The 57,671-nt window shown below is 66.2% G+C and carries 42 protein-coding genes and 1 pseudogene (1 of these 43 running past the window's edge); 28 read left to right on the top strand and 15 right to left on the bottom strand.

Features of this window, described 5'->3' with window-relative positions; genetic code table 11:
- From IEY68_RS31175 to IEY68_RS31130, 10 genes are all read left to right on the top strand, one after another.
- Window positions 1-284 carry the 3' portion of a MaoC family dehydratase gene (locus IEY68_RS31175; protein WP_058856700.1) on the top strand. Its footprint begins 220 nt before the window's first position, so 284 of the gene's 504 nt are visible here — the last part of the coding sequence; the start codon falls outside the window, past its left edge; the stop codon is at window positions 282-284.
- The gene (locus tag IEY68_RS31170; RefSeq protein WP_058856699.1) at window positions 281-1,444 is read left to right on the top strand and encodes an acyl-CoA dehydrogenase family protein; all 1,164 of its coding nucleotides are present in this window, start codon (window positions 281-283) and stop codon (window positions 1,442-1,444) included. Before IEY68_RS31175 ends, IEY68_RS31170 begins: the two co-directional genes overlap by 4 nt.
- Window positions 1,445-1,505: 61 nt before the next feature.
- Window positions 1,506-2,294, top strand: coding sequence for an SDR family NAD(P)-dependent oxidoreductase (locus IEY68_RS31165; protein ID WP_058856698.1), 789 nt, complete (start codon window positions 1,506-1,508; stop codon window positions 2,292-2,294).
- Between the two features lie 618 nt (window positions 2,295-2,912).
- Window positions 2,913-3,671 (top strand): IclR family transcriptional regulator, encoded by a 759-nt coding sequence (locus IEY68_RS31160; protein WP_229719149.1) that lies wholly within the window; start codon window positions 2,913-2,915, stop codon window positions 3,669-3,671.
- A gap of 710 nt (window positions 3,672-4,381) precedes the next feature.
- A complete protein-coding gene (locus tag IEY68_RS31155) occupies window positions 4,382-5,188 on the top strand; it encodes an oxygen-binding di-iron domain-containing protein (protein WP_324609287.1) in 807 nt (268 codons plus the stop codon).
- 2 nt (window positions 5,189-5,190) lie between these two features.
- On the top strand, window positions 5,191-6,015 hold the full coding sequence (locus tag IEY68_RS31150; RefSeq protein WP_058856695.1) for an MBL fold metallo-hydrolase: 825 nt from the start codon (window positions 5,191-5,193) through the stop codon (window positions 6,013-6,015).
- 30 nt (window positions 6,016-6,045) lie between these two features.
- Window positions 6,046-7,677 (top strand): ABC transporter substrate-binding protein, encoded by a 1,632-nt coding sequence (locus IEY68_RS31145; RefSeq protein ID WP_082681618.1) that lies wholly within the window; start codon window positions 6,046-6,048, stop codon window positions 7,675-7,677.
- A gap of 358 nt (window positions 7,678-8,035) precedes the next feature.
- Window positions 8,036-12,745 (top strand): cation-translocating P-type ATPase, encoded by a 4,710-nt coding sequence (locus IEY68_RS31140; protein ID WP_082681622.1) that lies wholly within the window; start codon window positions 8,036-8,038, stop codon window positions 12,743-12,745.
- Window positions 12,746-12,833: 88 nt separating this feature from the next.
- Window positions 12,834-13,217, top strand: a complete 384-nt coding sequence (locus IEY68_RS31135; RefSeq protein ID WP_156426387.1) for a hypothetical protein — start codon at window positions 12,834-12,836, stop codon at window positions 13,215-13,217.
- Window positions 13,218-13,565: 348 nt separating this feature from the next.
- Complete coding sequence (locus IEY68_RS31130; RefSeq protein WP_058856691.1) at window positions 13,566-14,906, top strand: family 1 glycosylhydrolase; 1,341 nt, start codon at window positions 13,566-13,568, stop codon at window positions 14,904-14,906.
- Between the two features lie 98 nt (window positions 14,907-15,004).
- Here the strand turns inward: IEY68_RS31130 and IEY68_RS37225 are convergent, their stop codons facing one another.
- A complete protein-coding gene (locus IEY68_RS37225; protein ID WP_373293041.1) occupies window positions 15,005-15,295 on the bottom strand; it encodes a MerR family transcriptional regulator in 291 nt (96 codons plus the stop codon).
- A gap of 594 nt (window positions 15,296-15,889) precedes the next feature.
- Between IEY68_RS37225 and IEY68_RS31120 the strand changes: the two genes are divergently transcribed.
- The 7 genes and pseudogenes from IEY68_RS31120 (at window position 15,890) to IEY68_RS31095 (ending at window position 21,908) form a co-directional block, all read left to right on the top strand.
- Entirely contained in the window at window positions 15,890-17,200 is a 1,311-nt protein-coding gene (locus IEY68_RS31120) for a glycosyltransferase (RefSeq protein ID WP_058856712.1), read from the top strand.
- Window positions 17,201-17,376: 176 nt separating this feature from the next.
- Window positions 17,377-17,634 (top strand): annotated as a pseudogene (locus IEY68_RS36540) (hypothetical protein); the annotation flags it as partial.
- On the top strand, window positions 17,631-18,626 hold the full coding sequence (locus tag IEY68_RS31115) for a phytoene/squalene synthase family protein (protein WP_058856689.1): 996 nt from the start codon (window positions 17,631-17,633) through the stop codon (window positions 18,624-18,626). The pseudogene IEY68_RS36540 and the gene IEY68_RS31115, both read left to right, overlap by 4 nt.
- A gap of 9 nt (window positions 18,627-18,635) precedes the next feature.
- Window positions 18,636-18,983, top strand: coding sequence for a lycopene cyclase domain-containing protein (locus IEY68_RS31110; RefSeq protein WP_058856688.1), 348 nt, complete (start codon window positions 18,636-18,638; stop codon window positions 18,981-18,983).
- On the top strand, window positions 18,980-19,312 hold the full coding sequence (locus IEY68_RS31105) for a lycopene cyclase domain-containing protein (protein WP_058856687.1): 333 nt from the start codon (window positions 18,980-18,982) through the stop codon (window positions 19,310-19,312). The genes IEY68_RS31110 and IEY68_RS31105 overlap by 4 nt, the downstream gene beginning before the upstream one ends.
- Complete coding sequence (locus IEY68_RS31100) at window positions 19,309-20,898, top strand: FAD-dependent oxidoreductase (RefSeq protein WP_058856686.1); 1,590 nt, start codon at window positions 19,309-19,311, stop codon at window positions 20,896-20,898. The genes IEY68_RS31105 and IEY68_RS31100 overlap by 4 nt, the downstream gene beginning before the upstream one ends.
- Window positions 20,895-21,908: a DUF5914 domain-containing protein gene (locus tag IEY68_RS31095; RefSeq protein ID WP_058856685.1), complete on the top strand. Its 1,014-nt coding sequence runs from the start codon at window positions 20,895-20,897 to the stop codon at window positions 21,906-21,908. The genes IEY68_RS31100 and IEY68_RS31095 overlap by 4 nt, the downstream gene beginning before the upstream one ends.
- Before the next feature lie 278 nt (window positions 21,909-22,186).
- Here IEY68_RS31095 and IEY68_RS31090 read toward each other — a convergent pair whose 3' ends face one another.
- The 4 genes from IEY68_RS31090 to IEY68_RS31075 all read right to left on the bottom strand — a co-directional run bounded on the left by IEY68_RS31090 (window position 22,187) and on the right by IEY68_RS31075 (window position 25,911).
- On the bottom strand, window positions 22,187-22,327 hold the full coding sequence (locus IEY68_RS31090) for a hypothetical protein (RefSeq protein WP_156426386.1): 141 nt from the start codon (window positions 22,325-22,327) through the stop codon (window positions 22,187-22,189).
- 326 nt (window positions 22,328-22,653) lie between these two features.
- A complete protein-coding gene (locus tag IEY68_RS31085; protein WP_063000462.1) occupies window positions 22,654-23,550 on the bottom strand; it encodes a class I SAM-dependent methyltransferase in 897 nt (298 codons plus the stop codon).
- A 1,015-nt stretch (window positions 23,551-24,565) separates the two neighbouring features.
- On the bottom strand, window positions 24,566-25,177 hold the full coding sequence (locus tag IEY68_RS31080) for an MFS transporter (protein ID WP_058856682.1): 612 nt from the start codon (window positions 25,175-25,177) through the stop codon (window positions 24,566-24,568).
- Between the two features lie 287 nt (window positions 25,178-25,464).
- Window positions 25,465-25,911 (bottom strand): nitroreductase family deazaflavin-dependent oxidoreductase, encoded by a 447-nt coding sequence (locus tag IEY68_RS31075; protein ID WP_058856681.1) that lies wholly within the window; start codon window positions 25,909-25,911, stop codon window positions 25,465-25,467.
- 441 nt (window positions 25,912-26,352) lie between these two features.
- Between IEY68_RS31075 and IEY68_RS31070 the strand changes: the two genes are divergently transcribed.
- Complete coding sequence (locus IEY68_RS31070) at window positions 26,353-27,612, top strand: cytochrome P450 family protein (RefSeq protein ID WP_058856711.1); 1,260 nt, start codon at window positions 26,353-26,355, stop codon at window positions 27,610-27,612.
- A gap of 34 nt (window positions 27,613-27,646) precedes the next feature.
- Here IEY68_RS31070 and IEY68_RS31065 read toward each other — a convergent pair whose 3' ends face one another.
- Entirely contained in the window at window positions 27,647-27,922 is a 276-nt protein-coding gene (locus IEY68_RS31065) for a DUF2283 domain-containing protein (RefSeq protein ID WP_063000464.1), read from the bottom strand.
- An 889-nt stretch (window positions 27,923-28,811) separates the two neighbouring features.
- Here IEY68_RS31065 and IEY68_RS31060 point away from each other — a divergent pair.
- The 9 genes from IEY68_RS31060 to IEY68_RS31020 all read left to right on the top strand — a co-directional run bounded on the left by IEY68_RS31060 (window position 28,812) and on the right by IEY68_RS31020 (window position 48,053).
- Window positions 28,812-30,335 carry an FAD-binding oxidoreductase gene (locus IEY68_RS31060; protein WP_058856677.1) on the top strand — a complete coding sequence of 508 codons (1,524 nt, stop codon included), beginning with the start codon at window positions 28,812-28,814 and terminating at the stop codon, window positions 30,333-30,335.
- Window positions 30,336-32,656: 2,321 nt separating this feature from the next.
- Window positions 32,657-41,116 (top strand): hypothetical protein, encoded by an 8,460-nt coding sequence (locus tag IEY68_RS31055; protein ID WP_189094590.1) that lies wholly within the window; start codon window positions 32,657-32,659, stop codon window positions 41,114-41,116.
- Window positions 41,116-41,400: a hypothetical protein gene (locus tag IEY68_RS31050; protein ID WP_063000470.1), complete on the top strand. Its 285-nt coding sequence runs from the start codon at window positions 41,116-41,118 to the stop codon at window positions 41,398-41,400. The genes IEY68_RS31055 and IEY68_RS31050 overlap by 1 nt, the downstream gene beginning before the upstream one ends.
- Window positions 41,401-41,635: 235 nt before the next feature.
- Window positions 41,636-42,220 (top strand): GNAT family N-acetyltransferase, encoded by a 585-nt coding sequence (locus IEY68_RS31045; RefSeq protein WP_063000472.1) that lies wholly within the window; start codon window positions 41,636-41,638, stop codon window positions 42,218-42,220.
- Between the two features lie 272 nt (window positions 42,221-42,492).
- A complete protein-coding gene (locus IEY68_RS31040) occupies window positions 42,493-43,671 on the top strand; it encodes a cytochrome P450 (protein WP_229719148.1) in 1,179 nt (392 codons plus the stop codon).
- A gap of 283 nt (window positions 43,672-43,954) precedes the next feature.
- On the top strand, window positions 43,955-45,160 hold the full coding sequence (locus IEY68_RS31035) for an MFS transporter (RefSeq protein ID WP_063000476.1): 1,206 nt from the start codon (window positions 43,955-43,957) through the stop codon (window positions 45,158-45,160).
- 456 nt (window positions 45,161-45,616) lie between these two features.
- Window positions 45,617-45,814 (top strand): hypothetical protein, encoded by a 198-nt coding sequence (locus IEY68_RS31030; protein WP_063000478.1) that lies wholly within the window; start codon window positions 45,617-45,619, stop codon window positions 45,812-45,814.
- Between the two features lie 47 nt (window positions 45,815-45,861).
- Complete coding sequence (locus IEY68_RS31025; RefSeq protein WP_189094588.1) at window positions 45,862-46,764, top strand: SGNH/GDSL hydrolase family protein; 903 nt, start codon at window positions 45,862-45,864, stop codon at window positions 46,762-46,764.
- On the top strand, window positions 46,761-48,053 hold the full coding sequence (locus IEY68_RS31020) for an acyltransferase family protein (RefSeq protein ID WP_189094587.1): 1,293 nt from the start codon (window positions 46,761-46,763) through the stop codon (window positions 48,051-48,053). Before IEY68_RS31025 ends, IEY68_RS31020 begins: the two co-directional genes overlap by 4 nt.
- 143 nt (window positions 48,054-48,196) lie before the next feature.
- Here IEY68_RS31020 and IEY68_RS31015 read toward each other — a convergent pair whose 3' ends face one another.
- From IEY68_RS31015 to IEY68_RS30995, 5 genes are all read right to left on the bottom strand, one after another.
- Window positions 48,197-49,357: a lipase family protein gene (locus IEY68_RS31015; RefSeq protein WP_189094586.1), complete on the bottom strand. Its 1,161-nt coding sequence runs from the start codon at window positions 49,355-49,357 to the stop codon at window positions 48,197-48,199.
- A 468-nt stretch (window positions 49,358-49,825) separates the two neighbouring features.
- The gene (locus IEY68_RS31010) at window positions 49,826-50,443 is read right to left on the bottom strand and encodes a DUF8020 domain-containing protein (protein ID WP_063000483.1); all 618 of its coding nucleotides are present in this window, start codon (window positions 50,441-50,443) and stop codon (window positions 49,826-49,828) included.
- A 336-nt stretch (window positions 50,444-50,779) separates the two neighbouring features.
- Window positions 50,780-51,349 carry a TetR/AcrR family transcriptional regulator gene (locus IEY68_RS31005; protein ID WP_063000499.1) on the bottom strand — a complete coding sequence of 190 codons (570 nt, stop codon included), beginning with the start codon at window positions 51,347-51,349 and terminating at the stop codon, window positions 50,780-50,782.
- Between the two features lie 958 nt (window positions 51,350-52,307).
- Window positions 52,308-52,550, bottom strand: coding sequence for a thiolase C-terminal domain-containing protein (locus tag IEY68_RS37220; RefSeq protein ID WP_063000486.1), 243 nt, complete (start codon window positions 52,548-52,550; stop codon window positions 52,308-52,310).
- Window positions 52,551-52,575: 25 nt separating this feature from the next.
- On the bottom strand, window positions 52,576-53,511 hold the full coding sequence (locus IEY68_RS30995) for a LysR family transcriptional regulator (RefSeq protein WP_063000488.1): 936 nt from the start codon (window positions 53,509-53,511) through the stop codon (window positions 52,576-52,578).
- A 61-nt stretch (window positions 53,512-53,572) separates the two neighbouring features.
- Between IEY68_RS30995 and IEY68_RS30990 the strand changes: the two genes are divergently transcribed.
- Window positions 53,573-53,983: a DUF5997 family protein gene (locus IEY68_RS30990; protein ID WP_063000489.1), complete on the top strand. Its 411-nt coding sequence runs from the start codon at window positions 53,573-53,575 to the stop codon at window positions 53,981-53,983.
- A 136-nt stretch (window positions 53,984-54,119) separates the two neighbouring features.
- On the opposite strand, the gene IEY68_RS36875 is transcribed toward IEY68_RS30990, so the two are convergent.
- From IEY68_RS36875 to IEY68_RS30975, 4 genes are all read right to left on the bottom strand, one after another.
- Window positions 54,120-54,248 carry a hypothetical protein gene (locus IEY68_RS36875; protein WP_268241636.1) on the bottom strand — a complete coding sequence of 43 codons (129 nt, stop codon included), beginning with the start codon at window positions 54,246-54,248 and terminating at the stop codon, window positions 54,120-54,122.
- Window positions 54,249-54,404: 156 nt separating this feature from the next.
- Window positions 54,405-54,992 carry a DUF5825 family protein gene (locus IEY68_RS30985; RefSeq protein WP_063000491.1) on the bottom strand — a complete coding sequence of 196 codons (588 nt, stop codon included), beginning with the start codon at window positions 54,990-54,992 and terminating at the stop codon, window positions 54,405-54,407.
- On the bottom strand, window positions 54,989-56,890 hold the full coding sequence (locus tag IEY68_RS30980) for a RiPP maturation radical SAM C-methyltransferase (protein WP_063000493.1): 1,902 nt from the start codon (window positions 56,888-56,890) through the stop codon (window positions 54,989-54,991). The genes IEY68_RS30985 and IEY68_RS30980 overlap by 4 nt, the downstream gene beginning before the upstream one ends.
- A complete protein-coding gene (locus tag IEY68_RS30975) occupies window positions 56,887-57,408 on the bottom strand; it encodes a hypothetical protein (protein ID WP_189094584.1) in 522 nt (173 codons plus the stop codon). Before IEY68_RS30975 ends, IEY68_RS30980 begins: the two co-directional genes overlap by 4 nt.
- Between the last annotated feature and the right edge of the window lie 263 nt (window positions 57,409-57,671).

Here is a 57,671-nt window from a genome sequence, read left to right as displayed (position 1 = left end):
CGGGGCAGAGCGTCGGCGACGTATCGCAGAACGTGTTCGCCAACGTCGGCTGGAACAACATCGTGCTGCCGAAACCCGTTTTCGCCGGCGACACCATCCGATCCCGCAGCACCGTGCTGGCGGCTCGGGAATCAGCATCGCGACCGCAGCTGGGACTGATCACCGTATCGACCGAGGGGTACAACCAGCGTGCGGAGACCGTGATCTCCTACGAACGCAGCGTCCTGGTGTACAAGCGCGGACACGGCCCCCGCCACGCGCCCCTGAAAGGGATCTCCGCATGAGTAGCCAACTCTTCGAATCCGATCTGCGCAAAGATCTGCGCAGCGCCGTCGACCGCATCTGTGCCGATTTCCCCGACGAATACTGGCGCGAACTCGACCGCGACCGCAGGTATCCGGAGAAGTTCGTCGAGGCGCTCACCGCCACCGGTTGCCTCGGCGCCCTCGTCCCAGAAGAGTACGGCGGCCTCGGACTCGGCATGGGCGACGCGTCGGTGATCCTCGAACAGATCAACGCCAACGGCGCCAACGCGGGTCCGGTACACGCCCAGCTGTACACCATGGGTGCCGTACTGCGGCACGGCAACGCGGAGCAGAAGAGCGCATACCTGCCCGGAATCGCCTCCGGCGACCTCCGGCTGCAGGCATTCGCCATCACCGAGCCGACCGCGGGCACCGATACCTCGAATATCTCTACCACCGCCGTGCGCGACGGCGATTCCTATGTGATCAACGGCCAAAAAGTCTTCATCTCCCGTGTCCAGCACAGCGATCTGATGCTGCTGCTCGCCCGAACGACGCCGAAAGACCAGGTGCGCAAACGCTCCGATGGTCTCTCGGTCTTCCTGCTGGACCTGCGTGAACTCGACGGCATCACAGTCCGGCCGATTCGCACCATGGTCAATCACGAGACCAACGAAGTCTTCTTCGACAGTGTGCGGGTTCCGGCCTCGACGTTGATCGGGGAGGAGGGCCGCGGTTTCACCTACATCCTCGACGGTATGAACGCCGAACGCATCCTGGTCGCCTCCGAATGCATCGGCGACGGACGGTGGTTCGTCGATCGCACCCGCAACTACGTCACGGAACGGGTGGTGTTCGGGCGGCCCATCGGTGCCAACCAAGGTGTGCAGTTCCCGATCGCCCGTGCTCATATCAATATCGAGGCCGCGAACCTGATGCGCTGGCGTGCCGCCGACCTGTTCGACGCGGCCCTGCCGTGCGGTGCCGAGGCGAATATGGCGAAGCTGCTCGCCTCCGAGGCCTCCTGGGAGGCCGCGAACGCGGCGATCCAGTTCCACGGCGGCTACGGCATGACCGAGGAATACGATATCGAGCGCAAGTTTCGCGAAACGCGGCTCTACCAGATCGCACCCGTCTCGACGAATCTCGTGCTGTCCTTCGTCGGGCAACATGTGCTCGGCATGCCGCGATCCTTCTGATCGTCGCCGGTTGCCACCTCCCACGCCCGTGATCAGGGCTGATTCACTACCAGGAGTAAAGATGTCAGAGTTCGAGGGCAAAGTCGCCATCGTCACCGGCGGCGCCAACGGCATGGGGGAGGCCGTCGTGCGCGAACTGGCGGCCAACGGAGCCACTGTCGTCATCGCCGATATCGACCGGGAACGCGCGGAAACGGTCGAGGCCGCAGTCCGGTCCTCCGGTGGTACAGCACGCGCAGTGCATACCGACGTCCGCGACGAAGATCAGGTCAGAGCACTCGTCGACACCGTGGTGGCCGAATACGGCCGCATCGATATCCTCGACAACAACGCCGCATCACTCGAACTGACCGCAAACGACCCGGATGTCGTCGCGCTCGACCCGCAGATTTTGCACCAGACCCTCCAGGGCAACCTCATCGCGCCCTTCCTGTGCAGCAAATACGTTATTCCCGTGATGATCGCCGGGGGCGGCGGCAGCATCATCAACATGGCGTCGGTCGCCGGCTTCACCGGCGATATCGCCCTCACCGCCTACGCTCTTTCCAAAGCGGGGGTCATCCAACTGACCCGGGCCATCGCCGTTCAATACGGCAAACAGAACGTGCGCGCCAATGCCATCGCCCCCGCGACGATCTTGACACCCAACGTCGATGCCTACATGCCGCAGGACTACCGCGACGCGTATATCCACAACAGCTCCACCCCGTTTCTCGGCGCGCCCGAGGATGTGTCGGGGCTGGTGGTGTTCCTCGCGTCGCAACGCGCTCGATACATGACGGGGCATGTCATCCCCGTGGACGGGGGGATAACCTCCGCACTCGCGGTGGCGCACGACCGCCGGACTTGACGTCGGGTGCCGGCTCGTGGGCCTGCCGATATCTGCGAATTGGCAGCACACCGTTCACATCGACGGCGATGTGGCGTTTGCGGCTGTCGGCTTTCTTGCGGGCGCCGTAGCCGCGACCGGGATCCGGCACAACGTCGGCACCTCGCACGGTCGGGGAGTCGATGACCGCGGCCGTGGCAAGTGGTGAGCGGCCCTCGGCCGGGCGTGCACGGTCGCGGAGCTCGTCGTGGACGCGCTGCCAGGCTTCTCCCTGCGAACCGCCGGAGATGCAGGCATCCCCGTCCGTCGCAGCAGCGGCGGCGTTCAACGGCCTTCGGGTCAACCGCGAGAAGAGGAGAAATGGGCTGTGGCGGACCATCGGATGCCGAGGCGGGGAGGTCTGCGACAGCCAAGAGTGATGGTTCCCATGATATGGTTGCTCTATTTCTATAATGCGAATGAGCAGTCGGCGGTTGTAGGCCACCGGACGGCGGAAATTCCGCCGCGGTATGGGTAGGCTCTTGCATATTGTGGGATCGGGGGAGTGGTGTTTCATCGAGCCTTCTCGTGTTTCCGCAGTCGACACGATTACGGAGGAGAGGAAGTCGCCGCATGGCAGCACCCAGCCCGCAGAACAAGGTGAGTGGTGCCGGCAGCAGTCGAAAGCTGTTATCCGCCTTGCTGTGCTTCACTGAGGAGCGTCCGACCTGGACGGTCACAGATCTGGCCTCCGAACTGGATCTCTCGGTGACGTCGACCTATCGGTACGTCGCCCTGCTGCGCGAAGTGGGTTTGCTCGACAGTGCGTCCCAGAATGCGTATCGCGTGACCGACCGCGTATTGAGCCTGGCCGGGGCTTGTGAGGCTGCGCAGGCGCCGCTCGCGGAGATCGCCCTGCCGGTGATGACCCGAGTACGCGACGAGATCGATGAAACGGTGCTCGTCGCGCGGCGTGGGGGCGCGGCGGCATATTGCGTCGACCGCGTCGAGTCTAGGCGCCCGGTGCGGCTCCAGTTCGACCGCGGTCAGGCGATGTCGCTGCACGCGGGTTCGCTCGCGCGCATGTTGCTGGCGTCGATGTCCACCTCCGAACGTGCGCGCTACCTGGAACCGGTACTCGCGACACTGTCGGCGGCCCGTACCGCGATGCTTACCGACGAGGTGCTCGATCATGCGCATGCGGTGGGCTGGACCGAGAGCTTCGAGGAGGTCGACGAGGGAATCTGGGGTTGCGCGGCGGCGATCACGTCCCAAGGTGCCGTCATCGCCTCGGTCGGTACCGCCGCTCCCATTTTCCGTTCGGATCAGGCTTGCCGCGATCGGATGATCGAGCTGATTCGGCAAGCGGCGAAGGAGATTTCTGTCGAGGTGGACCGGCACTGGGCGTCGAGCGATTGATTCCACCAGGATTCTCGCAGGCCCGCGTGAGCGGAGCGTCGGCTGGAACGCTGCGTTCGATCGAGGACGAGGCTGTTGCCGGATCCGGGTCTCGGACCGGGGCGGGATTCACGACGGCCGGTGCGGTCCGGACATCGACCTCTCGGATCACATGACGATCAGCGTCGTGGCCGAACGTTCTGGCTGCGTCCTGGATCTACTCGGGATGTAGCGACCGAGGGCCGGACTCTTCGTTGTGTCTGCGTTCGCTATGCGGCCGGAACCATGCGGGACGGTGCCTCACTGCGAGAGCGGTGCGGGTGCGGCCGAAGAGTTGACCGGGTAGTGCCCGTGTGGGCAGAGCCCCGGTCGTCGGGCGCGCGATGCGTTGCTGTTGTGTGCGTGGAGCTTCCGCATGCGGCTCACGCGATGGCCCAGGCGGGGTACTACGGGGGCCTCGCCGCATCGGCATGTAACCGACACGCTACAAAATCTCGAAAGCGGCTCCCGGTCTTGACGGGAGCACCCCGCCTCTCTAATGTCCTCCACATAGTGAATTTCTTATTCACACAATATGGTAACAATGCTGAGGTCGAGCGCCGTAGCTGCCTATTCGTGGTCGGCGAGGGTATCAACGAGGCCGCGGCGGAGGGGCTGCTTCTCCAACTCTTGGAACAGAAGGGGCCGGTACGTGGCTTTTTCATCCCTGGACGATGCGGTAACCGCATTGAGTGCGGGACTTCTCTACCGGGTCGGTATCTCGGTACCCCGGAGACCTGACCTGGACGGCCGACTCTCCAGATTCGTGGGAGCCGCTGAATTGCTACGTGTTGGTCACTGAACGCGACGCCGTGTTCCTCGACACCGGCGTGCGATCGGCTCGTCGACAGGTCGAACAAGCACTCGGGCAGTTGGCGCCTCGGCTGCGCGTCTCGGTCTTCCCGTCGCGCAACGAGCCGGACTGCATCGGGAATCTCGGAACCGTTCTTGCCCACGCGGAGAACACCGCGCTGCTCTTCGGCGGCGGCGGCATTCTCGAGTGGATCAGCGACCCGAACGTCGATGAGATGCAAGATAGTTCGTTCCTCGGCCGTCGCGAAATCGTGCCCGCTCTGAACGGGATGGAGACGACGTTCGGTGAAGATCTGCATTTCCACTGGATCGATGCGCCGGTCAAGCAGATGTTTCTGACGCAATGGGCCTACGAGGAATCGTCGGCCACTCTCTTCAGCAGTGACTTCTTCGGTTGGGTGCATACCGACGACGAGAATGCCGGCGTGGTCTGTAGCGATATCGCACTCTTGCCGACTGCTACTGAAATCGCCAGGGAGATACCCCAACACTTCAACTGGATTCCAGGAGCGCACTGCGACGAGGTGCTCGCAGCCTACGACGCGGTCGTGGCAGCGCACCGAGTGGACCGGATCGCGCCGGTCCACGGTTGCGTGATCAGCGGTGCCGACGTCGTGGCCGAGATGTTTCGCCGTACCCGGGACGCGCTTACCGCACTCGTTGCACGAACAGAGGAGAACCTGTGACGATGACGGCATATCCGGTGTCCAACCTGCTGCCGCGCGAGGTGGTACCGGGAATCCACTGGCTGGGAGCGTGCTCCGACAGCGGCGCGTGGCCGGGGCGGGCCGGCAAAGATGTCCGGCACGAGCATCTCTCGTGCTATGTGATCATCGGATCGGAGCGGACACTCCTCGTCGATACCGGCCACTTCTCCATCTGGAAGTCGTTCCACGAACAGCTCGAGCAGGCCCTCGACGGTCGAACACTCGACTATGTTTTTCCGACACACCAGGAGATTCCGCACGCGGGCAATCTGGGGCGGTTGATGCGTGCCTACCCGAACGCGACGGTGGTCGGTGACACTCGCGAATACCACCTGTACTTTCCGGAGATCGAAACCGTGAGGTTGCAGCGATCAGCGGCAGGGCAGCGATTCGATCTGGGCGACCGCGAATTCATCACTCTGGCGCCAGTCTGGTTCGACCTCAGCGGCACGATGTGGGGGTACGACACGGGAGTGAAGGCATTGTTCTCCGCCGATGGTCTCGGCTACTACCATGAGCATTCGCCTGATGTCTGCGGACTGTTGCCGAGTGAAACACCTTCCGATGCGGTGGTATTCGGAATACTCCGATTCGCGTTGCCCTTTGTGGGGATGAAGTACCACGACACGTCCGGAGGAGTATCCCAATTCCGGGATCTCACTCGAAGGCATCCGGTTTCGATGATTTGTTCGGCGCACGGCGCCCCCCAGGCAGGTGCGGAGCAGATCGAGATCACCGAGCGTGCGATCGGAGTCGTCGAAGAAAATCAGATCAGTATCAGTGGCCCCGGCGTCGTCCGCCGTTAGTGCGTGGAAGCTAGAAATTCGGGAGAATGCATGAAGATCAACAGACGCCGCTGGAGCGCACTTGTGTGGGTATCGTCAGCCATGTCGATCGGCCTGTTCGCGACTGCTTGTGGTGGTACGTCCACATCGGGATCCGGCGATGCACCCGAGTCGGCGACATTCGTCTACGCCATCCCTCAGGATTTTCAGGGTGTGGACCGCGCGTTCTACTCGAGTGAGGCGGCGAAAACCATCGGTGACGTGATGCATTCGCGGTTGCTCGAACTGGCGACGGACGGAACGACGCCCACGTCGTGTATGTCCGGCGTCCCCACCCGGATCGAGGCCGAATCGCCCCTCGTCGAGAGGTGGCACGTGACAGGTGACGGTATGGGGATCGACATCACGCTGAAACCTGACGTGAAGAGTGCGCAGGGCAATGTCCTCACTGCCGCCGATGTCGTATGGACAATGGATCGCGCCAAGGCAATCGACACAGGCGCGCAGACGCTTTTCTTCAACGTCGGAGGGTTCGACAGAGTGAACACGGTAACGGTGAAGAGCCCGACCGAACTCACCTTCAATCTCACGAAGCCCAGGGCCATATCGCCATATGTCCTCGCCGGCAACTCCGCACTGATTCTCGACAGCACCGCTGCGAAGGCGAATGCCACCGCCGACGATCCGTGGGCAACGAAGTACCTTACTGACCACACCGCCAATTTCGGGCCGTGGGATCTCACCGGATTCGATTCTCAGCAGCTGACATTCTCGCCGAACCCCAACTACGCAGGGGAACGCGGCAATGTCGATTCAGTGGTATTGAAGACGGTTTCCGACTCGTCGACCCGTATTCAACTGATCCAGTCGGCCCAAGTGTCCGAGACCAACGGTCTCGACTACTCGCAGCTGGCCCAGTTGAAGTCGTCGACTGGGGTCGGTCTGGTCCAATGCCAATCGCCCGCGCGAGACTGGCTGGGATTGAACGGCAGCGATCCCGTGCTCGGAAAGCCCGAGGTGCGTGCAGCGATTTCACTCGCCCTCGACCGTACGGCCATCTCACAGGCCATCTACCGCGATTTCGCGCGTCCGTCCGAGTCCGGCCTGTCCCAGGCGTTCGCGACGCAGGCAGGATCGAACTACGAGACCGACAAGGTGAAGGCCCGTGAGCTGTTGACGAAGGCCGGCGTCCCCGAAGATTTCGGATTCCGCCTGAGTGTGTCGGCCGCTCAGCCCGGTCCGTACTCCGCCAACCTCGCGGTCCTCATCCAGCAGCAGCTCGCCGACGTGGGCCTGAAGGTGGAAATCGTCAATGTGCCTTCCGCGGTGCAGTTCAAGTCGGACGGCCTTGCGCACAAGATGCAGGCGTGGTTACAGGCCGAGACCCCTGCCTTCGCGAACGCCGGCTACTCGGCATGGCTGACGGCGGGCTGCGCCGGCCTCCAGAACTACATGGGTTACTGCAACCCAGAGCTCGATGCGGTCGCATCCGAGCTGATGGTGAACTCGCAGAACGCGGATGCGGCGCAGAAGCAACAGAGACTGTCGCAGATCATCGATCGGGATCAGCCGGCGATCTATTTGATCGATCGTTCCACGATCAGCGTCCGCAGCCGGTGCGCGGAGTCGGTACCGACTGCCGCATTCGGAACTGACTACACCAAGGCAGTCGTGACCTGCTGAGCGGCCGGACCCCGGCGAACAATGGCCCGCACATCGGCGCCGCGGTCCGCCGATTCGGCGCGGCAAGCCTGCCGCGGGCCGCCATGGAGATCGCACTGGACGCAGTCCACATTCACGCTGGACTCTGACGTCTCTAGGGTTCTGCGGCGTCGTCGAGCGTCGTCGCGACCGGATTCATGGGCGGGTGGCTTCGCCGACCACACAGTTGGGTCCCGATATCGCAACGTGTGGCACGCATACAGGGAGCATCCCCGAGCCACGCCTACACTCGCCCGAATGCATCGACTGACTACTCGAGAAGCCTGAGGGCGTGCGGGGTATCGGTTTCGGTGGGTTCGGGCAGTCCGCCGGAGCGTTGATGTCGTCGACCGTGCGTATCGGATCCGCGTCTGTACTGCTCGTGCCGGCACTCGTGGGGCCCGCGGTCGGACCGGTTCGCGAATGGACCCGTGTTGTACTCGGCGGTCCACCTGGAGCCGGAGCGGACGAGACGTCTGTGCCCTTGGCGTGGTCGGCCGGCCGCAGGCTGCATATCGATCTCGCGCGGGTCCTACCGCGGCCCGATGGGGCTCGGCGGTACGCCGAGCTCGAACGCCTGGTCGCTGCGGTTCCCGGGATCGTCTCCGCCCATATCGAGGATGTTCTCGGACGATTGGTGATCGAGCGGGAGGAGGCCGCCGATCCGGACGAGATACGCCGGATGATCCGCGGCGTCGTCGCCGACCTACCGGGCGAGTCGCTGGATCCGGGAGCGCTTCCCGGAGGGCTCGCGGCCGGCCTGGGGGATCCACTGTCATTCGCGGTTCCGGTGGTGGCGGCGATGGTCGATATCGTGGCGATCGGCACCGCGGCGATCGGATGGCTGGGCCGGTTTCCGCGGGCGCCGCGGGCGGCTCGTGCTGCGGCGGCGGTGATCGGCCACCAGCCGCGGATCGTTGCGGTGCTGGAAGCGAAGCTCGGACGAGCAGGTTCGGATCTGCTGTTGAACACGGTCGCCGCGGCCGCGCACGGGCTCGGTCGGGCTCCCGCCGCACCACTGCTGGATCTCGTCCAGCGTGCGGCGCAGATTTCCGAAACGCTGGCTCATCGCCAGGCTTGGTGTGAGCGTGAACCCGGGCTCGCCGCTGCCACTCGACCGCGGTGCCCGGCGGCGGAGTTCGGTTCGGGGTTCCGGCACGCATCGGCGGTGATCGCGACCGCGGACACCGCGTGCCCGGTCGCCGATCCGGCCGGCCCCGCCGGGTCACGGGGTCGCGAGGTGGTCGCGGGCTCGGTCGAGGAGTATGCCGAACAAGCTGCCAACGGGTCACTCGTGGCGGCCGCGGGCACGTTGCTCGCGGGAGGTACAGCCGACGATATCGCCGATACGGTGCTGGCCGGGATCCCCAAGGCGGCGCACCTGGGCCGGGAGGCCTTCGCGGCCGTTCTGGGCCGGGGATTGGCGAAGGCGGGCATATTGGTTCTGGTCCCGGACGTATTGCGCCGTCTGGACCGGGTCCAGGTGGTCGTGATCGATGGTGCGGCCCTGCGTGGCGACACTCGCGCTGTGCTGGATGTCCAGGTTCGGGCGCCGGGATGGCACCACGATCGGGTCTTCGAGGTCGCCGATGCGCTCCTGCACGGTGAGCGGGTGACCGCATCCGAAGAGAAGGTACGGTTCGACGGCGCAACTCTGCGCTGGCACGAGCGTTCCGATTCTGCGGCGCCGGGGGCCGAGTATGCGGATCTGCTCGCCGGTGGCGACGTGGTCGCCACCGTGACGATCGGCTGGGAACTCGACCCCTATTCGATTCCGCTGATCGATATGGCGCGCCGTATCGGTGCGCGCGTGGTGCTCCGCAAGGTGGAAGGTACCGAGGACCTCGCCGCGTCCGTCACCGCCGCGCACGACCCGAGCACCCATCTGTTCGACCTGGTGCGGGATCTCCGCGAGGACCGCGGTCCGGTCATGCTGATCTCGGCACTGCACCCGGACTCCGCCGCGACCGATACTCTGGCGGCGCTGGCGCTCGCTGAAATCGGGCTCGCTATCGACGATCCCGCGGGCGTCGCACCTTGGACCGCTGACCTCATCACCGGCACCGATCTTGCTGCCGCTGTCCGGGTACTCGCGGCCGTCGCGGCAGCCGGCCCGGCCGCGGACACCGCGGTGCGTCTGGCCAAAGCGGGCAGCATGCTGTCCGGGCTGCTGGTGGTCACCGGGGAAACGGGCCGGCGGAACCGATTCGGTCCGGGACGGTGGCTCGCCCCGGTCGACGCTGCGGCCGCGACCGCCTGGATCCTGGGCGGGCTCGCTGCGCGTCGAGTGCTGCGGTTATCGGATCCGCTGCCCCAACCGCTCACGGCCTGGCACGCGCTCGATCCCGCGATCGTGTACGCGCGAGTTCTGCGCGGCAGGCGGTCACCGGAACCGGTGGTGGCATCGGGGTGGTACCAGGTGTTGTCCGGACTGTCGAGTGGTGTCGTGGGCGAGACGCTGCGCGCGCCCACGGCTCTGATCGCCCGGCTGGCCGGGGCCACACGCCGTGAACTGCGCGATCCCCTCACGCCGATCCTCGCCATCGGCGCCGCGGCCGCCGCGATCCTGGGCAGCAATGTCGATGCTGTACTGGTTGCCGGAGTAATGAGCGTGAACGCGTTGGTGAGTGGTATCCAACGACTGCGCGCGGAGGACGCTGCCGAAGCTCTCTTCGCCGAACAGGAACAGGCTGTGCGGCGGGTGGCTGTTCCGAGGGCGGCGACCGTGGAACGTCGGCTGGACGCGGCGCGGACCTCGCGCCGCGTCACCGTCGTTGCCGCCACGCGATTGCGGCCCGGCGATATCCTCGATCTGCGCGCCACGGAGGTGGTACCGGCCGACGCGCGGCTCCTGGTCGCCGAGGACCTGGAGGTCGACGAATCGTCGATGACCGGTGAGTCGGTTCCGGTGGCCAAGAACATTCGGCCGGTGGCCGGTAACACCGCCGAGCGCAGCAATATGCTGTTCCAGGGCAGCACGATCGTTGCCGGGCGCGCACGCGCCATCGTCGTGGCCACCGGCGCGGCCACGGCGGCGAACCGCGCCATTTCCACTGTTTCCGGTGTGGCCCCGGCTACCGGGGTGCAGGGCAGGCTACGCGATCTCACGGGCCGAGTGCTGCCGCTGACTCTGGCCGGCGGCGCGGTGGTCAGCGGATTGTCGCTGGTCCGCCGCGGATCGCTGCGCCGGGCGGTAGCCGACGGGGTTGCCATCGCCGTGGCAGCCGTCCCCGAAGGGCTACCGCTCGTGGCGACTGTTGCGCAACTGGCTGCCGCCCGCCGACTCTCGAAACTCGGAGTGCTGGTACGGGTCCCCCGGGCGCTCGAGGCCGTCGGCCGGGTCGATACGGTCTGTTTCGACAAGACGGGCACACTGACACTGAACCGGCTCGATGTCGTCACGGCGGTACCACCGGATTTCACCCCGGACGGCGGGTATCCGGCGATCACCGACCCGGTGGCGGCCCCGGTATTGCGTACGGCGGCGTGGGCGTGTCCTCGTCCGCACACCGGCGACGGTCATGCGCACGCCACCGATGAGGCGATCCTCACCGCCGCTGCCCACCTTCCGGATGAGGTATCCGATCCGATCGTGATCGCCGAGATGCCCTTCGAATCATGCCGGGGTTACGCTGCGGCCGTCGTCGTTGCCGCCGACGCGGGCCCCGATACCTCGGCCCGGTTGGTGCTCAAGGGCGCGCCGGAGGTGATCGTGCCCCGCTGCCGGTTCGACAGCGGGGCGGCCGGCCGGGTCGCCGCGGACACCCTCGTGCACCAGCTCGCGGATCAGGGCTTGCGGGTGCTGGCCGTGGCCCAGTGTGAACTCGGCTCGGTCCGGGCCGAGTCCCACCTCGACCCGGAACGAATCGAGGAACTGGCGACGGATCTGACCATCACGGGCTATGTGGGTCTCGCCGATACCGTCCGCGACTCGGCGCGCCCCCTGCTACAGCGGCTGATCACTGCCGGATGCGCCATCGCGCTGATCACCGGGGACCACCCGGTCACCGCTCGTGCGATAGCGCGCCAACTCGGCTTTCCCGCCGACGCCCGCGTGGTCACCGGCACCGAACTGGAAGCCGCCGACGAGAACACCCGCGCCGAACTCGCGGCCTCGGCCCAGGTTTTCGCGCGGGTCGGCCCGGAACAGAAAGTTCAGGTGATCGCGGCCCTGCAACAATGCGGACGGGTGGTGGCCATGGTCGGCGACGGGGCCAACGACGCCGCGGCGATCCGGATGGCCGACGCCGGTATCGGGGTGACCGGGCGCGGTTCCTCACCCGCACGTGCGGCCGCGGATCTCGTCTTGACCGGAGAGAACCTCACCGCACTACTCGACGCACTCGTCGAGGGCCGCAACATGTGGACCAGCGTCCGGGATGCCCTGACCTTGTTGCTGGGAGGTAATGCGGGAGAGGTGGTGTTCACGATCCTCGGCACCGCCCTCGGCCGCGGGGGCGCGCCGGTGAGCACCCGCCAGCTCCTGCTTGTCAATTTGCTCACCGATATGTTCCCGGCCCTCGCCATTGCCGTATCGCCACCGAGTTCCTCGACCGCCACCATGCACCCGGCGGCGGCGGGGCCGGGCTGTCCGGAGTCGGTTCTGTCCGGCCCCGCTCCCTCGCTCGGCCGCCCGCTGATCGAAGCGATCGTCCGCCGCGGTGCGGCCACCGCCGCCGCGGCCACCGCCGCCTGGGCGATCGGCAGGTGGACCCCGGGTACCCGACGGCGCTCCGCGACAATGGGGTTGACGGCGCTGGTGGGCGCCCAGCTCGCCCAGACGCTGGTACTGCGGCACGGCGATCCCCTCGTGGTAGCTACCGCGGTCGGTAGTGCCGCGGTGCTCGTGGCGATCGTCGAGACACCCGGCGTCAGCCAATTCTTCGGGTGCACGCCGCTGGGCCCCGTGGCCTGGGCCGGTGTGCTTACCGCAGTCACCGCCACGACCGCGGTGGTCGTGCTCTCCCCGACCTGGTTCGCCCGGCGCACCGAGGAGCTGATCGAGCGGGCCGAGCGGTTGCCTTCTGCTCCCTCGTGGCGCGGCCACTGATGATGATCGCGCCCGCTGTCACGGCCTCGGTCCATGGGGCGACGACAACCAACCCGGGTAGTTATCGACGACGAAAGGATCGTGTCCCATGCCTTCGAACAGTAGAACGACCGAAACCGGCCGAGCGACTACCGCCCCCAGCAGGAAATCCTCCGAGAAATCGACCGTGTCCCAGGAGAAACCGGCCGAACAGCCCGCCACCGAGAACGCACCTGAGGCCACCCTGGATCTGCCCTACCTCAACGCCCGGGTCGCGATTCCCGGGCAGGGGATCAGGATGAAGGCTGGCCCGATCGAGCTGTCCGTGCCCACCCGCTATCTCTACTACGGCGGGCTCGGCGCGCTCACCGTCGCCGGTGCGGTCGAATGGCCCATCGCCGGTGCGCTGGCGGCCACGGGATTGATCATCGGTCGCCTGCGCAAACCCGCCACCTCCGCCGAGCCTGCGGGTGCGGGCACGGCCGGGACGTAGCGACGGCGGCACGGACCTGATGCCCGGCCACTGAGCAATATGGTCGAAGTGGCCGGGACCAACTACAGCGATGTCCCCGTGACCGTGCCGGGCGACAAATGTCCTGCCGCAGGGCTTCGTCCATCGCGGTTGCGGTGGCGACGACGCTGTGCGCCCGGTCGAACCGTGACGGCGTGACCGTGCAGTGCAGAGCCTGGAGTGACGACATGGCCGTCGCCGAGCGTGAGAACTCCCTGTTGCGTCCGGTAAGCGGAACTCACTGCGTCTCAGATCGAGGGGCCGACGCGTCATATCCGCAGGATCGGCGTTTCTGGGCCGAGCTGTGCTCGCCGGCATTACCCTGAGGCGATGCGTCCACGGCTCCGTCGGTACTGGGTAGCTTCCCTCACGGTTCTCGTTTCGACCGTAGTGTTCTGTTCGCACTCCACCGCCGCACCGCAACCCGCCGCCGGGCTACCACGATTGGACGGCGGGTTCCTCTGGGGTGTGGCATCCTCCGGGTTCCAGGCCGAAGGCCATGCGCCCGACAGCAACTGGACTCGGTATATCGCGGCGAACCCCGCCTATGACCGCCTCGGGAACTCGGTGGATTTCTACAACCGCTACGAATCCGATATCCGCCTCGCCGCGGACCTGGGCGTGCGGGTGTTCCGGATCGGGGTCGAATGGGCACGCCTGCAGCCGGCGCCGGGGGCCTGGGACGAGCAGGCTTTCCGCTTCTACGACTCGGTGATCGCGAGCATTGCCCGGGCCGGTATGCGACCTATGATCACCCTCGACCACTGGGTGTATCCGGGCTGGATCGCCGACCGGGGCGGCTGGCGCAGTCCGACCATCGTCGAGGACTGGCTGGCGAATATGCGTGCCGTCGTGGACCGTTACGCCGCCCGAGACCCGCTGTGGGTCACCGTGAACGAACCCGTCGCCTACATCGCCCACGAGACCGGTCGCGGCAGCGCCGACGCCGCCCAGATGCTGGACCGGATCGCGCAGGCGCACAACAGTATCTACGACCATATCCACCACGTCCGGCCGAACGCTCAGGTGACCAGCAATGTCGGCTACGTCGCCGGCGCGGAGGACCGGATCAACGGCGCTCTCGTCGACCGTATCGCCGCCCGCCTCGACTACGTCGGAATCGACTACTACTGGGCCTACGACCCGGCGCGGACGATCATCGAATATCTCGGCGGCGCCGTCGGATCGGCGGTCCCGCCCGGACCACCCATCTGGGGGCTTCCGATCCGCCCGGAAGGAATCTACTTCGCCCTCCGGCACTATGCCGACCGTTTCCCGGGTAAACCTCTCTACATCGTCGAAAACGGTATGGCCACCGACAACGGATATCCACGCGCCGACGGCTTCACCCGCAGTGCCCATCTCCAGGACACCGTCTACTGGATCCAGCGCGCCGAGGCCGACGGTATCAACGTGATGGGCTACAACTACTGGAGTCTCACCGACAACTACGAATGGGGCAGCTTCCGTCCCCGGTTCGGCCTCTACACCGTCGACACGACCACCGACCCGAGCCTCACTCGCCGCCCGACCGACGCTGTCGCCACGTACACCCGGACCATCGCGGAAGGCGGCGTCCCCGGCGACTATCGGCCCACCCGCGGCCTGGCACCCTGCTTTCTCATCGACCCCCCGGCCAGCTGCCTGCGCCCCGTTGCCGCCGCACCCTGATGGCATACAGTCCGCACGCCCTCTCAGTGGAGACGTGCGCACCGAGTGCGAAAATACCGATCCGGCCCTGATTCGAACCTGCGCGAGCAGTACCGGGATCACCGCCCGCCCGACGCCCAGGAGTACGGCCGGTTGGTGCTCAGTTGGGCGCCGATCTCCACCGGGAGGTGATTTCGTGTCGTGAAGTGGTCGGCGCGTCGGTGGTGCGAGGGTGCTGCGGTGCAGGTGTCCGGCGTCCCGCTCGTCGCGGCTGTGGCGGCGCGTGCCGCCCGGGCTGTGGGAGGGGTGATCAGTCCGTGCTGTTCGTAGAGCCGCAGGGTTTGCACACCGATTCCGGCCGGCTCGGCGGCCGGCGCGATCGGGTAGACCGGATATCCTGACCAGGGCATGTGGTGGTCGTGCTGCGCTGAACCCTTCGCCGTCCACAAGTCCTCTCACAAGATCATCGAAAGGGGAGGCCGCCCGCAGGTGAGCCGCCCGGCAGGGGCGCCTGCACTGGTATCCGGCTCCTCTGCGACCCGGCTCGTGGCCGTGGTTGCGAAGTGGGGCCATTTCTGCAGAAGGTCGACATCGGTCGTATCGAAGCCCTCAGCGGACTGCCCTCCGCTCGCCAGATACCAGCGGCGCGTCGGATCGGTCGTATCGTCGAGTTCTGAAATACTTTTCTGCGGGACAAGTCCGCAGTGGCGTGTGTAGTGGTCCGGCCCGGCCGGCGCTGAGTATCGCTAGGGCTCTCGTCGGGTGGCTCTACTCTGCCTCGTGCGGAGGCAAGATGACGCACGGCAGCGTGTGAAGGCCGACCAGGGCCGTATGGCCGGTTTTGCGGATCGTGTTCGATACACATCGCAACCACCGCGCGGGCTGTCGAGTATGTGTCCGTCAGGTCGCCCCGTCGCGGGCGGCGGTCGTGGGTAGCGGTGCGACCGATCGGCGTGCATGAACCACCGGGTGGCATGGCGGATCACCAGCGAAGGAATCTCGGCATGGCTCGATATCTCGTGGCGGCGAGTCCGATACCCGGGCATGTGCGGCCCATGATGGCCCTGGCGGTGGAACTCCGGCACCGCGGTCATCAGGTGCGGTTTCTGACCGGTGCCGCATTCCACGAAATGGTGGCGGCACAGGGTGTGCCCTGCTCGGCCCACCCGCTGGCCGCGGCGGGGACGCCGACCGAGCCCTTGCGCGGCCGGCCGCCGGGTCTGCTCGGCCGGTGGCGAACCGGGCGATCGGAGCTGCGCTCGGTGTTTCTCGATCCGATGGTCGCGCAGTTCCGCGCGGTGACCGCCGAGCTGGATGGCACGAGTGTCGACGCCCTGTTCGCCGACGTGATGTTCACCGGTGCCATTCCGTTGTTGCTGGCGGAGACGGCACGTCCCCCAGTGCTGGCCTGCGGTGTCGTACCGCTGATGCTGTCCAGTGCGGACACTCCGCCGTTCGGTATGGGCTGGCAGCCGCAGTCGGGCCGCGACTACACGGCGATGAACTGGTTCGTCCGGCACATGTTGTTCGGTGGTAATCAGCGACGACTCGATGCGATTCTGCGCGAACTCGGTCTCGGGCCCGCGCCGAAATATCTGCTCGATTGGCCCACGCTGGCGGACCGGCTGCTCCAGTTCACGGTGCCCGGCTTCGAGTATCCGCGCGGCGATCTGCCCTCGTCGGTGGTGTTCACGGGACCGGTTCCGTACGGCGGCTCCGAGGTGGCTCCACCGGCGAGCTGGTGGAGTGAGCTGTCCGGCGCGAAGACCATCGTTCACGTAACCCAGGGGACCTGGGACAACCGTGATCTCGACCAGCTGATCCGGCCTACGCTCACGGCGTTGAGCGGGCGCGCGGATATCACTGTCGTGGCGTGCACGGGTGGTTCGCGGGCGCCGCTGGGTCCGGTTCCGGCCAACGCGTACGTCACCGATTTCGTCCCCTACTCCCACCTGCTCCCGCGTGTCGATGTGATGATCACCAACGGTGGTTACGGCGGTGTGCAACAGGCCCTCCGTTGCGGGGTACCGATCATCGTCGCGGGTGACAGTGCCGACAAGCCGGAGATCGCGGCGCGGGTGGCCTATACGGGAGCGGGGATCGATCTGGGTACTGCGCGCCCACGACCCACCGCGGTGGCGGCGGCGGTCGACCGAGTGCTGAACAACGGCGAATATCGCACAGCAGCGGCCGGGTTGGCGCGGGAAATGGCGGAGGTGTCGCCATTCGAGGTGATCTCGGATGTCCTCGCCGAGCTGGCCGGGGCACGGTTTCGGGACGGCATACGGTCATCCCGAGATGGAGAACCTCGATGAATACAGCGACTTTCAGCCTCGCCCGACCTGCCGGTACCGGATCTCGCCACGGGTTTCCAGCGGTGGTACGTCCGGCTCCGAGCGCTCGACGAGCCGCCGGCGTATCTGCGGCGGGTGCGCTCGGCCGAGCTTCGCCCTGCGCGCCTGCGGCAGGGCTCGATCGGCCGACCCTTTCGTGGGCCCGGCGGGATATGCCGGCGGGCAGCCCGTTCGCGCCGGCGCGCACCTTTGCCCAGCCCGGACCGATCCCGCCCGCCAACTTGATTCGCTGTATCGATAATGCGGTGCTCGCGGGGGACTCGACGGTGTCGGGTGTCGGTATCCGGCCGGTGCTGATCTCCGGACGGCTCGCTGCGGACCGCATCACCGGGTGCCCGAAGGTGGCGAGGCGCCCCTTCGTGCCCGGCTCGACGGTAGATCGGACGTCGAGATGACCCGCGGGGAGCTCGACGCGGCGGGTATCACCGATCCACGACTGCGGCAGTCGTACCAGTGTTGCCGCGCGCTCAATGCCGCCCATGGCAAGACGTTCTTCCTCGCGACCCGGCTGCTCGCACCCGATCAGCGGCCGGCCGTACATGCTCTCTACGGCTTCGCCCGGCGCGCCGACGATATTCTCGACGAGTTCCACCCGGTGCTGACTCCGGACGAGCGAGCCGCGCGGTTGCAGGTGCTCGCCACGCAGTTCGGCGCCGGCGATACCGCCGGAGAGCCGGTGCTGGCCGCTGTGCTGCACACCGCCGAGACCTATCGGATTCCTCGGCATCTGTTCGACGCGTTTCTGACGTCGATGCGTATGGACCTGTCGGTCACCGACTACCCGGATCGAGACGCGCTGGACCGCTATGTCTACGGATCGGCGGAGGTGATCGGCATGCAATTGCTACCGGTTCTGGGCACAACCGGCCCGGTGGCGGCGGCCACGCGCTATGCCGCGTTACTCGGAAAGGCTTTTCAGCTCACCAATTTCCTACGCGATATCGACGAAGATCTGGCGCGCGGCCGCGTCTACCTACCCGCCGACGAGCTGGCGGCCCACGGTGTGGACCGGGAGTTGCTGCTGTGGTGCCGCAGGCATCGCCGGGTCGAGCCGAGAGTGCGGCGCGCGCTGGCCGAACAGCACGAGATCACCAGGGCCGTCTACGCCTGCGCCCGCCGCGGGATCGAACTGCTGGCGCCCCGATCACGTCCCTGCGTGGAGACGGCGTCGATCTTGTACAGCGAGATCCTCGATCGGATAGAAGCCCGCGAGTTCGAGGTGTTCGGTCACCGGGCCACGGTAGGAAACGGGCGGCGGATCCGGGTCGGAGCGGCGGGTTTGCTGCGTGCGTGGCGGGCCGGCCGGACGAGTGGTCCCGCGCCTCGGGCCGGGACGGAACTGCTGTCGCCACTGTCCGAGATCGACGATCCGCGTGAGCACGGCTGAGGAGACCGCATGGATCACTGGCATTATTTGTTCGCTCTGCTCTGCTGTCTCGCGTTGACGGCGCCGCTGGAGTTCTTCGGTGCCGGTGTCTATCGGCGGCCGCGGTTGCTGCTGGGCGCGCTGTGGCCCGCCGCGGCGCTTTTCCTGATCTGGGACCTGGTGGCGATCGCCGCAGATGTGTGGGGCTTCAACGACCGATACACCCTCGGGGTGCGCTTGCCCGGTGCGATGCCGTTAGAGGAGTTGCTGTTCTTCGCCGTCGTGCCGATTTGCGGTCTGCTCACCTTCGTCGCTGTCGAGACGCTGCTCGGCGTGCGGCGCCGCCTCGACAGCGCCGAGAACGCCGCCGGGCGATGAACCTCACCGGAGTCGGATACACGCTGCCCGCACTTGCCGCGGTGGTCGTGGTGTGCCTGGCCGAGCGGACATTGCTGCGTACCGGACTGTTCCGCCGGCCGGCCTATTGGCTGACGATGCTGATCGTCCTGGGTTTCCAGATCCTGGTGGACGGCTGGCTCACCAGGCTCGACGCGCCGATCGTGGTGTACAACCCGGAACACATTCTCGGGCTCCGATTTCCGTGGGATATTCCGGTGGAGGACTTTTTGTTCGGATTCGCCCTGGTGACCGCGGTCCTGCTGGGATGGGAGCGGACTCTACAGCGACAGGTGGAGGCCCGGCGATGACCGTGGCGAGCAGCGGATACGGGCGAGATCGGCGGCGCGTGCGCTATCCGGCGACACCGGGCCATCGCGATCTGAGCCGTCACGGGTCGCCGCCGCGGGTGGTGGTGGTCGGCGCCGGGATCGCGGGCCTGGCGGCCGCGACGGGTCTGGCCGAACGAGGCTGCCACGTCGAGGTCGTCGAGCGGGAGAGGTATCTGGGCGGGCGTGTGGGTGGGTGGAGCGAACGACTCGCCGACGACACCGTGGTGGGCATGAACCGTGGCTTCCACGCCTTCTTCGCTCAGTATTACAACCTTCGAAAGTTGCTGGTGCGTAGTGATCCTCAGCTGGGTCGGTTGCACCGGCTGGAGGACTATCCGCTGGTCGACGCGTGCGGCCGCCGCGACACCTTCCGTGGGCTGCCGCGCACTCCGCCGTGGAACGCACTGGCCTTCGCGTTGCGCAGTCCCACCTTCCGGCTACGCGATCTGGTCCGGATGGACGCGCGTGCCGCGGCGCCGCTGGCCGCGGTGTCGGTGCCGGAGATCTACGCCCGGCTCGATCACCTCGACGCGGAAACGTTCCTGCGCGATATCAATTTTCCCGAGGCGGCCCGGCACTTGGCGTTCGAGGTGTTCTCTCGTAGCTTTTTCATCGAGCCTGGGCGCATGTCCGCCGCCGAGCTGGCGACGATGTTCCACATCTACTTTCTCGGATCCAGTGAGGGCCTGGTCTTCGATGTCGCGCGGGACAATTTCGACATCAGCCTGTGGACGCCGCTGGCCGAGTATCTCACCGCGCCGAGTACGCCCCGGCTGCCCGGCTCGGTCCTCTTCCATCTGGGTGTATCCGTCGACCGCATCGACACCGAAGGCGACGGATTCCGGCTGGCCGACGACACCGGGGCGACCACGCGAGCCGATGCGGTGGTGCTTGCCGCCGATATCGCCGGGCTGCGCCGCATTGTCGCGGCGTCCCCGACGCTCGGCGACGCCGAATGGCGCGCGCGGGTAGCCGCATTGGCCAGCGCGCCGGCATTCGCTGTGCACCGGCTCTGGCTGGATCGCCCGGTGCGCGCCGAACGAGCGTGTTTCCTCGGCGCCGGCGGTTCGGCTCCGCTCGACAACATCAGCGTGCTGGATCGTTACGAACAGCAGGCCGCGAACTGGGCTGGAGCCACCGGCGGCAGTGTCGTCGAACTGCACGCCTACGCGGTGGCCGATACGACACCGCCGCCCTTGGCGCGAGCAGAGCTGCGCAACAGGCTGCTGGCGCGGCTGCATTCGATGTACCCGGAGACCGCGGCGGCGAAGATCGTGGGAGAGACCATGCTGTGGCGCCAGGACTGCCCGCGCTTCTCGCCCGGCGACTTCGCCGCGCGCCCGGGTATCGGCACCCCGCATCCACGGCTGGTCCTCGCCGGTGACGGTATCCGCGTCGATCTGCCGGTGGCCTTGATGGAACGCGCCGCGACCACCGGCTGGATCGCGGCCAACACCCTGCTGCGCCAGTGGGATGCGGCCGGACACACCCTGCACACGGTCCCCGCCCGGGGGCGCTCGGCGTTCCTGCGCACTGTCGCGACTCGCGAAAGGCTACCCCGATGAGCACTCGCACCGCACTTGTCAGGTGGCCGAAGAACTCGCCTCTACAACGCTTCTCTCCGGGGAAGTGGTCGCGGCAGCAACCGACCTGTCAGGACGCGGACCCCGGCTTGATCGAGGCCGCACTGCGCTGGTCGCAACAGCGCCCCTCGGGTAACTGGTACGCCATCGCCGCGAGTAGAGCGATCGGCCGCGGCCATCCCTTCGGTACCAGGGTCGGCGGACGGGAGGTCGTCGCCTGGCGTGACGACACAGGCAACCTGCACGCAGGCCCCGGCGCCTGCCCACATCTGGGTGCGCCTCTGGCGGCGGCGCAGGTCGAGAACGACGCGCTGATCTGCCGCTGGCACGGTCTTCGGATCGGGCCCGGTGGCAGCGGCTCGCGATGGTGCCCCTACCCGAGCTTCGACGACGGTGTGCTGGCGTGGGTGCGGTTGGACTCGCTGGGGGCGGAGCCGCCGACCGACGCGCCGATCATCGGTCCGCGTCCCACCGACCCCGCGGTGCATGCGGTGACCCGGTTGGTCGGGGTATGCGAGCCGGGCGACATCATCGCCAATCGACTCGACCCCTGGCACGGCTCCTGGTTCCACCCCTATTCGTTCGCCCGCCTGGAGGTGACGCGGACGCCCCCGCGCGAAGGGATCACCGAGGAAAACCACCGGTTTCTCCTCGATGTGACATTCCGGGTGACCCGGCGGCTCGGCGTACCGGTGCAGGCCGAATTCAGCTGCCCGGACCCGCGCACCATCATGATGCGCATCGTCGATGGGGAAGGGGCAGGAAGTGTTGTCGAAACACACGCCACCCCGATGGGTCCGGGCTCGGACGGCCGTGTGCGTACGGCGGTGGTGGAAGCGACCATCGCGAGTTCCGAACGACCGGGGTTCCGGCACGCGCGCCGGGTGCTGCCGCTGCTGCGTCCGGTACTCGATCGCGCGGCGACACGGTTGTGGCGCGACGACATGGCCTACGCCGAACGCCGATACCTGTTGCGTACCCATCGAACATGAGAGCGGCGGGGTCTCAGTGCCCTCGGCGCTTCGCCGCCGGCCCGATGGGTGAGGTTCGGGTATCCCGCCCAGAGGGTTGCCTAGATGGCGGATCAGCGATCGTGGGCGCTCGTATCCGGTCTGTCAGTGAGAGATAGGACAGTCGCCGCTGCGCGACCGACGCCAGGTGCGTGATGAACTGCCGGTCCGGACCGCGGCGGTACGGCGATAACCTGGACAATTTCCGCCAGTCGTGGCCTCTCGCCGGTGAGACAGACCGCAGCACGGGGGAGCGTCTCTCACAGCGTGGGTCGCGGCGGGGTGTTCCGCTCGCCTTCGGTGGCGCGCAGGAAGCCGTCGATGACGGCGGTGATCTCGGCGTGTCCGGTGTCGATATCGAAGGCTTCTTCCATCCGCAGGAATCGCGAGACGCTGGACATGAGCATCACCAGCGTCAGTGGGGTCCAGGTCGTCGAGTCGTAGTCGCGTAGGGCGCGGGTGACGGCGGTCCACCACGTGGCGAGAGGCGACGGTGACCAGCCAGGCTCGCGGGTCGTCGGGCATCCCCTCGACGGGCCACTGCCGCACGGCCGCCAGCAACGCCTCCGTGATGGCGGCTGAGCGCGAACCTTCGTGCCGCCGGGCGAGTCCGCACACGCACCGATGGCGGCTACCGGACCGAGACCTTCGACGCACACTCGGGTGACCTCGTATTCGCGCTCCGGTCCACCGGTGGCCGGAGCTCGGCGGACCTGCTCCCCGCTGCTCAGTGTGGCTCCCGCACCGCGGACAGATACCGCGGTCGTTGCCAGTGCTGTTCGAGTTCGTCGGGGAGATCGGGAAGTGTCAGGCCGTAGGTGTCGGCCAGCTCAGCTGGTGTGGCGGCGTGTACCGACCATCCATGGTCGTTCAGCCATTGTTCGGGATCGGTCCTCTCGTCGCTGTAGAACAGTTCGGTCGGGTCGAGATCGCCGAATGGATTCTTGTCGAGGTATTTCTCTTCCACACTTTCGAATCCGCTGGTTGCCGGCCCTGTCGGGGTGCTCTCCACCGCGATTCGGCTGCCGGGCGGGCTGAGTTCGTCGATATGGTCGAACAGCGCGTCCTGAGCCGCGCCGGGTAGGTACGGCAGGAGTCCCTCGGCCGACCAGGCCGTGGCCGCGTCCGGGATCCAGCCGGCCGCCGTTAAGGCGGCCGGCCAGTCGGACCGCAGATCGACCGCCACGGTGTGGCGAGCGGCGCGTGGTTTCGCCGCGTGTTCGGCCAGGACCTGGTTCTTGAATTCGAGCACTTCGGGTTGATCGATCTCGAAGACGGTGGTTCCCGCGGGCCAGTCGAGGCGGTATGCGCGCGCGTCCAGCCCTGCGGCCAGTATCACAACCTGCGCAATACCGTCCGCACCGGCCGATCGGAAGAAATCGTCGAAGAACCGGGTCCGCAACCCGATGAACCCTGGAACGAGCGGAGAACCGGCGAGCGTCGGCGGATCCGCCAGTATGTCCAAAAAGCGCGGTTCACCAGCGGACCGGACGAACAGTTCCGCGTAATCGTCGCGGATGAACGGGTCGGGCCGGGCAGATTCCAGCGCCCTGAAGGTTGCGACCCCCAGTGCGGTGAGTCCGACGCTGGTGACGATATCCCATTCGTCTCCATCGGTTCGCACGACAGAACACCTCCCGATCGAATCGGTAGCTATGGACAAGACAATCACGCGCCCGAACTCGGGTACAGAAATATCGACGTCGACGGGGACCTGATGGTCGGCAGGTCAAGCGATGTGCCATGGCATCCGGCCCACTGCATTCACTATCCTCTCCCCGGCGTAGTGCCACGGCTATCCGGGCCAGACCACGAGGGCGTGTCTGCTGGTGCGTGCCAGCTCAAAACCGTCTCCCGGATCACCGATATCGATGATGTGATGGGTTTCCGCCCCAGGTCGTTGCTCAGTCACCGACTGACGGTGATCTCCGCGACCGGGCAGCCCCGCGAAGACCGCGAGTTCCCGACGACCGAGGATTGTTATCGCGCCGCGATCGAGTTCCTCAGCCACCAAGGTGCCCCGCGGGTGGTGGTGTGGCCGGTGGATGCGCGATCGACGAGCCAGCGGACCAGTCTGCCGGAGTGCGGATCGCGTTCGGTGCCTCGTATGCTGTGTACAGGCGCGGCAGCGGCTCCGCTCATCGGGAAGGGCGTGGGCGCGCCGGTTGTCGCCTCGAAGGGTGATCAGTGTCCCCGCGGACGTGACGATGGTGGCCGTGGTCGGTTCGACCGCGGCCGGGACCACGGCCGCGAAGGCGACTCTCGCCGCACCGCCTGTTCGCCGCACCGCCTGTTCGCCGCTCCGCCGGTGTGTGGCGTCTCAGGACGCAAAGATCGTCACGCCGAGAGCCAATGTGTCAGCATTGGGCGGATCAGTGTCGCCCTGATCCGGTTTCGGCGTGCGGCGGCGAGGCGTCCGCCGGCCTCCCGGACCTGCTGGCTATCGCGCTGGTCGGTATCTACTTCCAATCGCCGGGACAGCGGCCGGTAGTAGTAAGGCTGGGCGACTTGAAGCAGCGGCACCTCATCTGGGGTCGCGACACGCCCTCGATCATGGTCTGAGCCCAGTCGTCCAACTGCGCGACCGGCGTGGGCGGCCCACGCGGATCCAGCGGCTCACTGTGCGCCGCTGTCGCAGTTCAGCGACCTGGGGCCTGGGGCGGATATGGTGCGGTGGGGTAATACGGTGCAGGGTGTTGCGGAGCGGGATACGGCGCCGGGTAGGGCATCCCGTACGGCCCGGGCTGGGTGGGACGACCGGCTGTAACAGCCCGAGCGATTCCGCTGACCGCACTGGCGAGCAGAGCGACGAACAGGAAAAGGACCGTCGCCAGGTACGCGATCCGGAAGCTGGTCGCCTCCGACAGTGCTCGAGTGACAAACGGTGCGGCCACGGCAGCCAGGACACCGAGCGCTGCCACTGCCGTGGCCGCCACAGCCCGCGGAGCCTTGACCCGTCGTACCACCGCCACGGCGACTCCCACCGCGACGCCGGCGCCGAGTCCGCTGATCGCGCGGCCCACCAGCAACATTGCGCTGCCACTGGCAAATGAGGTGAGGAGTACACCGATGATCATGACAATGAGCGCGGGGATCAGCAGCGCCGTCGGAAAACGCCCGCCGAGCAGGAAGCCCAGCGCGAAGGTGAGCGCGGCGGCGAGCAGATACGGGATGACGCCCATCAGCAGGAATTCCCGAGGCAGCAAACCGGTGTCCATCATCATATGGGACAGCCGTCCGGCTTCGTACACCGAGGTAATCGTGAAAAAACTTGTGATCGAGGCGATTCCGGGCCCGATCAGTGCCCACCGGGGAAGTTCTGCTCCAGATACTGTGTGGTTCCCCGGAGGCGGGATAGCGGCCATGCGCTCACGATAGCCGCTGTTGCTCGCATGGCGCCGGGTAAATGGTATCCCTCCTCGGGGCCATTCAGGTGCGGCCGGGCTGCGCCGGCTGCGGCCGTTGCTGAGGATGCCGCTCGCCGTACGCATCGCCGGCCGAACCACGGCACCGCCGGGCCGGGTTGTGCCACGTCCGGTCAGACGTCATCGATCCGGAAGAGCACACACCGGCCGGCCAGCGCGGCGAACTCGTCCGGATCGTCACTGGTCACCACCCCGGATTTGATCATGACCGGCACACCCGTGGGCACCAGCCGCGGAAACTCCCGCAGCACCGGTTCGCTTTCGCTCGCCGGGATCTCGACCAGCCGCACGGTGCGTCGCCGCCGTCCGAGCTTCAACTCCGCGGTGTCCGCGGCTTGTACGTTCTTCACCCAGTCCGCGCCGGGAATGCCGCCGAGAACATACTCCACGCCGTCGTATTCGAACGGCGTCACCGGAGTCGTCCGAGGTTTCCCCGATTTGCGGCCCGGCACGGTGAGCAGCGCCATCGGCAGCGGCACGCCTACCCGGCTGATCGCGACCATCGCCCGGTTGATCGGTGTGAGCCAGCGGGGGATTCGGACGCCGCTCTCGTTTGCCACGTGTACTCCTGGGAAATTCGGTGTCGACAGCCCTTGCGGATATGAGCGGCCCGGGGTCGAGATCATACTGCGGCGCGATCACACACAGATCGATGGATCGGTCGGCTCGGGGGCGTGGATGCCAGGTTCACCCTACCGAGGGATCCCGTTCCGGGGCATGGGTGCTCGGGTCGGCTGGGAATCCGGGGATGTGGCGGCGTGAGTGTCGTCGAGCGGCCGGCGTGCGTCGGTGGCCCAGCGTATGGCGGTGGTCGTGCCGATGCCGAAGACGGCGGTCAGGTGCCGCGGGTCGCCGTCGATGCGAGCGCTCGAAGTGATCAATGCCGGGCGGTCGGTACGGATCGGGGGTCTTCCTCGAGTAATCTCGCCTCGGGTGTTCCGGTGGCGTCGGCAGAGCTGCTCCCGGGCGCCACATCCGCCTGCACATCTGGAGTGACACAATTGTTTTTGCCGCCGCCCGCCGCTCAGTCCACCGTTGTCCCGCTCATCCACGGATCACCACAGAGCACCGACGGGCCCCGGGTTCCGTTCTACTCCGAGGAGATAGCCCAAGCACCGCACCGCGCCTATCGCGAAATGCGCCGCCGATACGGTGCGTTGGTGCCGGTCGAGTTGGCTCCCGGCGTCCCGGCGACACTCGTCGTCGGCTACCACACCGCTGTGCGCATCCTCAACGACCCTGAGCACTTCCCGGCGGATTCCCGTATCTGGCAGCAAGGAATCCCGCGCAATTGCCCCGTCCTGCCCCTACTGGAATGGCGTCCGTCGGCTGTCCGGAACTCCGGCCCCGTGCACGCCCGTTACCGGCAGGCAACCGTCGCCGGGGTGAGTGGGGTCGATTCGTTCTCGATACACAGCCGAGTGGAAAGGATCGCCGTTCCGCTCATCAACGCTTTCTGCACCACCGGTTCGGCGGAACTCATCGGGCAGTACGCATTTCCGCTGACCTTCGCGCTCCTCAACGACATCCTGGGCTGTCCGTCCGAGATCGGTCGGCGCGCGGCGGCAGGAATGGCCGCAATGGTGGAGGGAACGGGAGCGGACGCCGGCGACGGCGGTGCCATGCTGGAGCAGGCCATGGCCGATCTGGTGGGCCTGAAAAGGGCCGAACCCGGTCAGGACATCGTCACCCGGATGGTGCACGACCCGGCGAACCTCGACGACGAGGAGATGATGCACAACGTACTCAGCTTCTACGGAGCAGGGATCGAACCGCTGCAGAATCTGATCATCAATACGCTCCGGCTGATACTCACCGACGAGCGTTTCGCGGGCGGCGTAATCGGCGGGAGCCTGTCGACGCGGGACGCCGTGGACGAGGTGCTGTTCACCGACCCGCCGGTGGCGAACTACGCGGTATCCTTCCCCCGCCAGCCGGTTCTGATCGACGGCGTCTGGCTACCCGCCCATCAGCCGGTGATGATCAGCCTCGCCGCGTGCAACAACGATCCGGCCATCGATACCGGCGAGTACACCGACAACCGTGCCCACCTCGCATGGAGCATCGGAGCGCATATGTGCCCGGCGAAAGAGGTGGCCTATCTGGTGGCGCAGGAGGCAATCGACCAGCTGCTCGACGCACTGCCCGAACTGCGCCTCGCCGTACCGGCCGGGGAACTCACCTGGCGCCCCGGACCTTTCCAACGTGCGCTGACCGCACTACCGGTGGAGTTTCCCGAATCCGCGCCGCTGACAATCTAGCCCGAAGAGCCCTACAACATGCCGAAACCGACGGTCAGGATGCCGGGCGGCCGTCCGTGATATCAATGGCCGCTGATTTCATCGCGGCGGTCAATTGCGTGGCGGCGTCCAGCAATTCCACCCCGAGGAGTGTGCCGTCCGAAGCGAAATCCAGTGCTGCCACCAGCTCGCCGTCCTTGTTCTCGACCGGCAGCGTGGATGCGGCTCGGCGTGGCCCGGGCTCGCCGGATGCTATCGCGAGATAGGCGGCGTCGGCCCGCCGGTCCCAGGTCAACTCTCCGATGAACGAGTGCTGCGGTGTTCCGGTCACTGGTCGATCCCCCCTGGTCGGCTCCGATATTCGTGAACCTTTTACCGGCAGGCTACCGAGCGCTGCTGCACCGGTGCAACGAGCACGGACATGCCCTCGCTGCCGGAGGGGGTCGCCAGACCGTTCTCGGTGGCAGGAGCGCGAATACCGGGGCCGGGCTCTCGTCCGGACCGGTGACACATCTCTGCCATTCGGTACCAAAACTGTTGTCTATCAGTGTGTTCGGGGCGCCGAAGGTGCATCATTCAGCGGGGCATCTCCGCGCGCCCGTCGCGGCCGCGGTCGCCGACAGTCCTGCGGCCCTCGGTGTCGACTCGGCTTCCGTGGCGGTGACCGCGTCGACGGTGAACACTCTGAGCGATAGCGGATTCCAAGCTGTGCGGGGCGGGCCGAACTATCGCCGGATACACCCAGCACGCGCTGGACCGGATGGCGGAGCGGCGGATCAGCACGGACAGGTCGAACATGTGATCGCCGGCAACAACAACGGTGTATGGCCGCCCGGTGATCCATACGCCGAGGCCGGCTGGGTCGCCTATCGCGCCGCGCGCACCGCGCCCGGCCCCGGAAACCGATGATCCGGAGCGGTGCAGCGGCGATAGTTGGGGTCCAGCACGACGCACAGCGCCGACAGGGCCTCGCGTTCAGCGTGGTGGACCACGTTCACTCCGGCGCGTTCGGAATCGACGAGTCCGGTTTTGCGGGTCCGGCCGACCCGCCGGGACCTCGTTTGGGTGTCGTCATCGTCCTCGATTGGCGTGTCGGGACACACCGCCACGTCATCCCGTTACCGTGCGGGGGTCGACCACAAAGGACTGCCTGACGGCCGGCGGGTAGGAGTTCCCTCGGCAGGCGGTACTGGCGTAGCCCGATTGAGAGGATCTGGACCTTGAGCGATCTTTCTCGCCGTGACCTGCTCAGGACGTCGGCGGCCGCCGGCGTCGGAGCAGTCGTTGTCTCGGGCCTTACGGCCGCGGACACGCCGGATATCGCGGACGCGAGCGCCCCGCGAATTGTGGCCGTGGGCCACCCGAGTAACAGCCCGGGATGCCCGCCCGCGCCGCTGACCGGCCATATCGTCCGCCCCGGTGACGCGTCGTACACGGAAGCGCGACTCGGCTGGGACCAGCTCTTTTCTCACTATCCGCTGGTCATCGTCTTCGCACAGGAAACCCAGGACGTGGTGAACGCCCTGACGTGGGCGCGGCAGCACAACATCGCGCTGCGGGTGCGGAGCGGCCGCCACGCCCTCGAAGGCTGGTCGAACATCGACAACGGCATCGTCATCGACGTCAGCCGGCTGAAGTCGGTACAGATCGACCCTGGCGCTCGTATCGCGACGGTCGGTGCCGGGCTGAACCAACTGGAAGCGGTGACGACGCTCGCGAAGCAGAACTTTGCGGTCACCACCGGGAGCGAGGGCAGCGTGAGCTTGTGTGGTGCGACGCTCGGTGGTGGCCTCGGGCCCCTCAACCGCTGGCTCGGCATGGCCTGCGACAGCCTGATGGCGGCCGAGATCGTCGTTGCGTCGGGTCACGACTGCGCCGAGGTGATCAACGCGGACTTGCAGCACCACTCCGACCTGCTCTGGGCGCTTCGCGGGGCGGGAAACGGCAACTTCGGGATCGTCACACAACTCACCTATAAGGTGTATCCGCTCGATCATCTCGCCTATGTGCAGGCGACATGGGATGGACTCGGTGACCTGTACGAGGTCTTCGAGGCGTGGCAACATACGGTACCGTCCGCCGACAGCCGTCTGGGATCCGAGCTCGAGATCCACAAGTCCCAGATACTGCTGTCCGCGTGGCTTGCGGAGGGAGCAGCGGCACAGGCCAGAGAGATGCTGGCTCCGATCCTGTCGGTCGGCTCGCCCGATATCACGGTGCAGGTCGGTAACTGGGGCGACTTCTTCGCGGGAGCCCAGATCCCGCTCGCGCAAGAGCCCGCGAACTGGAAGTTCTTCTCGCAGTTCGTCAAAGAGCGGTTCCCGAAGGAGGCGATCGACATCATCGGCGACTTCATGCGAAACGCTCCCACAGAGGAGAGCAACTATTTCGTCGATGCCTTCGGTGGGGCGATCGAGCGGGAGCCCCCCGGCGGCACGGCGTTCGCGCATCGCGACGCGCTCTTCTACGGCGAGATCGGCGCGGCCTGGGGGACTCGTTCAACACAACCCGGCGTCAGCGACCCGCTGACCTCGCAGGCCCAGGCCTGGACCGCTGAGTTCAGCCAGGCGCTGCGCCCCTACACCGGCGGCGCCTACGTCAACGTGCCGAACGTCGGAATGCAAGAGTGGGGGACCGCCTACTGGGGGAGGGGGCGCTTCGAGCGGCTGCGCAGGATCAAGGCGAAGTACGACCCCCACAACGTTTTCCAGTACGAACAGAGCATCCCGCCCGCGTCACACTGATCGACCGTTCGCCGCTGCTCCCCGACCCCGGGTGGCCGCTGTCGGCCCGGAGGGTTCCGGCACGTCATCGCCGACCTCCGGCGGTGGCTGTCTTCCTGCGCCACGGCGGCAGCGAACGGGCGACGTTCCGCTGCGGGAACGAGCGGGCCCGCGCGGCACCTCGGGTCACCTATCCGTGCAGCAGCCCCAGGTGTGGGTTCTCAGTGGTGGGCGGCCGGGATGAGGTGTGAGACCTTGTGCTCTGCCGGTGCTGAGTCTGTTGTCGGGTCGATGGTCATGTCGAGGTGAGTGGGTTGGTCGCTCTGCCGGAGAGCTTTCCGTTGGGGGTGTGTGAGCCGGTGCTGGGCCCGTTTCCGCGAGGCGATCCGGAGGCGTTGCGAGTGGGGGGCGATGCCTGGGAGCGGGCGGCACGAAGGTGTCGTTCCGAGGCTGAGGGGCTCGAGGGCGTGGCATCGTCGGTGCCGGGGTGTCTATCCGGTGACACAGCGGTTGAGGCGCAGCGGGTTCTCGTCGGGTCGGCGGCCCAGAAGCGCTACCTGGCCGCGCATTGCGAGAGCAAGGCGGTGGAGTGCCGCGAGACGGCCAATACCATCGAGTTGGGGCAGTTCACCTGGATTGTCATGGGTTTGGCGCTGGTGGTGGAGTTGCTGGCGTCGCTGGCGATGCCCGTGGCCGGGCCGGCTGCGGCAGCCGGGGTGCGGGCGGCTGCGCGGAAAGGATGGCAACTGGCGTGGGTGCAGCTGATCGAGTCGGTGGTGGCGCTGTGTGCTCGGTTGTCGGCATCGCGTGCGGCGTTGATCGGCCAGGGAATCGTGGTGGGTGGAGTATTCGGCGGTGGCGTCACCTGGGGTGGACAGGTGTGGCAGCAGCAACGAGGGGATCGCGACAGGATCGACTGGGAAACGGTCACGGTATCCGGCGCCGGGGGCGCGGCCGGCGGTTTGGGTGCGGGAGTGCTGTACACGCGGCCGTTGGCGGGGGCGTTGGCGCGGTTGCAGGCGGCAGGGACGCGGGGAGCAAATGCGGTGGCGATGCTGTTGGCCGGTGGTGCGGCTGGGGTAGCCGGTGGGGTGACGGGCACGTTGGGGGGCGCGGTGGCCGCGAGTGCGTACAGCGGCGGCCCCGTGATGCCCGATGGGTCGGAGTTCTATCTGGGCGCGGTCAGCGGCGCCTTGGAGGGTTTGTTATCCGGGGGTGTACACACAATCGGCCATTCGGCTACCCCACCGCCCCCACCGGCCGGGCCGCTCGGCCGCCCTGCAAGGTCCCCGAAACCGAGTGACCTGGCGGAAATCTTCACCCGTGCCATGAACGCGCACGCATCGGGTCCGTCCGGTCGAGCCGACCTACCCGGTATTACCGCGACCGGCTCTGCACACCTGTCATCCAGTCCCGGCGACAGGCCGCCGGCTGTCCCGGCGAGTTCGGGAGAACCTGTCGCGGAATCGGTCGTCGGGGCAGCGGGAACCGTACCCGATCCTGATCCCGCCGCGGCAACAACCGATCACCTTCCAGCCAGCGACAGATCGGCAACAACCCCCGACCGCACGACCCCGGGCGTCACGGCAGAAGCCGGCACCACCGCCTATACCGGCATCGACTCATACCCGGGCCCCACTACGCACGGTGCTCCGGCGGGCCACTCGGATACCGTCACTCGGTACTCGACCGGCCCCGCCGCCGGCGACGCGTCCGCCACCACCGCGGTCTCGGCACCCGACGGCCCGGCTACCACCCCACCAGCCACCGTCACCGACTCGGCAACCCACACCACCGGCGACCCCGCCGCCGACTACATTCCGGCCGGGGCCGACATTGCGGTGAGTGCCGCCGACACGGGCCATTCCGCCGTTCCCGCCCCATCCGATCCACCCGTCGAAACCCCGGCCACACCGCATTCCGCTGGTGCTCACAACCGACCTGAACCGCAACCGAACATTCCGTGGACACGCACCACCGAACACTCCACCCCACCACGGCTCCCCACGCCAGAACACACCCCCTCACCATGGCAATCCCAGCGCAACCCGCCACTGGAACCGGGATCCTCCGCACCTCCCACGAGCACCGCCACCCACCCCCCGACCACAACAGCCACACCCACCGACGCTCCCCCCACACCCGGACGTGGCGCTGCCCCGCCACACCTCCGACCCGGCACCACTCGCAACACTCCAGCCCGTACCGGCCACCACTCGGCTCCACACAACGTCACCGCCACACCGGACAACCCGCCACGCCGAGCCATCAGCACCCCGATCACCACGCCGCCCCACCTCACCAGTCCCTGGCACCCATCCGGACCGATCCCATACCCGGCCGTGCTCACCGGATTCGGGAACTCCGCCGACGGCGACCACGCCGACCCCGACCTCGTGACCCCTACTGGTTCACGGCTGCTGCCGGAGGTAGGTAGCAGTGCGGGATTGCTCGGGGTACCGGGCAGTGACGACTGGACTCGGTGGGATCCCGAGCGTGTTGCCATCGAGCTGCGCAGGCAGTTGCTCGACACCACCGGCTCGGATATTCCGGTGCTCGGTTTCGATCGGGATTCGGTGGATCCGGAGATCGCGCGAGAATACGCCCGGGCGGTGGTGGACAATTTCGCCGAAGCGCCACACGTTCTGTTGGACTCTATCGAGATCGGGCCGATCGACGACGCGAAACCCGAGCTGGTTCCGGCCGAAGTGCAATATCGTCCGGTGACTGCGGCGGACGGCGCGGTGCGGTTGACTCGGCATCTGGTCCTCAATCAGCTGTTCGCCGCGGATCCCGGGAAAATACGGCGTCTGGTAGACGGGAACGCCGAACTACACCATTTCGCGGACAGCGCTCGCACCCGCCCGCTGTACACCGTAATCTCCCATGACTTCGGGCATCTGCTGGACCGCACCGGGAAGACCTCCGCGCGGAAGCCGGCCGCGAACGCGCTGCTGCAGCACTATATGGCCGAGCGGCTGGGACCCGATACGGTCGAGGGATTCAAGGCCTGGTTGCGGGTTAATCTCAGCGGATACAGCCTCGACCCAGTAACCGGGTGGCTGAATCCCGGCGAAGCGCTTGCCGAAGCGTATGCCCAGGTGGTTGCGGTGGGCCGGGATAATGCCGGTGCCCCGGTCCGGATCCTGTACGACCTGCTGGTCCGGTCCGCCGATCGGGAAACAGAGTGGTCCGATACGTCATCGGAGCAGGACATGGGCACCGGGGTTCGGTCAGAACGTCTCGAGGGCATCGATCCGGCGGGTCAGGTCCGGGATCTGCTGGCACAGATAGAGACCGGCCGGAAAGTCCTGGAATTCCTGGACGAGAACCCGATGATCCGAACCCACTTCCCGCTGCGCGCCGGGGATGCGCCTCCAGGTGAGTTGGGCAGTTATGGGGCTTTTTGGCCCCATGAATTGTCAATGGAGACATATACCGACGGCAGAGGTTTGATCGACCAGGTTCTCACCTCGGTGCACGAAATGGTGCATGCCCAGTACCACGTGCGTGGTATCACGGGTCTCACGATCGAGCGGCAGCAGACGATGTCTCGCGAAGAGTTCGTGGCCGCCATGGTCGATGAGGAAGCCCATGCGGAAGCGCAGGCCATCCGGGCCGGATGGGAGTTGCGTGCGCTGGGGTATCGGGTGCCGGGAACAAAACTCGAAGAGGTGTACGTCTCGGCCGCCGCGGAGTATCTGCGCAACAGTCAGGTGGCCGGATCGAAGACGGATGCCGACGCGGTACACGAGCAGGGCGTGGCCGCGGTGCGTGAGCTCGTCGGCCTCGACCCGGCTCAGAAGGGAATGGGGTACAACAAGACCTACGGCGATATGTGGGATCAGGCGAATCCGGCGGCAGGCAGTGCGGTGTCGGGCGACAAGGGTTCCCGTGCCTACTGGTATCGGCCCGCTGATCCGGCTGTCGCCGCCGAGTTGCATCGGAGTGTGCTGGAACATCGCGATCTGGATCTGCAGCGGAGCGAGGTCGCGGACCGGATTCGAGAAATGGCTGCCGAGCTCGGTCTCGATTCCGGACTGACCAAGACGCAGCTGCACAACGCTGTCGAGTCGCAACTACGGCGGCCGGCCGGGATATCGGATGATCCGGCCGGATACCGGCGGCGTCAGTACGACCTGCGAACGCTCGACGATCTGATCACCCGGTCGGCTTGGCAGCAGTCCCTCTGGTCACATGCTTTGCTCCGCCTCGAGGTGCTGCTGGCGCGGGATGTGCTCACCACGACCATTCGGGACAACGCGGCTCCCGGCTCCGGCGCGCGGCTGCTCACCGATCAGGTCGCGTATCTGCCGGGTACGCCGGACCGTATCGTGGTGGCGGCCTTGGTGAGTGGGCACGCCGAGGCGCTGGAGGCGGTCGGCCGGGATCCGGAGACGGCCGCGATTCTGGAGCGCGGCGATATCGAAACGGAGTATCGGCGCCTCGGGTACCACCCTGATGGGTCCTTCCAGGTGGAACCCATCGAGAAAGCTGATCCGCACCGTGTGTGGTCCACCGTGGACCTCACCGAACCCGATTCTCATGCCGATAGGACCTCCGCCGAGCGGGTCGCCGGACTTCGCCGGGAACTCGCCGATACGAACAGGACCCGGGTGGGCCCCTGGGCCGACAGCATTCTGCGGGACTGGGAAGTACGGATCGAATACGCCACGGATGCCGACAACCAGTACGATCCGGTCCGCAATACCCTGGTCCTGGATCCGGGCATGTCCGACGGCCGGCAGCTGGCCGCCATGGTGCATGCCGCAATCCATATCGAAGCTGCCGGCAGCCGGGAAACCCCGGTGGGGACCCAGTATCGGATGCAGACCCCACGGTGGGATTACGTCCGCAGCATGCTCGCCGAAGAGGGCCGGGCTCATGCCCTGGAAATCATCGCGATCAGGGAGTTGCGTACCGCCGGCTTCGATATCCCGGAAACCGCGCTGGAAAGCGCCTACACCACCGCGTTCGACACCGAACGCGCCAGGCTCGCGGCGCGCGATCCCGGCCGTTCGGCCGCTGATCTGGACGCACTGGCCAATATCGCCGGTTTGCGGGCCTTACGCCCGGAGCTGGCGAGTCATCGTTTGCCATCCGGCCGTACCTATGCCGAGTACTACAGCACAGCCTGGGATCACTCCCGCGGTGTGCGTTCGATGGATCGAATCGTCGCCGATACCCGTGCTGCCGGTCCGGCGGTAACGGCCGACGGCGAGGTATTGCCGTCGCAGGTGCTGGAAAATTCCGGCGCCAGAACCGTCGAGCAGGTCAGGTACGCGAATGGCAGTGAACTCGTCAAGACGTACTTCACCGACCCCGACCGGGGGACGGCCGCCCTGCTGGCCTCGGTTGTCGGCCGGGCATTCGGTGCGGCGGTACCACCCGCGGTATACGAGTCGCACATGCTCTATCAGAGTGTCCCGCAGGGCCGGCCCGCCGAACGTATTTCCGCCGACGTGCACGAGTCGGTGGCACCGTACGTCGATACCGAGGAGGCATTGGTACTGGGGTTGCTGGATATCGTGACCGGTAACCCGGGCCGTTCCGGGGCAGAGTTCTATCTGAATCCGGAACGGGAAGCTGTCGCCGCCCTCGGGCATTACCGGGCTTTCGAGGACGGCGGCCCAGCGCCCTCGGAGATCGGTCCGTTCGCCGGCGATCTGTTGCACCGCGCCGACGACGGTACGGTCGAATATCGGGACGGGGCGTTGCCGGTTTCCGTGATCGACGGTTTCATCGAACGATTCGCCACCACCCGCCCGGCATTCGAACAGTACGAGAAGCTCGACTGGTACGACCAGAGCATGGAGCGGCTGCGGCAGCTCCGTGCCCACTCCAGAGATGATTCCCGGAGCACCGCGGACCTGGATCGGGCCCGGGCCGTGGGCTCGGCGGCGGTGGACAGCTATGTCAACCGATACGGGGCCGGGAACGGATACGGCGTCCGGGCCACCGTCGATTCGGCCGGAGTGGTGCGAGCCGAGATCCGGACCGGGGAAAACACCCCGCGGGGCGTCGATATGTTCAGCGATGTCCTGCGCAACCTCGGCCATCTGGCCACCGAATTTCGGGTCGAGTGGATCGCGGCCGATGCCATCGCCGACGATCTGCCGGCCTACAACGGGGACGGCACGCCGACACCGGTGGTCACCCGCACCGGGGTTGTGGATACCGCCATCTCCCAGCTCGCGGCCCAGCACGGATTCACCCGGATCGACGGTTCGGGTCGAGCGCCCGGGCAGTCCACGGAAAGTCGTGCTGCCGCAGTACGTTTCCTGCGTCCGGAGGAGCCGGGAGCGGTCGGGATCGAGCCGGTCGTCGGTCCCGAGCAATCGATGGTCGTATCGGATGACCCGAATGCTCGGAGACCGGGCGACGCTCCAGCCGAACCGGCGAACCCGGCGAGGGAACGTGATGGGCAGGTTCCGGACACTTTCCGGGATGACGTACCGGAGAAGCTGCACGATTTCTCGGGCAAGTCCCCGGCCGAGGTCGGCCGGGAACTGCAGGCCCTGCTCGCCGGCCGGGAACGTCCCGTCGAGGTGTTCGGGTTCGACAAGCTACCCGATGACGCGGCGCCGGCGGTACAGGACATTGCGCATGCCATCGCGCGACTGCTCGAACTGGACCCGCCGCTGGATGTGCGACAGATCGGTTTCGGCCGGATGCGGGACCGCCACGATGTGCGGGTGGCGGAAACCGACACCGGGCACCGGTACACCGAAGCGATCATCTTCGGAATCGACCAGTTCACCAGGCCGAGCTGGGATACCGGTACCGGGGACTATTTTCTCGAAAAGATTCTGAAAGATATCGACAACGAGATTCTTCCGGAAATCTTTGCCGTGCAGCCCGGACCCGCGCTCGCCGCTCAGGCATTCGCTCACGCGCTGGATCACGCGGGCGGATATCGGGCTCGCGAACTCGTGCATGCCGAACTGACCCATTACTTCGATCGCAACCGGCCTCGTAAGTACCTGAGCCGTGAACGATGGAGTCTCGATGGCCCGAGTTATCGACGCTGGCTGAAGAGGGTATTGCCGCGAACAAGTTTTGTGGACAGGTGGCACGATATCGTTCCCCGCAAGGCATTGATAGACGGATTCACGTCGCACTGGGTCGCATCGAATTCCAGCGGCGTCGTCCAGACATCGGAGCAGCGAGCGGTGAACCGGACACTGGCCGACCTGCTGGCTGTGCAGGACGGAGTGGAGCCGCGGCCGCTCGACCCGGAACGTGCGGTGCCGGTGCCGCTGCCCGAACCGACCGCCGCGGAGCAGCTCGGTGCGGTGGATGAAACCGGTGCGCCGATACAGGACGATTTCACCGGAAAATCTCCGCGTGAAACATCGGAACTTCTGACGGAAAAACTTCTGAAGCTGGCGGGAAAACCGGTAGTGGTCTATGGCCTCGATAGGAATGTCGATCCGGAGATTGCGCGTGAATGGGCGCGTTTCTTGGTGCACAGCTTCGAGACCGATGAGTTCATGGATGTACGCGCGACGGGTAATGGACAGTTCGAGATCGGCGGCAACCGCAACCATTACGTTTCGGCCCGGACGTATTATGGCTTCACACCATTCGTCACCAAAGGCAACCCCACCGAGCCTGATATGGATCGACCGATCTACGTGGATCGTATCCAGTTCAACTCCGATTTCGCCGAGAAGGCAGAGTTCTTGTGCAGGGCTGTCGACAGCGCAGTCGAATCGGGGCACCTCGCGCCGGATGCCGGAAAGCGTCCGGTGTGGTGGATAGGTGGGCACGAGTGGGGGCACGCCCTCGACGCCGCCGGCACCGGCCTGTTCCGGAGGTATATCGGTGATGTGCTGCTGGGCCTCTTCATGCACAACAGGTCGGGGAACCCGACGATTTCTGATTACTGGACCTGGCTGAGTCCGAATCTGAGTGGTTACAGCAAGATGCACGAGCCGGGCACTCAGCAGATCAATCCGCGCGAAGTCGGAGCCGAAGCGGTACCCGAGGTGCGATGGCGTGGCCGCGAGAACATCGGTGACCACGAGGTGATCGCGGTTGTCTATGATCTGCTGGTCGAACTGGCGCGGGCCCAGCACAACGACCGAGTACCGAGCCGACGGCTCACCGAACTCCTGGAACTCCGCGGAGTCTATCGTCTCGAATCCACCGGGACGATCATCGACGGCCTGAACCCGTTCGCCGCGATCCCTGAAGGCGAGGGCGGTGGCACCATTGTCGGATCTGATGCCTCGATCGAGGCAGGTGGAATCGGAAGCCCTACACCGGACACCCCGGGGGCGGCTGCGCCGCGCTGGGCTCCGGAACCTCCGGCTGATCCTCCTGCGGACCGTCTGGTGGTCCCACCGGCCGCTCCCGATTCCCTCGCTTCGCGGATCGGCCCGCCGGCCCCGGTGCGGACCGACGGGGTACCGGCGACGCAGAACGGTACCGAACCGCCCAGCGTGACCGCGACCGAACCGGCTCCGCCGGATCCCGGCGAGCCGGGTTGGCGGCTGCTGCGCTTGCGGGATGAAGTCGAGTTGGCGCGAGAGCTGTATCACCGGCCGGAGAGCAGGCACGCCGCGGTCGCGATGCTCGATCGGCTGCGTGAAGTTCTTACCGCGCTGCATCCCGGCGCGACCTCCGCGGAGATCGATAACGCGTTCTACGCGCCGGAGAACACGAAGGCCGGCGGGATGGTGCCGCGATCGGTGTCGTTGGCCGAGCTGCGGCGCGAGGGGAACCTGCGTGAGTTGATGGCCGCGGTGTACAACGCCATGCTGCGGAGCGGGGAGCTTGCCGCGAATCCCTCGACGACAACGCTGGACGACGGTGTGGCCGCGTTGCTGAACGAGAAGAACTGGACCGAGAAAGCGCGCCGGCTGGGGCTCGATGCCGATGCTCTGGGTCAGGTCCGCGCATGGGTCACCGGTGACGACCCACAAGGGACGATCGGGAAAAGGGATATCCGTGATGTGCGAAACACCGTGCGTTATCCCGGAGATCGCGATATCGCGGACGAGCGCACCCTGAGCAGTGCGGACGAAAGAGAACGCGACCCGCGGGAACAGGTGCGGCGGGGACTGACCGTCCAGGACTGGGCGCTGCTGGGGATGCCGTTGTCAGCGCGGGAATTGGCGGCGATTCCGGATGATCTGGTTGCGCTGCGCAAGTCCCGGCTCGATCCCGGCCGGGTGTTGCCGCGTGATGACCGGGGGCGGGTCGATGCGGACGCGCTGGAGTCCGAGCTCGCGGCGGAGGACGACGCCTTCCGTTTCGCTGTTCCGCTGTACGAGTACGACGACAACGGTCGCCGGATGCGGGACGAGGCGGGGGATGCGGTGGTGTCCGGCGTGCTGGTCTACCGCGAGGTGGGCCCGGTCGACGCCGAAACCGCGTCGCGTCTCGATCCGGGCGAGTTCGCGGTTCCGCTTCCGTGGGGTGCCGGGGTGTCGCGAGTGGCTTTCGCCAAGGACGGTGAGTGGTTTCGCGAGGTCGCGGTCGAGCAGAGGGTCCCGCTGCTGGCAGGGCTTTCAGGTACGGCCGCTCGGGTCGCCGCGCGGTTCCTGTGGATGCGGCCGCCGGGTGTTTCCGAGGTCGATGCCGCCGGGGCGATTCTGGCTTTCCTGTCGCCGCAGCATCATTCGCTGTACGAGCAGGTGCGAGGGATGCGGATGTCGGGTCTGCGACTCGTGGACGACGCGGTGTTGCGGTCGCCCGGCGGGAAGGTCGGCGAGCTGTACCGGGCGGTGTTCGAACTGTTCGGTGTTCCCGCGCCGGAAGGTTCGGCGCGAGTCGCTCGGTTTTCCGCAGGCGGTATCGGTGCGAACCCGGCCGAACCACACGGCGTTCCCGCGACCGACAGGGAAATTCGCCGCCCCGGCTACACGGGTTCGGCTGCGAATACAACAGCGGATGGTTCCCGCCCGGCAGACATCGGCGGCACCGACGATCCGGTACGAGGTCCGCACTCGCGCAGTCGGGCCCACTATGCGACGACGGAGCCCGAGCTGCCGCCCGATCCGCGGCCACGCGGGGAGTCCACCGAACTCGTACTGGACGACGAAGGACAGCTCCGGGACCCCGACGGTGAGCTCTACACCGGTTCGAAGGCCGATGCGTTCGTGATGAACGCAGCGGGTCGATTCCGGACGGTGGGGGCAGTCTTCGGTCACGGTGAGCTGGTCGCCGAATACGCACAGTCCGACGATCCGGCCGACGCGGTGGCGGGTTTCGGTATGTGGGCGGTGGAAGCGGGCAGGGTGACTTTCCTGTGGCCGGATGGGGCCGGGAGGTTTCGCGACGCCGGTTTCGACCCGCTGTACACCGCGCAGGTGCTCGACCAGCTCCGGCGCCATGGTGTCGATCTGGCGCCGGCACGTTTCTGGAGTAGCGCGCGCGGGGCCCTGTGGCATCCGGACATCGGCGCGCCCACTGTGGACAGGGTCATCGCGGAGGGCGGGGCCGCCTTGCTGGCCGAGAGGGGCTCCGGGACCGCGGAGCGGGCGGGGCTGCTGGACGGATTCGGCGACGGGTTCGCGATCCGGGGCGAGGCCGTCGAGTCCGAGGACGGGCTGATCAGGGTGGCGCTGGCCGTCGAACCCGTACGCGGGGAGCCCGGCCGGGCCGTGCTGGAGCTGAGCGCCGGGAAAGCTGTGCGGTATGCCGAGGTCGAACCGGGCTCGGAGCCGGAGCGGGTGAACGCGGCGCTGAACGCACTGGACGAGAAGCTCACCGAGTGGCTGGGATATACCCCGCGGGGGCGGAATATCCCGGAGCTCCCCGTGGCGGACAGTAACAGATTCGAGGAGGAATGATGCGGCTCGATCACCCGACCCGTGAGGAACTCATCCAGAATTTCGACGCCGAACTGACTTCGGTGCGCAATGGGGGTGGCCTTCGTTCGGAAACCGGCCTGGACATGGAAACCGATGCGACGTTGTGGGCGATCGCCCGGGCGTACCCGAAGGTCTCCGATGAACTGGTGGTGGCGGCGAAGGAGGCCTTCGCCGGTCAGCTCGACGGTAGTAACGCCGGGCGCCGGCGGGAGGATCTGGCGCGCCGGATCGAGGAGATGCGCCGTATCCGGGATGGCTCGTGACCGGCCGAGAGCAGCGAAGACGAGGTGGTCCAGGATCGGCCTGCTTCCCCACCGCGCAGACGCCATAGACCACATCACCGTCGGCCGAGCGGCGGGCCGAGGCGACGGGTGCGGGCCGTGGACCAGTTGGTCCAGCGGCGGGTATCGTCGGTGAATCTTCCAGAAGTTTTCGCTGGTCATTTGGTATGATGCCAGGTTTGTTCGTGTGTTCGAGTGCGCTCGTGGGGAGCTGACCATGGACGATGCTCTGCGAATACCGCATCTGAGAGCCACCGCAGACTTGGAACTCCGCCCGTGGTCGTTGTCTGCGGCAGACCTCGAGCTGGTCCGGGAAGCCGCTGCCGACGACCTGATTCCTATCACCGCGGTGTCGGCCACCTACTCGCGCGAGGCCGCAACGCGGTTCGTCGAACGCCAGTGGCAGCGAGCGACCGATCGAACCGGATACCCGATGGTGATCGTCCGGCGACGAGACAACACACCACTGGGAAGTATCGGGCTGTGGTTGAAGGACATCGACGAAGGCCGCGCATCGCTCGGCTACTGGGTGGTCCGCTCCGCCCGCGGCCATGGCGTCGCCGCGCGCGCTCTGGAGGCAATGGCTACCTGGGCGCTGGAAGAGCTGCATATCCCACGGCTCCAGCTCTATGTGGAACCTTGGAACCGCGCTTCGATCCGCACTGCGGAGCGGGCCGGTTTCGAATGCGAAGGGCTCCTCAGATCGTGGCAGAAGGTCGGCGATCGACGCCGCGACATGTTCATGTACGCGCGCCTGGCAACGGGAACCCTCGCCGAGCCGGATCGGGTGTGCACCGGTTAGACCTCGATGGATGTTCGGAGTTCGTGCGTGTGTCACGGCGCATCGGTGCTGGTTGCCGGCGGTCGCGGGTGAAGGTGAACCGATATCACTGCTCGCACAGTGTTCGATATGCCCCGGTGGTGCCGGGTACTCGCCTCGTGGTCGACCTCCACGGCCTCGCTTCTGAAATATTCCAGACTATGCTGGATCTGCGTCTGTACGCACAACCAGTGGATAGATCCGCTCGAAAACATCTGATGAATCGCTCACCCTCTCCATGAGAGGACCGTCCGATGGGTTTTGCAGAGATGCGCCGGTTCCGGCGCGATCCGTTGGGTTTCCTCGAGAATCTGCGCCGGACCAGCCCGGTAGAGGTGTTCGGGCTGCCGTGGGGCGGGTGGTGTGTCGGCGATACGGGTCTGGCGCTGACGGTGTTGAGTGACCGCGCTTTCAATGCGGGGATGTCCGGGTTCTTCGGTTCTATGCTGCCTTCGCGGTCCGCTCAGGTCGATTTCGGCCGCGCGGCGCGCGCGATTCTGCGGACGCATACGCCCGAGTATCGCGAGTCCCTGGCGGCGGCGGTGATCGAAATGCCCTCCGTCACCCGCTGGCCCGCGGCGGGGGTCGAGCTGGTGTATCGGTGCACCGCGGACCTGTTGCTGCACCCCGATGGTTCTCCCGAGCTGCGGCGGTTACTGGAGCGAAATGCACGCGTGGGCGCGCTTCGCCCGGCCCGAATGGCGCAGCGGGCGCGGGCGCAGCTACTACGCGCCAAGCTGTCCACCGCGTTGAACGAGCAGATCCGGGACCGGCGCAGCGCCACCGGGCGCACTGCGGAAGCCGAACCACGGGATCTGCTCGATGCCGTGATCGGTGCCTGTCCCGAAGGCGTCGCCGATACCACGGTGGCGCAGCTGTATGTGCTGATGTTCCGGTCCATTGTGGGACCGCTGGGCTACTCGCTCGCGTGGTCGGTACTGCTGGGCAGTCTCCACTCGCCCGGCTCACCATGGCCTTGGCCCGTCGACTGGGTGGTTCGTGAAGCCCTGCGGCACCGGCCGGTCTCCTGGATGGTCAGCCGTCCCGTCCCCTATCCCGCCGAGTTCGGGGGCATCGCCTTCCAGACCGGCGACCTGCTGTCCGTCAGCCCCTACCTGCTCCATCACGACAAAAAACACTGGACCAGACCAGGGGAATTCCAACCCGACCGCTGGGTTCGACCGAGCGAACACGGCCCATTCGTGCCCTTCAGTTCCGGCCCCTTCACCTGCGCCGGCGCCGCGGTCGCCCACGATCTGGTCACCGATGCAGCCGACACCCTCGTCGAGAACAGCTCTCTGCGCGTCATCGGCGGCGGTGATACCCGCCCTATCGTGACCAATGCCGCGACTCCCAGGCCGTTCACCCTGCGGCGTACCCCACAAAACCCTGTCCGCGCCCGACCGAGCCCCAGGAAGGAGGTGACATCATGATCAAGGCATTGCGGTTCATCATCACCAACAAGCCGACCCGTTCCTGGAACCCCGCTGAATACGGATGATCCGGTGGATACGGATGATTCTGTTACCGGCTGGATGGCTCGAACACCGTGCGCAAACCGGTATGAGAGCCACCCAGTCAGCGGCCACCTGATCCAACGACCGGGTGGCGATGATGTGAAGGTCGCTGGGCTCACGCGCGCGTTACTCGCGCCGGAGCAGTCCGGAGTTCGGCAAGGGCGGAGCCGGTAGCGGCGGCAGCTGCCGGCTGTTAGTGATGGCGGGCATTACCAATCTGGTGGACGGGAGCACTCGGATCTACCTTCCGCTGCTGGCCATCGCATGGGAGGTCGGTCAGGCCGCGGTCGCTTGGATCTTCTTCGCAGCACTGCTCCCGTGGGCGGTCGGCAGCCTGTTTGCCGGGGCGATGATCGACCGCGCGGACCGTTTCGCGATTCTGCGCGTCGTGAATCTGACGCGGGCCGCCGGTTTGGGCGTCGCCGCGATGGCCGCCTTCCTGTTCCCCGGTCAACTTGCGGTGTTGCTGGGGCCGGCGGTCGTGATCGGCACCGTCGACATGATCGGCGACATCTGCGCGCAGAGTATGGTGACCGATCTTGTCGAGGAACCCGCGCGCACGGCTGCCTACGGGAAGATGGCGTCGGTGCAGACCGTCTTCGGGGTGCTGGCCGCCCCGGCGATCGGCGGTCTGCTCGTCGCGGCTCCGGCCTGGCTGGCGCTGTCGACACTGGGCATCGCGAGCTCTTTCGCGGTGTTCCTCGTGCAGGGCCGCGCTGCGCCGGGTGCCGGCCCGGCGCGCGAACATCCGTTTAGTTCGATCCTGACCGATACCAAGGTCGGGTTGAAGACCATCCTGCACAGTTCGTGGCTTGGGCGCACTGCCGCGGCGGTTGGTGTGATGAATCTGGCGTCGTCCGCGACGATGGCGGTCCTGGTCGTATACATGAGCCGGTCACTGGGTGCATCGGCGACCGAGACCGGAATCCTGTTGTCCGCGATCGGTATCGGTTCCAGTGTCGGCAGCCTGGGCGCTGGGCGGCTGTCCGCGTATCTCGGATTCCGGGCTGCGGTGATGATCGGTGCACTGGGTATTGCCTCGGGCCTGGTCTCGCCCGTCATCGGGACGAGCATGATCCAGCTGGGCATCGTGTCCGTGCTCGGCGGCCTGCTCGCACCGCTGTTCGGCGTGAACGTGATCTCGATGCGCCAGCGCATGGTCACCCCGGATCTGGCCGGCCGCGTGAATGCATCCTTCCAGCTCCTCGGAACAGGTGCCGCACCGCTGGGGGCGCTGATTGCCGGCACCCTGTCTGCGGTTGTGGCGGACAAGGCGGTGTTCGCGGCGAGTGCGAGCCTGGCGATTACGGCGCTTGTGGTGTGCCGGCCCTGGTCTGTGGGCTTGCGCCCGAGGCCGGCCACCCGATACCAGGACGACCGCCAGGAACAGGAAGTGCCCAACTGATCGACTCGGTGGGCCCCAGTGGTGGGCCGGCCGTACCCAGTTCGGATCGGTGACGTATCTCCCTCTCAGTCGATCTGATCGCCTGAGTATCAACATATTTCACGCCTCACGCGACAGTTCCCGTTGCCTCGGCAGGTGGCAGCTCTGGCGCGGCAGAACAGGTTTCCATCCGTGTGCCCAAGGAAATGTGGGCTGTAACGGGTTCGGTGGATCTGGCGATCATTGTTCCTGACGACTCCGTGATCCGGAATGGGTGGGGTCGAGGATGCCGAAATTCCAGCAGAATTGGGAATATTGATGAAACGTTGCCTAGCGAGTGTGTTTGCATGCGCTGTAGTGGTTCTCGGCGTAAGCGGGTGTGGCGACGACTCCGAATCACACGAAAATCACGGGACGACCTCCAGCGAAGTTGCGACCAGCACGGCGGCGCCCTCGAGCGTTGCATCGACCACCCCGATGCCACAGAGTCCGGCACCGGCTCCCCCCGCCGTCGAGCCCCCGCCTGCCGTCGAACCCCCGCCCGCCGCGGAACCGCCGGCCGCGGCGCCGGCACCGCAGCCCCCCACGCAGCAGCAGGCGCCCGTGGCAACCGAACCCAGCCAACCCGAGCCGACACTCACCCTGCCCGATTTCGATCCGCAGGCCGGCTACTGAACGACGGGAAAGTCGTGATCCGCGAGTTCTTTCGGCGTCGAGGTGGGGTGGTCGGCGCTGTGGTGGCGGCCGCACTCACCGTGACCTCCCTATACGCACCGGCCGCGGCGGCACCGGTTGAAAACAGCCGCCCCGAGGGCAAATCCCTGGTGGTGCTCGGTGATTCGTTCACCGCGAACTACCCGAAGGTGTTCTCGGCGACCAAGGAGTGCCTGCACGCGCCCACATCGTGGCCGACTCGGCTGAGCGAGCGGATGGGACTCGCGGGCACACCGGACTTCCTGGATGTGTCCTGTAGTGGGTCCACGATCGCTTCGGGGGAAGGCTGGTGGCTGGTGCACGAGGTGGCCGAGGCCGCCGAGCAGCAGGCATTCGGGACCAAGACCGAGGTCATCGCTATTCAGACCGGGATGAACGACGTCTGGGCCCGGAACAGTACGGCGTCGATAATATCGTCGTTGCAATCCTGCGTGTTCAACTTTGTCGACGGATGCGGGCTGGAGGCCGCCGAGCAGGGACGTTTCACCGACTACCGGAACGTCACGGGCAAGGTCTACGCCAACCGCATCCGTGAGGTGATCACCTATATCCGCTACTACGCGCCGAACGCACGGATCATGCTGGTCGGGTACCCGGAATTGTTCCCTGCGGGGCAGGAGCACGTGTGCGTGAACGTACTCGGCGCCGCGCCGGTCGTGCAGCCGCGGGGCCGCGCGGTGACCGAATACCTGGACCGCCTCGATATCGCGCAGCGGGAGGCCGCGGAGCTGTTGAAACTCGAGTTCGTCGATATCCGCTCGGTGACCGCGGGCCATGGGCTGTGCGCGGACGAACCGTGGCTGAACGGTTTCTTCGATCCCGCGGCCGACGTGGCCGGGATGCCGTTCCACCCCTCGGCGCACGGTGATGCGGTGACCGCAGCAGCGGTGTACGGGCGGATACACCGGTGAGCACGGCGCCGGCCCGGGTCGGGTCCGGATCGGAGTTCCTCGATGCGGCGGCGGTGCGGCCGTCGCTGCCGTCGCTGACGGGGGCACGCTGGTGGGCGGCGTTCGCCGTGTTCCTGTTGCACGCCCTGGTGTTCCTGCCGGTGTATCCGTTCCAGAAGTCTGAGTTGTTCCGGCAGATCCATCAGCTGATGCCGATGCAGCTGGGTGCCGCGGGAGTGACCTTCTTCTTCGTCCTGTCCGGGTTCATCATCTATTGGTCGTTCCGGCCGGGGAACTCGGTGCCGCGGTTCTATTGGCGCCGGGTGTTGAAGATCTACCCGACTCACCTGGTGGCCGCCGTCGCGTTCATCCTGGTGGCGAGCGTTCCCTTGACACGACCGGTGGTCTGGGCGCCGAACCTCGCGCTGATCCACACCTGGGTGCCGAAGTGGACGACGGTCGGCGGACTCAATGTGCCGTCCTGGTCGCTGGCCGCGGAAGTATTGTTCTACCTGAGTTTCCCGCTCCTTCTGCCGCTGGTGCGCCGGATCAAGGGCCATCGGGTGCTGTGGGTGCTGATCGGGTTGCTGGTGGCGATCCTGCTGCTGCACACCGCGTATTACCTGTGGGTTCCCGGGCCCAAGGGGATCGCGAATACTTTCGCGCCGCGGCTGATTCCGGGTGAGGTATCGCCGTACTTCGAACTGCACGCCGCACCCATCTGGTTCGAGCAGCCGGATATCCCGGTGGCCCCGTCCTATTGGCTCAGCTACAACTTCCCGCTCTCGCGGCTGCCCGAGTTCTTCCTCGGGGTACTCGCGGCACGACTGGTATTGGAGGGCCGCTGGCGCAACACCCGGCTGGCGCTGCCGGTGATCGCGCTGATGATCGCCTACGCGGCGACCTGGGCGGTGCCGCCGAACTACAAGATGTCGGCGCTGCTGCTGGCGCCGATGACGGCCGTGGTGGCCACGCTGGCCGCGCGCGATCTGGCGGGGATTCGGGGGTTCAACTCCTCGCCGCGGGTGGTCTGGCTGGGCAATATCTCCTTCGCCTTCTATCTGATCCAGTTCCCGGTGATGGCGTTGATCACCCGGTTCTCGATCGGCGGAAAGCAGTTCGGGCTGCTTGGCTGGCTGGGGTTCGCCGGATTGAGCTTGGTCGTGTCCACGGTGGTGGCGGCGGCCATCTATCACTGGCTCGACGAGCCCCTGATGCGCCGGTTCGCCGGTCGCCGGACTGCGGCGCGGGAGAAACCGGCCGGTGAGGACGCCGATATCCCGGCCGAGCACACGGAATCCGCGAGGTAGGTTTTGCACTCTCGCTCGAACTGCCCTGCCACATACATGGCCCGCCCCAGGCGGTGGAGAAACCGGCCCAGGACTTCCGCGGTCCGGCTCGACAGCACGGACCGCTGTCGTGGCGCGCGGCAGCCTCACGATATGTCGATTCGTCAGCAGGCGGCGGGCGCAGGTTCGCCGCGAACCCGGCCCTCGAGCCACAGCAACATCTCGGGGGCACCGATAACCGCGGCGGACAAATGCTCGAACGCGGGGACTTCCAGCGTCTGCAATCGCACCCCGGACGCGCACCAGCGGCGGTTGGTGTTGTTGATGGCGTCGACCGGAATCAGTGGGTCGGTCGGCGAATGCCATTCGAATATCGGCACCTCCGGTACTCCGCCGTAGAGCTCCACGCTGTTCTCCGCCACCACCGCCCAGGCATCGGGCTGGTCGAAGACGGAGGCGCTCGTGGCGAATTCGTGTGCGCTGCCACCGGCGCCGATGGCGAGGATGTCGTTGGTGCAACTGTTGGCGATCGCGTCCCGGAACGCGAGACCGCGCTGATTGAGATTCGAGCTGATCGGCACCCGGTCCGGGTATTCCCGTTCCAGACCGATGGCCGCGGCCATCGCCAACCCGAAGGCCGGGTGGGGATTGTGGCCCAGCCCCCGCGCCATCGACACCAGGTTCATCGGGGCTCCGCCGATGGCCGCACCCGCGAGCCGCAACTCAGGTGCATACGACGGCTGCAACGCGGCCGCCCATGCGGTGGCGAGACCGCCACCGGAGTAGCCGGCCAGGACCGCCGGGCTGTCCGCAACGGCGAGTTCGGGCAGCTGTTTCACCGCCCGGACGCCGTCCAATGTGATCTGGCCACCCAAACGTCCGGCTCCGAGTGCGAACTGCGGTCCGAGATGATCCGGCAGCGCCACACTCCAGCCGCGCTGCAGCAGCATGCTCAACGCCGGCATGATCGTCGACAAATTCAGATCGGCGTCGTAGAGCCGGTGCGATACCGCGCAGCTGGTGCCGAGCGAATTGATGAAATGCTGATACGACAGCAACGGTGCGCCGGGTTGATGGCCTGCGGGGGTGGCGATCGTGGTGGTCGCCGCGATCGGCGCGCCCCGCGAATCGGCGGAACGAAACTCGACCAGCCGGATCGTGGCGCCGGGGAACACCGCCAACGGTGGCAGTACCCGCACGTCGAGCACGTCACCTGGTCGGTGCGCCGCCAAATCGGCCGGTGCGGCATAGAACGGGTCTGGATCGGGGCGCGGATACATGGGTTCGGCGGTTGCCGTTGTCGCCAGCAGCAGTGTGCATGCCATACCGCTGAGCGCACCCAGAAAACGAAGACACGGACGAGGCACGATCCTGACCTCCATGAGGGGGGATAGTTCGCCGAAATCGCCGATTCGCGGCTGTAGCAGATCGCTTCGGTCAGCAAAATATCACGACATATCGAGCGGAGACCGTATTGACGAAAGCGCGTTCACGTGCGGATGCCGAGTACCGGCGCGACCCGCCTGAGGGGTGCGTCACTTCCCGACGCGCGAGGCGTTGCTCGATGCCCTGCTCCGCACGAGCTTCGACGCGCTGACCGCTGAGGCAGGCGCCCTCGAAACGTCCAGCTCGCCCGACGATGTTCTCGTTTCGTGGCTACGCGATTGCGTCGGGTGGACAACTGAGTATCGAGGCGTGACCGTGCTGATGGCAGCCGCCATCGAGGACACCGAGTCCGCACTCCACACTTCGTGCGTCACTCTGCGCGCGGCCGCTATTTCACCTGCCGGTGATCACGGCTGGCCGGTGGCGAACGCCTGTACGGCGCCGAGGAACTCCGGGCCGCCCATGACGTATCCGCCGACGGTTCCACCGATCAGCACACCCACGGGGATGCTGATCCCCCAGATCAGGAACAGACATGCCCCGAGGATGCCGCCCACGATGGCACCGCCGACGACGCCGGGCAGGTTCTTGTTGATCTGCTCCGCGAGCCGGTCGTAGGAGCTGATGTCCTTCAGTTGCGCATTGTCTTCGGCCGTCGTGGCCGGTGTCAGCGTCAGGGTGTGGCCGTCCGCGCCGATGTGCTGCGCAACCGCGATCGAACGCCCGTCGGCGGCGTACCATCGCGGCACTTCGGTCACCGCCGCTCCGTTGCCGGTCTCGAGCGCCACCGCGCCGTTCTGCGCGATCTCGAACCTGCCATTCTCGACGGTGGTGACAATGACTCTGTCGACCGGCGAAACGGTGATCTGGTAGTTGATTCCGTGATCCACACCGGAAGTCGTGCCTCCCGCAGTCACTGCGGTCGACTGCTCCGTTACGGCAGGCTCTGTATGGGCCGTTGCCGCAGTGATACCCAGGGCCGAGATGGCCATGAAAACGGCAGCAGTCATTTTCTCGAACTTCATTCTTCGAACCCCTCCACTCAGCTGCCCCTGATGGGCGGACCGAGTCAGACCTTAGGCGGTGTCGAATTCGATGGTGTGTATGCCACACAGTTCGAAGTCACTGCCCTCCTGTTTCCCAGGTGATCGGCGAGAGAGCAGTACCCCGTGCATGCAGTGCGGCAGCCCTGCCCCTGGGCAATCCCGTCTTCCAATTGCATCCCCTGGACCAGCAGTTGAAGGGGTTCGGGCCGTAATCGTCGAGAATCCAACGAAGTTCGTCATATCCCCTGGTAGAGATTGTGGGGGTAGGACATTCGTGACACGGATCGAGGACATCGGATGCCCACGCGATGCGGCCTACTGACTGCTTCGTAGTAGTGCTTTGCTGCGAACTGCCCGGATGTGGTCGGGGTCGGCCTCGCGGTCGTTGAGGAGGATGGCGGTGCACAGGCCGTCGGACAAAGCGACGAAGGCCTCGATCGCATCGGGGTCGTCGGTCTGTGTTCGGGCGAGTTCGGCGACGTTGTCGCGCCAGCGTCGCGCGACTGGTCGTAGGGCTGGTCGGCGTGCCGCGAGGGTCGACAGCTCCCGCTCGGCGAGAGTTCGTTCACGTCCGGGCCCGGCGGATTCGACGATGAGCTCGGAGAGGCCGCTGAGTGGGTCGTCCTCGGTGTCGATGAGCTGTCGAATGCGGTGTGTGTATGCCTCCGTGACGCTGGTCAGCGCAGCTATCAACAGATCGTCCAGGGTGGCGAAGTAGTAGAGGGTCAGGCTGGTGGTGATCCCGGCCTCCTTGGCGACGGTGCGGTGGGTGACGCCGGTAGCACCGTCGCGGCGGACGATCTCCAGCGTTGCCTCGATGATCTGAGCTCGTCGGCGTCGGCCGCGCAGTATGCGCCCATCGACAGTGTCTTGCTCAGCCGCCATCGCTTTATCCGTCATCGCTCGCTCCCGGATGTCGAGGTTACCGGCTCCGCCTCACGCTCTGCGGTGCCGAGGGGCTGGCGGTGCCGAAGCATCACGAAGCAGGCCAGGGAAGCGACCGCAATGGTGATACCTGCTGCGAGAGACGCGGTGTTGAGCCCCCCCGGTGAACACGGTTCGCGCATGGTCGAGGGCGTCGGCTGATATCTGGTTCCCCAGGGATGAGGCTCCGGCGAGACTGTTGCTGGAGGTCTCGGCCACCGGTGCCCGACGTGGTCGACCTTGTGCGCGTCTCCCTGAGAGACTCGCGGAGCCGACGAACTACGTCACCGATAAGTCGGCCATCATCGCCATACCCTCGTGTTCGAGATTGTGGCCGGCTCCCGCGCGCAGGAATCCTCGTCTGCTGATGCTCATCGCCGCCACCGCCACGCCCGGCCACCACCCTTGCGCCACAGCAGCACCGTGCACCCGAGCTGAACAACCTGGACTTCTGAGAAATCTTATGATCGGCCACCGATTCGGTGGTTGTGCGGCGGACGGGTCGGGTCGCGGTCTCCTGCGGTTTCAGCTGAACGATGTTGTTGTCAGCCATTGATGGAGAGTGGTGAAGTCCTCGTCACCGAGTTCCAGCACAGTCCGAACCATCGGTCCTCGTGCTCGTGCTCGACGGAAGGTGATGGCCAGTGCACGACCGGCAGCCGTGGCAGCCCGAGCCGGGGCGCGATCTCGGAATTCGCTTCGTCTTCCCAGGTCGTCGCCCAGACCAGGTCGCACGGTAGCGTTGCCAGCTGTCTTCCTACTCCAGGGCTGAGGCGCGAGAATCGCGAACCCGATGTGACAGTGCGCGGACTACTCTGCGGGTGCTCACCGAAGGGCAGTATCGGCCCGTCCACATCGAGGAACAACAGCGGGCGCAGCACGTTATCGATCATGCCGTGCGGCCGGCTCGAGAGCATGTTCAGCTGTCGCGGCTGAACACGAACACAGCCGATTTGGACAGCCCGTTGGAGACGGTCGCCAGAGCCCGCGACGCACCGGGCACCTTGCGGTCCCCGCCCCGCCCGGTCACCTGCAGAACCGCCTCGGCGAGATGCGTCATACCGTGCAGGCGGCCTTCGCCTAGTGCGCCACCACCGGTATCGACTGGGAGAAGCGGCCGAAAACTGTAAGCTCCGGCGAGAATCTCGACAACCTGCTCCACGAGTCGGATGGCTGGGCCTGCGCCGCTAGCGTTTGCGCCCCCGTGCCGGCTTCTTCCTGGAGGCGATCGGTTTCCTCGCGGGACGCGGTCGCTTTTCTGGAGGATTCGGCTTCCGCGGTGCTGGTTCGGCGCCCTTTCCTGCGGGGGACCGGGAGCTGTGTTCCGAGCGGCCGCGCACTACGCCGATGAACTCCTCGACCGAGTCGGTGGTCCGGGCCGGCGGCCAGGCCAGGGCGATTTCGGTGTCGTCGGTGTCGGTCACCGTGCGGTAGACGAGGTCGCGCCGGTGGTGCAGGCGAGCGATCGAATGGGGCACGATGGCGACGCCGACTCCGGCGGCGACGAGTTCGATGGTGGCTCCGACGGCGTCGATATCGGCTGTGTCCTGCAGGCGCTCCTTTACGAGATCGGCCATGCTGACCTCGTCGAACAGTGAGATCTCGTGGTCCTTGGGTGCCACGACGACGGGCAACTCACGGTAGAGCGGGATCGCGTTCATGCCGCCGCGGTCGATCGGCAAGCGGACGAAGCACATGTCGACGCGCCCCTCGCGCAGCGCCGACTCCTGGTCGGCCTGGGCAACAGTGACCAGCTCGAGCGGAATATCCGGGAATCGCCGGCCCCAGATCCGCTCCCATTTGGTGACGGTGACGCCGGGTACGAACCCGACCCGCAGCGTGGCGGGGGCAGCGACCGCTGCGGTGCCTGCCTCGTTCTTGGTCCGCGCAAGGATGTCGCGCGCCTCCTGTAGCAACTCTCGTCCCGCATCGGTCAGCTGAGTCGGCTGTGCCCCGGGCACGAACAGCTTCGTGCCGAGCTCGGTCTCCAGGTCGATGACCGTGTGGCTGAGCTTCTGGCGGGAGATGTGCAATACCTTCGCGGCGCGTGCGAAGTGCAGCTCCTCCGCGACTGCGGCAAACCAGCGCAGGCGCTGCACATCGATCGAGGGAAACCGGCTCATACCGGCAAGCGTATGGCACCGCGGAGTCCGGACCGACTCGGCGGCCCGATACGCTGTTCCGGTGAGCCTGGACAAGAAACCGCAGACGATGAAGCCGCTGACCGCGGCAAACAAGCTCGGCATCTATCTTCCGGCGGCTCCCGAAGAGTTCCGGAACGACCCGATTTCCCGAACCGAGCTGGACGAGCTCCGGACGAACCCGCCGCAGTGGCTCACCGAGCTGCGCCGCACCGGACCTTTCCCGCGCGATATCGTGGCCCGTAAGCTCGGTGTCTCCAACAGTGGCCTGACCCGAGCCGGAGTGTCCGACTCGCTCACCGCCGACGAGATCGCCGCTTTACTCGCGGACCCGCCGGAGTGGCTGATCCGCGAACGCGAAAGTTATGCCGCGGTGCGCGCCGAGGACGAACGGGCCCAGGCCAAGGAGGCCGAACGCCGGGCAGCGACCAACCGGTCGGCGAAGGGCTTCTAGTTGTTCTGAGTCGACCGAACTCGGGGCAGTCCCCTCCGAGCGTGGTGCGCACTCACCGATGCCCGGCGCAGATCCGCTGCCCCCCGCCTCGGTGCGCAATATCGACGCGGGTTATCACTCGTGGCGCCGCCGAACATCACGCGAACTCCAGCAGAGCACCGGTGAGCTGGAGACAGGCGCCGAGTCGATACGAGGGTGCTACCCACTCCGGGTGCCCGGACACCGAACGCAGCATCGCGCCGGGCGCGGGCAGGTTCGCCGGCATGGGGCACCTCCAGAAGACTGCTGCGGGTGGCTGGGTGTAGTGGTGCCGGGCAGCTTCTGGTCAGCGCCTCCAGGGAGGCTACCTGCGTATATGTGTTGGTGGAGTGCATAAGCGATAAGCCTTCGATGCCACTTCTCTCGCCATGCTTCCGGCCTCCTAGCAGGTGGTGCACGGGATCGGGAAGGTCCGGACTCGGTATGGCGACAGTAGGAAATGCACGCCGTCGATGAAGGCGAGGCCGTTGTCCCGCAGCTCCGTCAGCAGCCTCAACTCATCGCTGGTCAGCTCGGCGACACGGCTTGCTGCGGCCAGCGTGCGAAACAGGGTGGCGTGTGGCTCATCGAGAGTGGCGCGAAAGCTCGCCCGGGGTCGGCGATTGTCCTTGATGGCCACGAAATCCGGACCGTGCCGGTAACAACACAGGCCGGCCTGGTGGCGCTCCCGCCATCGCGCCTGTGTCGCTTTCCCGATGCTGCCCATCGCATGCGCGGGTGGCGGCAAATGGACGATGTCGTCCAGCCCGTTCGGCGCCGCGGAGACGAGTGTCCAGTCGATCCGGACACCGGCCTGCATCGCCGCACCGAGTAATCGCAGCACTGCGAAGTCGTCCGCGCCGCCACTGAATCGCACCGGGTCGACGACGGTGACGATCTGCCCGAGCCGTCGCGCGGCGGCGACGGTATGGGCCGGCTGCGTGAGATCGGCGGGCACAGTTTCCGGCCATCGCTCCAGCGGATCGGTCATATGGGTGCCTCGATACGCACCGGCACCGGCTCGGGTTGTTCCGGCCGCACGATCGAGCGTTCGATCCCACCCGGCGTCGTCGCCAATGCGAGCCAACGTCCACCTTCGGTGAATACCAGCCCGTTCGCCAGTTGCGCGGCGAGCCATTCCTCCAGTTCCGCTTCGTCCCAGCGGAACCCCGCCGAGGCGAGATTGCGGTGCAATCCTGGGATGGTGCGGCCGTGCTCCAATTCGACCCAGGTTTCCCGCTCCCTCGGATCGGTGAACACATGATCCTCGGCTGCCCAGCCGAACCGGCGGTCCCGGATGATCAGCACGCCGTCGATATCGCTACGCAGCAAGAAGCTTTCCGCGTAATGCGCCTGCCATACAGCGATCGCGGCGTTCAGCGGAGCAACTTGCTCTTCGGTGATTCCCTGATCCGGAGTGTCGAATTCATAGACGAGATCGGCGAGCACCTGGCGGTCGAGGTCGTACACCGCATGGTATCGCTCGGCGGGATACCGTTCGGTGAAGCCGATGGCCGGATCGTCGAAATTCGGCGAGAAGCGTTCGAGGAAGATCCGGGCCGTTCCGCCCGGCGGCTGAAGGTGCGCCAGCGCCGGGATCTGCTCGATCACCCTGCGGTAGTCGCCCTCGCGTTCGCCGGGAAATCCGTACAGCCAGTTCCACCCGATGGTGATCCCCTCTGTTTCCAAGTCCCGCAACGCGCGTACATTGCGCACTCCGTCGATGCCCTTGTCCATTCTCCGCAACACATCGTCCACAAGAGACTCGATGCCGGGCTGCACACTCCACACTTTCGCCGCTCGCAGAATTGCCGCCTGTTCCGCGGTGACATTCGCCTTGATCTCGTAATGGAGCCGCAAGTCGAAATCCATCTCGGCTATCTCCGGGAGTGCGGTACGCAGGTAGGAGACATCAAGGATGTTGTCGACCACGGTAACGTCCAATACGCGGTGCTTGCGCACCAAATGGTCGAGTTCGGCGACGAACCGGGACGGTTCCTTCACCCGATACTTCATAGTGGAGCCGTTCAAGCCGCAGAAAGTGCAATGATGTTTCTCGCCCCACCAGCAGCCCCGCGAACTTTCCAGCACCAACTCCGGTTCGGTCAATTCACTGACCACGCTGTCGTCGTAGGTCCGAAACCAGTCGTCGAACAATGGGACGTGCATGCCGCCGGGGCCGACCGGGGTGCCCCTGTGATCGTTCACCTGCTGTGCCCCATCGGCGTCGCGCCAGCACAGTCCAGCAATCGCCCCGAGATCGCCGTGATCGGTGCGGAGCGCGCCGAGCAATTGCGGAAAGGTTTCGTCGGATTCACCGCGCAGGACCAGATCGACGAATTCGAATTCCCGGTGGAGTGTGACACCCATAATTCCCTCGGTATTGTAGCCGCCGAGCAGGGTGAGAATTTCCGGTGCGCGTTGCTTGATTCTTTTCGCCACGGCCAGGCTCGCCACACTCTGGCTGAACGTCGAGGTGAAACCGACTATTTCCGGATCCATGGCCAGCACCACGTCGGTGACGGAGGAAACGAAGTCTTCCGCGAGTTCCCGCATTCGGGAGATCGGATCGAGGTCGATCCGGTGTCGCCGCGCGTAGTCCGCCATCTGCTCCACCCCGAATTCCGGACCGTTCAACGCGCCGGCGAAGACCCATTCGCCGAGCGCGTGGGCAAACCCGCCGTCGGAGATTTTGAGATAGTCGCCCACTGTCAGCCCGGTGTCCAGCAGTACTTCGGCCCAACGGATATTGGCGTAGTACGCGGCCGGTTCGGCCATGCCGTGCTCCACACAACTCGCCTTCAGCAGACCGAGCGCGAGCGACGGGCGGGTGACCTCGTGCCATGGCATGCAGACCAACACGGTGCGCGGCGAACTCTCGTCACTCACACGTCACCACCATCCGCTGCGGCCCGATGAATCGCGGCAATCGTGTGATAGCAGTAATCCTGCACTGCGTGGGACGGGACTCCGGGCAGGTCGCTCAGCGCGTCCACCCGATTTCCGGTAATCGTGTGGTCGAGGTGCCGGGCCGCAGCCAGCACAACCAATGCCACCAACTCGTAGTGCACTTCGAGCCGTCCGATGCATTCGCCGCCCGCAGCATTGTGCCGAGGGCAACGCTTTCCACGGCTGCACACCACGATACCGGGAACGGTCTCACTCAGCTGGTCGTCTACATCTTGAGCGGCGACCCCGTAATGCCGGCGCCCGAGGCCTTTGAGCAGACGGGGCCTGCGCACCGCCGACCAGAATCGCCACTTCCAGCTGATCGCGCGGATTCCTTGCACCGCTACGAAAGCTTGCTCGTCAGTGAGCGATCCGAGCAGCGGAAGGGATGGCTCCAGCCACGGCGGAAGCCCTGCTGGTGCGCATCCCTCCCGCATGTCAGAAGGCTTCTGTATCAAGCCGTCTCGATATCCTTCTTCAACCGCATATCCGAATCGAGGTGGAGCGTCGTCGGCTTGGTGCCGAGCTGCCGGACCTTCTTCACCGACAGTACGGACTCGACCTGATCCGCGGCGCCGAGCCGGCCATCGGAAGCTAGTGTTCCGCGCCTGAAATACGTTGCCTAATTGTAGGATTTGGCGGTGGCGAGGACGGAGCGGCCGAGATCGGGTCCGGAGTTGGTGGTGACCGAGGCGCAGCGGCAGGAGTTGGTGCGGGGTGC

Origin of the sequence: Nocardia jinanensis, from assembly GCF_014645735.1 — a bacterium.
GTDB classification, from domain to species: Bacteria; Actinomycetota; Actinomycetes; order Mycobacteriales; family Mycobacteriaceae; genus Nocardia; species Nocardia jinanensis.
This window is presented reverse-complemented; position numbering and strand designations above follow the sequence as displayed.

Bases quoted from the DNA above. Each gene is read 5' to 3' on its own strand.
- IEY68_RS31170 (WP_058856699.1), top strand. From the start codon at position 281: ATGAGTAGCCAACTCTTCGAATCCGATCTGCGCAAAGATCTGCGCAGC.
- IEY68_RS31165 (WP_058856698.1), top strand. From the start codon at position 1,506: ATGTCAGAGTTCGAGGGCAAAGTCGCCATCGTCACCGGCGGCGCCAAC.
- IEY68_RS31150 (WP_058856695.1), top strand. From the start codon at position 5,191: ATGACGGCATATCCGGTGTCCAACCTGCTGCCGCGCGAGGTGGTACCG.
- IEY68_RS31145 (WP_082681618.1), top strand. From the start codon at position 6,046: ATGAAGATCAACAGACGCCGCTGGAGCGCACTTGTGTGGGTATCGTCA.
- IEY68_RS31140 (WP_082681622.1), top strand. From the start codon at position 8,036: ATGTCGTCGACCGTGCGTATCGGATCCGCGTCTGTACTGCTCGTGCCG.
- IEY68_RS31135 (WP_156426387.1), top strand. From the start codon at position 12,834: ATGCCTTCGAACAGTAGAACGACCGAAACCGGCCGAGCGACTACCGCC.
- IEY68_RS31130 (WP_058856691.1), top strand. From the start codon at position 13,566: ATGCGTCCACGGCTCCGTCGGTACTGGGTAGCTTCCCTCACGGTTCTC.
- IEY68_RS37225 (WP_373293041.1), bottom strand. From the start codon at position 15,295: ATGCCCTGGTCAGGATATCCGGTCTACCCGATCGCGCCGGCCGCCGAG.
- IEY68_RS31120 (WP_058856712.1), top strand. From the start codon at position 15,890: ATGGCTCGATATCTCGTGGCGGCGAGTCCGATACCCGGGCATGTGCGG.
- IEY68_RS31115 (WP_058856689.1), top strand. From the start codon at position 17,631: ATGACCCGCGGGGAGCTCGACGCGGCGGGTATCACCGATCCACGACTG.
- IEY68_RS31110 (WP_058856688.1), top strand. From the start codon at position 18,636: ATGGATCACTGGCATTATTTGTTCGCTCTGCTCTGCTGTCTCGCGTTG.
- IEY68_RS31105 (WP_058856687.1), top strand. From the start codon at position 18,980: ATGAACCTCACCGGAGTCGGATACACGCTGCCCGCACTTGCCGCGGTG.
- IEY68_RS31100 (WP_058856686.1), top strand. From the start codon at position 19,309: ATGACCGTGGCGAGCAGCGGATACGGGCGAGATCGGCGGCGCGTGCGC.
- IEY68_RS31095 (WP_058856685.1), top strand. From the start codon at position 20,895: ATGAGCACTCGCACCGCACTTGTCAGGTGGCCGAAGAACTCGCCTCTA.
- IEY68_RS31090 (WP_156426386.1), bottom strand. From the start codon at position 22,327: ATGTCCAGCGTCTCGCGATTCCTGCGGATGGAAGAAGCCTTCGATATC.
- IEY68_RS31050 (WP_063000470.1), top strand. From the start codon at position 41,116: ATGCGGCTCGATCACCCGACCCGTGAGGAACTCATCCAGAATTTCGAC.
- IEY68_RS31045 (WP_063000472.1), top strand. From the start codon at position 41,636: ATGGACGATGCTCTGCGAATACCGCATCTGAGAGCCACCGCAGACTTG.
- IEY68_RS31040 (WP_229719148.1), top strand. From the start codon at position 42,493: ATGGGTTTTGCAGAGATGCGCCGGTTCCGGCGCGATCCGTTGGGTTTC.
- IEY68_RS31035 (WP_063000476.1), top strand. From the start codon at position 43,955: ATGGCGGGCATTACCAATCTGGTGGACGGGAGCACTCGGATCTACCTT.
- IEY68_RS31030 (WP_063000478.1), top strand. From the start codon at position 45,617: ATGCCACAGAGTCCGGCACCGGCTCCCCCCGCCGTCGAGCCCCCGCCT.
- IEY68_RS31015 (WP_189094586.1), bottom strand. From the start codon at position 49,357: ATGGCATGCACACTGCTGCTGGCGACAACGGCAACCGCCGAACCCATG.
- IEY68_RS31010 (WP_063000483.1), bottom strand. From the start codon at position 50,443: ATGAAGTTCGAGAAAATGACTGCTGCCGTTTTCATGGCCATCTCGGCC.
- IEY68_RS31005 (WP_063000499.1), bottom strand. From the start codon at position 51,349: ATGGCGGCTGAGCAAGACACTGTCGATGGGCGCATACTGCGCGGCCGA.
- IEY68_RS30995 (WP_063000488.1), bottom strand. From the start codon at position 53,511: ATGAGCCGGTTTCCCTCGATCGATGTGCAGCGCCTGCGCTGGTTTGCC.
- IEY68_RS36875 (WP_268241636.1), bottom strand. From the start codon at position 54,248: ATGCCGGCGAACCTGCCCGCGCCCGGCGCGATGCTGCGTTCGGTGTCC.
- IEY68_RS30985 (WP_063000491.1), bottom strand. From the start codon at position 54,992: ATGACCGATCCGCTGGAGCGATGGCCGGAAACTGTGCCCGCCGATCTC.